Annotated in this window: 42 protein-coding genes (1 of these 42 cut by a window edge); 12 read left to right on the top strand and 30 right to left on the bottom strand. The window is 37.7% G+C overall.

Annotated elements, in window-relative coordinates:
• From DSM106972_RS52455 to DSM106972_RS04540, 11 genes are all read right to left on the bottom strand, one after another.
• Positions 1-443 (bottom strand): calcium-binding protein (locus DSM106972_RS52455; protein ID WP_325052146.1); only part of this gene is annotated, 443 nt, incomplete at its 3' end.
• 1,038 nt (positions 444-1,481) lie between these two features.
• Positions 1,482-2,576, bottom strand: coding sequence for a pyrroloquinoline quinone biosynthesis protein PqqE (gene pqqE, locus DSM106972_RS04585; RefSeq protein ID WP_127079305.1), 1,095 nt, complete (start codon positions 2,574-2,576; stop codon positions 1,482-1,484).
• Positions 2,557-2,835 carry a pyrroloquinoline quinone biosynthesis peptide chaperone PqqD gene (pqqD, locus tag DSM106972_RS04580; RefSeq protein ID WP_158632766.1) on the bottom strand — a complete coding sequence of 93 codons (279 nt, stop codon included), beginning with the start codon at positions 2,833-2,835 and terminating at the stop codon, positions 2,557-2,559. Before pqqD ends, pqqE begins: the two co-directional genes overlap by 20 nt.
• A 4-nt stretch (positions 2,836-2,839) precedes the next feature.
• Positions 2,840-3,556, bottom strand: coding sequence for a pyrroloquinoline-quinone synthase PqqC (gene pqqC, locus DSM106972_RS04575; RefSeq protein ID WP_127079301.1), 717 nt, complete (start codon positions 3,554-3,556; stop codon positions 2,840-2,842).
• Between the two features lie 73 nt (positions 3,557-3,629).
• Positions 3,630-4,544 carry a pyrroloquinoline quinone biosynthesis protein PqqB gene (gene pqqB / locus DSM106972_RS04570; protein ID WP_127079299.1) on the bottom strand — a complete coding sequence of 305 codons (915 nt, stop codon included), beginning with the start codon at positions 4,542-4,544 and terminating at the stop codon, positions 3,630-3,632.
• A 7-nt stretch (positions 4,545-4,551) separates the two neighbouring features.
• Positions 4,552-5,739, bottom strand: coding sequence for a PQQ-dependent sugar dehydrogenase (locus DSM106972_RS04565; RefSeq protein WP_127079297.1), 1,188 nt, complete (start codon positions 5,737-5,739; stop codon positions 4,552-4,554).
• Positions 5,740-5,804: 65 nt separating this feature from the next.
• Entirely contained in the window at positions 5,805-5,990 is a 186-nt protein-coding gene (gene pqqA, locus DSM106972_RS04560) for a pyrroloquinoline quinone precursor peptide PqqA (protein ID WP_127079295.1), read from the bottom strand.
• A 145-nt stretch (positions 5,991-6,135) separates the two neighbouring features.
• Positions 6,136-7,017, bottom strand: a complete 882-nt coding sequence (locus DSM106972_RS04555) for a GNAT family N-acetyltransferase (protein WP_127079293.1) — start codon at positions 7,015-7,017, stop codon at positions 6,136-6,138.
• Between the two features lie 134 nt (positions 7,018-7,151).
• On the bottom strand, positions 7,152-8,072 hold the full coding sequence (locus DSM106972_RS04550) for a hypothetical protein (RefSeq protein ID WP_127079291.1): 921 nt from the start codon (positions 8,070-8,072) through the stop codon (positions 7,152-7,154).
• A gap of 506 nt (positions 8,073-8,578) precedes the next feature.
• A complete protein-coding gene (locus DSM106972_RS04545) occupies positions 8,579-8,731 on the bottom strand; it encodes a DUF4351 domain-containing protein (RefSeq protein WP_233787585.1) in 153 nt (50 codons plus the stop codon).
• Positions 8,732-8,970: 239 nt separating this feature from the next.
• A complete protein-coding gene (locus DSM106972_RS04540; protein WP_127079287.1) occupies positions 8,971-9,795 on the bottom strand; it encodes a DUF4351 domain-containing protein in 825 nt (274 codons plus the stop codon).
• Between the two features lie 225 nt (positions 9,796-10,020).
• Between DSM106972_RS04540 and DSM106972_RS54760 the strand changes: the two genes are divergently transcribed.
• The 3 genes from DSM106972_RS54760 to DSM106972_RS04530 all read left to right on the top strand — a co-directional run bounded on the left by DSM106972_RS54760 (position 10,021) and on the right by DSM106972_RS04530 (position 13,155).
• On the top strand, positions 10,021-10,143 hold the full coding sequence (locus tag DSM106972_RS54760) for a hypothetical protein (protein ID WP_267901057.1): 123 nt from the start codon (positions 10,021-10,023) through the stop codon (positions 10,141-10,143).
• A 301-nt stretch (positions 10,144-10,444) separates the two neighbouring features.
• Positions 10,445-12,496 carry a WYL domain-containing protein gene (locus tag DSM106972_RS04535; RefSeq protein ID WP_127079285.1) on the top strand — a complete coding sequence of 684 codons (2,052 nt, stop codon included), beginning with the start codon at positions 10,445-10,447 and terminating at the stop codon, positions 12,494-12,496.
• Positions 12,497-12,570: 74 nt separating this feature from the next.
• The gene (locus DSM106972_RS04530) at positions 12,571-13,155 is read left to right on the top strand and encodes a hypothetical protein (protein WP_127079283.1); all 585 of its coding nucleotides are present in this window, start codon (positions 12,571-12,573) and stop codon (positions 13,153-13,155) included.
• Between the two features lie 3 nt (positions 13,156-13,158).
• Here DSM106972_RS04530 and DSM106972_RS04525 read toward each other — a convergent pair whose 3' ends face one another.
• The 4 genes from DSM106972_RS04525 to DSM106972_RS04510 form a co-directional block, all read right to left on the bottom strand.
• A complete protein-coding gene (locus tag DSM106972_RS04525; RefSeq protein ID WP_127079955.1) occupies positions 13,159-13,659 on the bottom strand; it encodes a hypothetical protein in 501 nt (166 codons plus the stop codon).
• A gap of 349 nt (positions 13,660-14,008) precedes the next feature.
• A complete protein-coding gene (locus tag DSM106972_RS04520) occupies positions 14,009-14,491 on the bottom strand; it encodes a hypothetical protein (RefSeq protein ID WP_127079281.1) in 483 nt (160 codons plus the stop codon).
• A 276-nt stretch (positions 14,492-14,767) separates the two neighbouring features.
• The gene (locus DSM106972_RS04515; RefSeq protein WP_127079279.1) at positions 14,768-15,973 is read right to left on the bottom strand and encodes a hypothetical protein; all 1,206 of its coding nucleotides are present in this window, start codon (positions 15,971-15,973) and stop codon (positions 14,768-14,770) included.
• Between the two features lie 117 nt (positions 15,974-16,090).
• Complete coding sequence (locus tag DSM106972_RS04510) at positions 16,091-16,729, bottom strand: Uma2 family endonuclease (protein WP_127079277.1); 639 nt, start codon at positions 16,727-16,729, stop codon at positions 16,091-16,093.
• Positions 16,730-16,805: 76 nt separating this feature from the next.
• On the opposite strand from DSM106972_RS04510, the gene DSM106972_RS04505 reads away from it, so the two are divergent.
• Together DSM106972_RS04505 and DSM106972_RS04500 are read left to right on the top strand one after the other, a co-directional pair.
• Entirely contained in the window at positions 16,806-18,314 is a 1,509-nt protein-coding gene (locus DSM106972_RS04505; protein ID WP_127079275.1) for a cryptochrome/photolyase family protein, read from the top strand.
• 219 nt (positions 18,315-18,533) lie between these two features.
• Positions 18,534-18,767 carry a hypothetical protein gene (locus tag DSM106972_RS04500; RefSeq protein ID WP_127079273.1) on the top strand — a complete coding sequence of 78 codons (234 nt, stop codon included), beginning with the start codon at positions 18,534-18,536 and terminating at the stop codon, positions 18,765-18,767.
• Between the two features lie 103 nt (positions 18,768-18,870).
• On the opposite strand, the gene DSM106972_RS04495 is transcribed toward DSM106972_RS04500, so the two are convergent.
• The 3 genes from DSM106972_RS04495 to DSM106972_RS04485 all read right to left on the bottom strand — a co-directional run bounded on the left by DSM106972_RS04495 (position 18,871) and on the right by DSM106972_RS04485 (position 23,780).
• The gene (locus tag DSM106972_RS04495) at positions 18,871-20,280 is read right to left on the bottom strand and encodes a glycoside hydrolase 100 family protein (protein WP_127079271.1); all 1,410 of its coding nucleotides are present in this window, start codon (positions 20,278-20,280) and stop codon (positions 18,871-18,873) included.
• A gap of 241 nt (positions 20,281-20,521) precedes the next feature.
• Complete coding sequence (locus tag DSM106972_RS04490) at positions 20,522-22,465, bottom strand: serine hydrolase domain-containing protein (protein ID WP_233787865.1); 1,944 nt, start codon at positions 22,463-22,465, stop codon at positions 20,522-20,524.
• Between the two features lie 124 nt (positions 22,466-22,589).
• Complete coding sequence (locus tag DSM106972_RS04485) at positions 22,590-23,780, bottom strand: serine hydrolase (RefSeq protein WP_127079267.1); 1,191 nt, start codon at positions 23,778-23,780, stop codon at positions 22,590-22,592.
• A 424-nt stretch (positions 23,781-24,204) separates the two neighbouring features.
• Here DSM106972_RS04485 and DSM106972_RS04480 point away from each other — a divergent pair, with 424 nt between their 5' ends.
• From DSM106972_RS04480 to DSM106972_RS04465, 5 genes are all read left to right on the top strand, one after another.
• Positions 24,205-25,377 (top strand): transposase, encoded by a 1,173-nt coding sequence (locus tag DSM106972_RS04480; protein ID WP_201800678.1) that lies wholly within the window; start codon positions 24,205-24,207, stop codon positions 25,375-25,377.
• Positions 25,378-25,506: 129 nt separating this feature from the next.
• Positions 25,507-25,926 (top strand): hypothetical protein, encoded by a 420-nt coding sequence (locus tag DSM106972_RS52450; protein WP_222596615.1) that lies wholly within the window; start codon positions 25,507-25,509, stop codon positions 25,924-25,926.
• 140 nt (positions 25,927-26,066) lie between these two features.
• Complete coding sequence (locus tag DSM106972_RS04475; protein ID WP_127079265.1) at positions 26,067-31,613, top strand: translocation/assembly module TamB domain-containing protein; 5,547 nt, start codon at positions 26,067-26,069, stop codon at positions 31,611-31,613.
• A 503-nt stretch (positions 31,614-32,116) separates the two neighbouring features.
• Positions 32,117-32,443, top strand: a complete 327-nt coding sequence (locus DSM106972_RS04470) for a DUF433 domain-containing protein (protein WP_127079263.1) — start codon at positions 32,117-32,119, stop codon at positions 32,441-32,443.
• A gap of 3 nt (positions 32,444-32,446) precedes the next feature.
• Complete coding sequence (locus DSM106972_RS04465; protein WP_127079261.1) at positions 32,447-32,641, top strand: hypothetical protein; 195 nt, start codon at positions 32,447-32,449, stop codon at positions 32,639-32,641.
• Positions 32,642-32,863: 222 nt separating this feature from the next.
• On the opposite strand, the gene DSM106972_RS04460 is transcribed toward DSM106972_RS04465, so the two are convergent.
• From DSM106972_RS04460 to DSM106972_RS54755, 11 genes are all read right to left on the bottom strand, one after another.
• A complete protein-coding gene (locus DSM106972_RS04460; protein ID WP_127079259.1) occupies positions 32,864-33,436 on the bottom strand; it encodes a hypothetical protein in 573 nt (190 codons plus the stop codon).
• Between the two features lie 203 nt (positions 33,437-33,639).
• Complete coding sequence (locus tag DSM106972_RS04455) at positions 33,640-33,996, bottom strand: hypothetical protein (protein WP_127079257.1); 357 nt, start codon at positions 33,994-33,996, stop codon at positions 33,640-33,642.
• Between the two features lie 108 nt (positions 33,997-34,104).
• Entirely contained in the window at positions 34,105-34,431 is a 327-nt protein-coding gene (locus tag DSM106972_RS04450; RefSeq protein ID WP_073624040.1) for a hypothetical protein, read from the bottom strand.
• Between the two features lie 33 nt (positions 34,432-34,464).
• Positions 34,465-34,803, bottom strand: coding sequence for a hypothetical protein (locus DSM106972_RS04445; RefSeq protein WP_127079255.1), 339 nt, complete (start codon positions 34,801-34,803; stop codon positions 34,465-34,467).
• Positions 34,804-34,836: 33 nt separating this feature from the next.
• Entirely contained in the window at positions 34,837-35,187 is a 351-nt protein-coding gene (locus tag DSM106972_RS04440) for a hypothetical protein (RefSeq protein WP_127079253.1), read from the bottom strand.
• 82 nt (positions 35,188-35,269) lie between these two features.
• Complete coding sequence (locus DSM106972_RS04435) at positions 35,270-35,617, bottom strand: hypothetical protein (protein WP_127079249.1); 348 nt, start codon at positions 35,615-35,617, stop codon at positions 35,270-35,272.
• Positions 35,618-35,712: 95 nt separating this feature from the next.
• Complete coding sequence (locus DSM106972_RS04430) at positions 35,713-36,060, bottom strand: hypothetical protein (RefSeq protein ID WP_127079251.1); 348 nt, start codon at positions 36,058-36,060, stop codon at positions 35,713-35,715.
• Positions 36,061-36,176: 116 nt separating this feature from the next.
• Positions 36,177-36,524 (bottom strand): hypothetical protein, encoded by a 348-nt coding sequence (locus DSM106972_RS04425; protein ID WP_127079249.1) that lies wholly within the window; start codon positions 36,522-36,524, stop codon positions 36,177-36,179.
• A gap of 84 nt (positions 36,525-36,608) precedes the next feature.
• A complete protein-coding gene (locus DSM106972_RS04420) occupies positions 36,609-36,965 on the bottom strand; it encodes a hypothetical protein (RefSeq protein WP_127079247.1) in 357 nt (118 codons plus the stop codon).
• A gap of 508 nt (positions 36,966-37,473) precedes the next feature.
• Positions 37,474-39,438, bottom strand: coding sequence for a tetratricopeptide repeat protein (locus DSM106972_RS04415; protein ID WP_127079245.1), 1,965 nt, complete (start codon positions 39,436-39,438; stop codon positions 37,474-37,476).
• 67 nt (positions 39,439-39,505) lie between these two features.
• Positions 39,506-39,631: a hypothetical protein gene (locus DSM106972_RS54755; RefSeq protein ID WP_267901056.1), complete on the bottom strand. Its 126-nt coding sequence runs from the start codon at positions 39,629-39,631 to the stop codon at positions 39,506-39,508.
• A gap of 151 nt (positions 39,632-39,782) precedes the next feature.
• Here DSM106972_RS54755 and DSM106972_RS54750 point away from each other — a divergent pair, with 151 nt between their 5' ends.
• Complete coding sequence (locus tag DSM106972_RS54750; protein WP_267901055.1) at positions 39,783-39,914, top strand: hypothetical protein; 132 nt, start codon at positions 39,783-39,785, stop codon at positions 39,912-39,914.
• A gap of 147 nt (positions 39,915-40,061) precedes the next feature.
• Here DSM106972_RS54750 and DSM106972_RS04410 read toward each other — a convergent pair whose 3' ends face one another.
• Positions 40,062-41,078, bottom strand: coding sequence for an NF038130 family PEP-CTERM protein (locus DSM106972_RS04410; protein WP_127079243.1), 1,017 nt, complete (start codon positions 41,076-41,078; stop codon positions 40,062-40,064).
• A gap of 385 nt (positions 41,079-41,463) precedes the next feature.
• On the opposite strand from DSM106972_RS04410, the gene DSM106972_RS04405 reads away from it, so the two are divergent.
• Positions 41,464-44,531, top strand: the 5' portion of a protein-coding gene (locus DSM106972_RS04405) for a WD40 repeat domain-containing protein (protein WP_127079241.1). 445 nt of this gene lie beyond the right edge of the window; 3,068 of the gene's 3,513 nt are visible here — the first part of the coding sequence; the start codon lies at positions 41,464-41,466; its stop codon lies off the right edge, out of view.

Raw genomic sequence — 44,531 nt, 5'->3', positions numbered from 1 at the left:
AGATTTGTGCCTTCTAAGGTGTCATTAGAAGCGGCACCCTGTGTTAAATAAGCATTCCAAAGTTGGTCTTCATTCCAAGTAACCCCATCACTAAATGTGATGCTTTCAACTCCTAAGTTTGGTCTAAGGGTATCAACTTGATTTTTGAGAATAACAGAGTCAGAGATACCACTACCAAAAGAAATCCTTAAATCATCACTTGTACCTAGGCGAGTAACAATAACATTAGTTGATGTTAAACCTGTACCTGAAAAGATAGCTTGGTCTACGCTAATGTCGTTACTGCTGTCATAGAGCGTGTCTTGTCCACTTGAACGGAAAAACAAATAAGTATCGGCGCCTCCTCGACCATCAAGAAAATCGTTACCCCCAAGACCTGACAATGTATCAATTGCAGCAGTACCAATCAAAGAATCGTTACCATTTGTACCATTTATAATCATGTTGATTGTTCCTTAATGACTACTTCTTTTCGCTGATTTGCCTTACAATCGCAACAAAATAACTGTGTAAACATTTATTTCACAGTAATTCCGCCTATGATTTTTAACAATGATGTTTGGGTTTTACACACAACTCCTGTAAGTTGTAAGTAAATTTTGCATATAGCACCCATATAAAAAATATTATACCAATCTTTTTACGTATAACTACCCTTCACAGAAAATTTATATACAATTATTCAGTATAAAAAAGATTTGAGAGGCGCCAATACGAATTTAATTCTAATCACCTTTTAAAGTAAAAAGAACACATTAATATGATTATGCCAATATAAAATTTAGCATAATTAGAAGTAAGCTTATTACAAAGCTTCTGTATAATATTTTGAATTAAAACACTTTAAAAAAGAACAGCATTAATAATATGATGTCTCAGTATAACTTAAGTTGCTGTAAGGATACCAACGCGATTTTTAAACCTATATCATTAGCCCTTATGAACTTTTCACCTTTAACATCTTTACCTAGAAAAGTATGGCATGTTCATAAATTACATGTCAACTTATGTCATCCATCTATAAATGACCTTTAACTGGTTTAGCTTATTTATCCAACAGTAAAGAGTAGAATTCCGGATAATTCCAAATCATGAATAGTGCAAATAAAGATTGTCTAAATTACTGACTATTTAAACTTAAACATTTTAGAGTAAGTAATCTTCCTTTTCGAGGATACAGGTGTTTTCTATACACCATTCTCCTTTAAACTCTACCTCAAGAGAGTGCGTTAGTTTCATTCCTAGTCGTGTTATAGCATTTCTCATTCTAATAAAGTATACAAGAGCGGGGCAAGAGAAAGCCCACTCCACAAAAGATAAACTAATTGAATGTGTACCTCACTATTCAATATCTGCATCGATAAATTTTCGCAAAATCAACCTTTTAGTTGAGTGGGGAAGGAAGCTATGTGTAAAGACCATATCTTTACTGGTTTATTTATAGGTGAATATAAGTATTTTATAATAATAAATACAAAATTTTATTTTGCGTCACGCTCCATACCACGATAAACAAAGTCTGATTGTTGATTAGATGAGACTTGTTCACGTATTGCTAGTATTTGTGAGTGTTGGGGTGATAAATGACAAACTGGGTCGGTGGCAGTAGAATCTTGAGTCAGTAGATATGCTTGACAACGACATCCACCCCAGTCAATTTCTTTACGGTCACAATTTTGACATAATTCTGGCATCCATGCGGCGCCACGATAGGCATTCATTGCAGGAGAGTCATACCAAATATATTCTAAAGAGTGTTCGCGTGCGTTTGCAAATGTTAAATGTGGTATTGACATTGCTGCTTGGCAAGGTAAACCATCTCCGTTGGGAGCAATAATTAAAGTACGTTGTCCCCAACCTCCCATGCATGGTTTTGGATATTTATCATAGTAATCTGGTATGACGTAAAGTATTCCCATTGGAATTTTACGCCGTTGTTGAGCCGCTTTTACTACTTGCTCTGCATGTTCTAATTGTTCGCGTGTTGGTAATAAGGCAGCACGATTTTTTAGTGCCCAACCGTAATATTGAGTGTTAGCTAGTTCTATACGGTCAGCTTGTAGTGTTTCTGCTAATTCAATAATTTCTTCGATTCTATCTAAATTTTGGCGATGCAGTACTACATTTAATGTTAAAGGAAAACCAAGCTCTTTCACTAAACGTGCTGCTGCTATTTTTTGATGAAAAGAAGGTGTACCAGCAATATAATCTGATTCAGGCGGCCGACTATCTTGTAAACTAATTTGAATATGGTCGAGTCCTAAAGAATGTAAAGTACTAGCACGTTCTTTAGTTAATAAAGTACCTGCGGTCACGAGGGTAGTATAAAGACGTAAGTTTGCTGCTGCTTCTACTAATATTTCTAAATCTTTTCGCAGTAATGGTTCTCCTCCTGTAAAACCAAGCTGTAATACACCTAGTTGTCGTGCTTGTTGAATTATGCGTAACCAATCTTCTGTTGCTAGTTCGGTACGATAGTTATCACTACTCCAGTTTAACGGATTGGAACAGTAAGGACATTGTAAGGGGCAACGATAAGTTAGTTCAGCGACCAAGCTAAATGGACGAGGGGTCATAATATAAAAATCCTCGTTCTGTAATTTTGTTTAATAATTTTAATACATCGGGTTCAATATTGGGATGAGAGTATTCAGCGCTTAATATACCAACAATATCAGTAACAGTATGGCGCCCATCACACAATTGTAATATATCCCATGAAGTGTTATTTAATACTAAAGCTCCTTCGGGAAATAATAGGAACTTTTGCTGTCTTACATCATCCCAAAATAAACGGGCGCCTTTTACTAAACGTGGGCAATTATGATTAATCATTGAATTAAACATTTATGGGGCGTGTTTCACCTCTTTCTATAGCTTCTAATTGACTCCACAACAAGTCACATTTAAATATTAATGCTTGTACTGCACGTTCTTGCATGTCACGAGTACGACAGTTAGATATTACCAAGTTTAGAGCATAGCGTGCATCTTGAGGCGCCTGATGTAACCGTGTGCGAAAATAGTCAAAGCCTTTTGGGTCAATCCATAAATAGTGTTTTTCTAATGCTGCCAAACGTGTACGAATCGCATCGGGGCCAAATAATTCGGTTAGCGATGAAGCTACAGACTCTATCCAAGGTTTAGTTTTACAAAAGTTTACATACGCATCGACGGCATAGCGAACACCTGGTAGAGTATTTTGGTCGTTTAAAAGGTGTTCCTTGCATAAACCAACCGCTTCACCTAATTTTAGCCAAGCTTCGATACCTCCTGTAGCTTCTGTTGTTCCATCATGGTCAATAATACGACTAATCCAGTGGCGCCGGACTTCATGGTCAGGACAGTTTGATAAAATAGCAGCGTCTTTAAGTGGGATATTACGTTGATAGTAAAAGCGGTTTATTACCCAGCGTTGTACTTCTTCTTTTGTAAGTTCTCCTGCATTCATTCGCTGATGGAAAGGATGTAAATGGTGGTAACGGTGGTGTTGTTTACGCAGTTCAGCTTCAAATTCTGCGGCAGTCCAAGGTATTTGGTTTGTAATAGTAAGCATGGTAGTTTTAGAGGATAGTTGGTTTGATTCCCCCTAACCCCCGAATTTCGGGGGGCTAGGGAGATTTTATAAATTATAATTTAATAGTTAAGCCGTCATAACCTATTTCGATACCTGTATTCTCTACAGTTTTGCGTTCGGGTGAATTAGGTATCAGAATTGGGTTAGTATTATTAATATGAACAAAAATTTTGCGTGTAGTAATATTAGCTAGTTGAGATAAACTACCATCATCACCTGATAAAGGTAAGTGTCCCATTTGCTGTGCTGTACGGGCGCCAATACCTAAACTAGGCAATTCATCGTTAGTCCAAAAAGTACCATCAATTAATATACAATCACTGTTTTCAAATCTTTTCCGTAAATCATTATTAATACTTCCCATACCAGGAGCATAAGTCAAAGTTGAATTTGTAATTGTATCACGAATTGTTAAGCCTATTCCCCATACTTCTATTTCTGTTGATTGTATAGTTGATTGTATATATTTCGGCGCCTTAGTAGATAAAGGAAAAGCTTCAACTTCTAATTCGTCAGTAAGTTGTATTATTTCTCCAGGAGTTATAGGCGCCCACTTAACACCGCAATAATTTTGTAAAGTGGATAATATTGCATATCCACTGGTTAATGCTTGTTTGACTGTAGCGGTAGAATAAATGTTGAGTGGCGCCGTTGACTCGCGTAATAAAATTAAACCTGTAGTATGGTCAATTTCTGCATCAGTCAGCAAAATACCAGCAAAAGGTAGTGAACGATTTCCAGAATGTGAGTTAAAACATCCTTCTGCTCGCATTGCCTCTATCTGTTGGCGTACATCAGGAGAAGCATTAATCAAAAACCAAGAACCATCTTCTTTAGATTGTACTGCAATAGAAGACTGAGTTAATGGTATGGCGCCACCATCTCGAACAGTCTCACATCCATTACAGTGACAGTTCCACTGTGGATAACCACCCCCTGCTGCTGCACCCAAGATTCTAATTAGCATATATTACTTAACTCGCTGGTTCCAAACGGATTAATTGCCCATTTTGCTCATCGGTCAAAACATATAATAATCCATCGGGACCTTGACGTACATCTCGAACTCGCTGACCAATATCAATTAAATTTTGGCTTGTTACATTTCCTTTTGCATCTAAATTAATATGACGAACACCTTGTCCTATTAATTCTCCCGAAAATAAATCACCTTGCCAATCTGGTACGCGCTTATTATCATAAAATGCTAATCCAGAAGGCGCCGCAGCAGGTGTCCAATAAGTTTTAGGGTCAACCATACCTGGACGAGAACGCTCTTTCGTTATTTCTCCTCCTGAATATTCACGACTGAAAGTAACAATAGGCCAACCATAGTTTTTACCAGCTTCAACCAAGTTAAGCTCATCTCCTCCCCTAGCACCATGTTCGGTTGACCATACACGCTTCGACGCTGCATCAAATGTGAGTCCTTGGATATTACGGTGTCCATAGCTCCATACAGCTGGGTTAGCGTTGGCAGTATTTACAAAAGGATTATCTTTAGGAATTGAGCCATCGTCATTAAGTCGTAATATCTTACCCAAATGGCTACTGCGGTTTTGCGCTTGTTTGCGTATCAATTCACCTTCAAGTTGTACAGGTGGATTACCTCCATCGCCTATAGCTAATAACATGGTATTATCAGGCAACCAAGTAATACGCGAGCCGAAATGTTGTCCTCCAGACTTTGCCTTATTAACTTCAAAAATAACTTTTACATCTTTTAATGATTTCCCATCAAAGACCGCGCGTGCCATACGAGTTCGGTTAGCGTCGTTAGTACCGTGGGAGTAAGTAAGATAGATGAAACGGTTTTCGGCAAAGCGGGGATGAACGGAAACATCCATTAATCCCCCTTGGTTAACTGCAAATACTTCGGGTACTCCAGTAATAGGGGTTGGGTCAAGTACACCATTACGCACAACTCTTAGGCGCCCTGGACGTTCTGTAATTAGCTGAGAACCATCTGGCAACCAAGCTATACTCCAAGGACGCTCTAACCCTTCAAGTACAACTGACTGTTTTATTGATGTGGTAGAGGTGCCTGTATTTTGGGCAACTTGTGTTGTACTGGAGGAAGCTTGTGTAAATGAACACCCGGATGTCATTATCATTGCCGCTCCCAAAGCAATAGACAAAGACACTTTAAAATATTGTTTCATATTATTCCGTAGGGTGGCTTAAGCCACCAAAACTCTAACTTACAATTAAAAACCGTTCAAAAATATTACTGCCAATGGTTAATATAAGCAGTTACTTCCATACATAAATCAAACTCATCAAAATCAGGTTCTTCCCAGTTTTTAGTAGGTTTAACTGGTTGACCAACTGAACGACTCTCCTTTTTCAGAACAGGTGCAGCATAATTATTGCCTTGAGTATTTATACCCTGTTTTTTTGTATCGAAACTCATATTAACCCCCAGATAAAATGAATTAAAACAATCACTTCAACTATTGTGATATGTAAATATAAAAATTTTATTAACATTAGATGAATATTTTTTCATCGAAAGCCAAAACCTCTCCCCCGACCCGACCCTACGAGGAGAGGGGAGGTTAATTAACTAGGATTGACTTTTTATAGACTACAAATCGATACGTATTTTTTAGGTCAGCCTTGGACATGGAGTCTTCCAAAAGTCCATAGTCTTGCAGCCCAAGTTTTTGCATCATCCGCCGAGAAGCGTAGTTGTTAACCTCTACAAATCCTACCAGTTCGCGCACATTCTGACCTTTAACAAACCAGGGAACACAAACAGCAAGTGCTTCAGACATAATACCTTGCCCCCAATACGTTTTTGACAGAGCATAGCTTAATTTTACTGACTCATAAGGCGCCTGACTAATAACAGGGGTAATTAAGTCAGGTCGTTCAAGTTGGTAAAAGCCGATAAAACCGATTGGTTCACTACTTTTGCGTATTCGCACAACAAAATAATACTTATCCCAATAAACTGAATCGTGATGGTTTTGGTAAATAGAGTGAATATTTTCAATTGGCGAATAGCCCATACCCCTCATTTTTAAAACGTCCGGGTCGCGTAGAAATTCAATGATTTTTGGCTCCGAACCAGGCAATAAAAGGCTAATTTCTAATCGTTCAGTGGTCAAAAGTGTTTGACTAGTTATAGGGAAGTCTAATATATCTTTTACGGTCAGCGTATACGAAGTAGAAATTAGACCATCTGAACCTTTAACTACAATGTTTATAAAAAAGGAATCAGGGGCATTATTGTATACCTCTAGGTTTTCAAGAGTTGACCTTGCTCCACCAATTTTACAGACATGATATCGAAGCGTTCCTATAAATTTATCAGTAAACAATGGGAATTTGAATGGTTCAAGGAATTGCTGAAATTTAGAAATCAGCAAACAATGTGAATTGAGATGCCGTTGCGAATCTGACCTATCAATATATAATGAGAATGAGTTTATCATATAGTAACTTAATAATATCTATTTAAGCAAGTCTTGAAAGTGGCGCCTTCAAATTGGTTAACAAATGTATTACCAAAGTAAAAAAGCCAGCTATTAGTTCTTTCGCTGGCTCTTTACAATAAATTAAAGAATTATTAATTTCCTGAATTAAACCTAGCTAATAACTCCTCGCGCGATAGATTAGCTAATTGCAGCAAAAGGTTTGAGTACTCACTAGCTGGTAAATCAACAATAGGCTGAACAATAGCCATTAACTCTGGGTCTAAACTTCCAAACCTAGCCGTCAACAAGTTTTCAACAACAATGCATTGTCCTTGTTGTACTCCTTGTTGTAACCCTCGCTCAGTAGCTTCTGCTAAATCTCGTTCGTAAATAGGTGATAACTGCATAAGATATTTTTCATCCTCCTTATTTCTATCTTGTTTGACTTTGAGTGTCGCCTTTAAATTACCTAATAAATTCATTGCGACGCTACGCAAAGGGTTATCGGCGCCAAGTGCTTGAACTTCCGCAACTGCCTGTTCCCAAACCTTTCCTCTGCCTAGCACTCTTAGCCATAGCGTTTCTGGTGTGCGTGGGAGTTTGTGTATGACGACAATCACCGTTTTCCAGTTTTCTCCACAAAAATACACACCTTGCATCCACCCTTCATCTAGTGTAGCCGAAAACCCTTTGAGCAGAGCTTTAGAAGCTGTAGGTGATAAAACCCACAAGCGCGGTAGTTCGGTTTGGATAACTTTTCTTTTTTCGTTTTTCGCCTTTCTGTTAATGTCGGCAAAGATGTCGAATAACTTATTGGCATAACTACGAATTTCGTCTGGTGTGGCAGCATTGCGGAATGGTTCAAAAATTCCTGAAGAAGTCGCAAACCTTCCTAATAATCCAAGAACTTCTTTTCTTTGCTCATCAACAACCCCTTGAGAGTTAAGAGTATAATATATATCTATCTCTTTTATCTCAGTCGCAAGTTTACGACTTGAGTCTATATTACCGATTGATGATAGTAGTTCTGTGAGATAACCCTTGGCAAACTCATCATATGGAAATCTAGCCATTATATTCCCACCTCATCAATCGTAAAGAAAGATATATAGTTGGAGTTTTGAAACTCTTGAAAGTAGAAGCACATAACATAGCTCATTATTAATACGCTGTGCTAACTGGTGTTTTAAACATATATTAAAAAACTAACTGTATAAATATGTATTGTATAAAATATTACTGTTTTATTGTAAAGTTTTTATATGGTTATATTGATAGTATTTAATCACTGATATTTACAATTTGTAATATGTCGAGCGCAATTGTAGAGACGCTTGGGTATCGCGTCTCCACAATGATGGTACTATAGCAAAATGTAAACGGCGCCTATTTGAAGCATAATAAAATTAGACATTTTTTTGTTTATCTGTAGTAAGTTGAGATATTACCCATTCACGAATATCTGAGTAAATTTGGGCAGTTGCACATTAGGTCAAAATCGGATTCCTATACAAGCATAAAAAAAGTCAAAGCTATTATCTTTGACCTGAGAATCTACAATTTAAAGTTAGACTCTTGATTATCTATTGAAGCAAGCCTCTAAATCCGAAATATCCGAGAAATCTAGAAAATCTTCTCCTAATGCTTCAAGTTGCGCTTTTGTTAAGCCTTGGAGACGTTCGAGAATTGATGGGTCTATGGCGCCAAATTTTCGATTTAATTGGCGGCTCAAAAACTCAAGTGGATATTTTTCAGCTAGGATTTTACAAACTCAATAAATCGTGAGCCACCACTATTTTGATGCGAATGACGATTAGATATCTCCGATGCAGGATGTAGAGACGCGATTAAATCGCGTCTCTACAAGGGTTTCAGGTAACGCATTATTAATTTTTGGAGATGTCTATTATACAAAAGGTCAAAGTTCTTATCTCTGACCTAATTATGTAAACATTGAAATTTAACCCTTGATTATCTATTCAACCAAGCTTCTAAATCAGAAATATTTGAGAAATTTAATAAATCTACTCCTAATGTTTCGAGTTGCTCAGTCGTTAACAGTTGAATGCGTTCGAGTGTTGATGAATCGATGGCGCCAAATTTTTGGTTTAATAGGCGGCTCAAAAAGCGAAAAGCCTCATTTTTTTCGCCTTTCATTTCTCCTTTTTGGAGTATATCCTGATAAATTACTGATTCTTTCATGATGTCCTCACTTAATAAATTGCGAATCACGGTTTTGTCAAACTTTAAACCAGCTAATACTTGTGTGTACCCAGCAATGTCTTGCCTATCATCTCTATTTGGAATTGTAGCAATCTTCTCGGCAACTTGCGACAGTAACACTTCAGGTGAACTTGTTGCTGCTAAAGGCGCCAGTGGTAATAATGCTTGACTGTTTAGAAATAGCTCCGGGTCTTGCTCCCACATCCGAATAACTTGATATTTATGGACTGTAGTTTCGTCCCTGTACTCGTCTGTGTAAGCGATGGGGTCGTCTGTTGGTTGTAAGAAAATTACCACTTGTGTGACAGGAAAATCGTACTGTCGTTTGAGTCTAACGGAATAGTCCAACTGTCGGAAAGGTATCGGAGGCTTAGATTGAGGTAGGGTCTGGAATTCTATATGAAGAATACGTTCTGCGGTTTGCAAGAACGATACAGAGTCCGCGCGCACTGGCTCAATACTCAATTCCGTTTTTAGCACTTCAACTTTCCGCACCTTGCTTGATATTAGCCACTTCGCAAAGTCGAGTGGATATTTTTCAGCAAGTATTTTACAAACATTGTCGTAACTCACTTTTTTTAACCCTGTATTGCTGGTGTTTTAAACATATATTAAAAAACACGCTGTACAAAGGCGTATTGTATAAATTAGTACTGGTTTATTGTAAAGTTTTAATATATTTGTATTGCTAGTATGTAATCACATTATGTTTACAATTTTTAAGATATATTTGCGGTTTAGTTGTATAGCTATTCTATATGAGTTGTAAAAATAATATCCGCGTAGAGATGTTACATATTGGTTTGGTTCGCAGTTGGGAGAAAGGCGCCTCATTTAGAACCTAGCTTCCACGAACCACTATGGCGCCTGCTTTCTTGCGGGTTTCAACAAAGAGTCACAATTAATATCATGTCCGGTTGATTACCCATAATTACCGCATTACATAGAGACGCGAGGAACATCGCGTCTCTACAACGATTTTATTATGGTTACGCTCTCGGACATGATATAAAAGCTGGTGCGTGACGCTACAAGTCTTATAATTATGTTAAAGTTTATTCATGGCGTCACGCACCCTACATTTTTATGTTGAGGTTTATTTGTAGCGTTACGCAGCATACCCCAATTTTATAGGCGCCTCAAAATTTCTCATTCGCACGATAATGTAGAAAATAGGCTCGATAGGGTTTATATTGAAGACAGAAGATTTAATGATATAAAAATGTCTACCATAGCCCATTTTCTTATTGGTGTACCTGGTAGCGGTAAGTCTACTTTGTCACAATTAATATCCCAAACTGGAAGTTATGATATTGTCTCTACTGATGCTATTCGCGAGGAATTGTACGGTGGCGCCGATATTCAAGGTGATTGGCAAACCGTTGAAACAACTGCTCTTAACCGTATTTGTACGGCATTTGCAGCAGGAAAAAGTGTGATTTATGATGCTACTAACTTTAAGCGCGCGTTTCGTATTGATTTTTTGCAGAAGGTTAAGAAGAGTTCTGCAAACTTAACTTGGATAGCATGGCATTTGAATACACCTCTGCACACTTGCTTGACTTGGAATAAGCAGCGTACTCGACATGTTCCTGAAGCTATTATTGATAGTATGTACAAGGTACTGCAAGCTTTTCCTCCTGTCACCGCAGAAGGGTTTGCAATGGTCAATACTATAGATGTGACTTCACCCAAGTTTTCTGTTACGGAAATTGAGAGGTTAATTCAAAAGCTTCCCCGCAGTATCATCAATAGTACTAACCGCACGCAGCATAAAAAGATTACTTTTCATCGATATAGTAATCTTTTAGATTTTGAGCGCTTGCTGCATTTAATTGGTTTAATTATTAAATATTCTGGTTTGGGTAATTTACAAGCTACAAATCCAAGTTTGTTAGAGAAAATTCTAGGTTATGCACCGCAGTTTAGCAATGATATTCAAGAAATTACTGCTGTTATGGCAAAGCTGCGTGGTGGAGTTTATACAGATGGTCAAAAAATAGGCGCCGATTTGAATTGGTTAGCGAGTATTGGTATCATCAGTAATAAGTCAGAACCAATCAACGATGTGGAAGATAGCTGTACAGCAACACATGCATATTCAGACAAACAACCATTCGACCGTTTAATTGGAATTATTCGTTTAATAGTTCAACAACCCTTTTTAATCAATACAGAACAAGGACAACTCAAAACCCTCGCGAAAGCACTTGTACAAGCTGGAGTTATTTATGATGCTGACAACGAACTTGATAGTATCCGTAAAGATATTGAAAAAATTTTAAAACCATATAAAATACTACCCGAATATCCTATGCGTCAAGGCTACTTTATCGGTACAGCAATTCTCTCACAATCAGAACTAATCAGGGTTTTTGATATTATCCAATCTCATGCAAACAGCCTTGATGACCCGTTAGCATTAGAAGTATATGATACATTCAAACAGCGATTACTTAATTCTAAACTAATCGAAACAATAGATAATATCTACCCTGTACGCGCGATTGCAAATAGTTCTAAAATTGACTCCGAATACTTACCCAAAGATGCACTTCTCAATAGTATCAGCGAACTAGAACTGGCTATTGTGCAGGGTAAACTACTCGAACTTGGTACTTTACCAGGCGCCGCTAAATACAAAGAAGATGAAAAAAGCTTTTTCTTAGCTTACCCGTTACAAATCACCTTCTCTAATTTAGCATGGTACTTAGGATACGAATGCATACAAGGAGATAAACCTGGTTTATTCAAATTTGAACGTCTTGATAGATTATTTCTAGGAAGACCACAAACACTCTCGAGAAGTCTTCGTGAACAAGAAAAAGCATTATCCAAACTGCAAACTTTACTCAAACACAGTGCTGGAATATACTTAGGCTATAATCCCAGCGACCAACAAAAATTTCTCAGTCCCAGAAAAGAAATACGCGCACAAGTTACCGTTAAAGTCGAACTATGGTTTAGTGATAAAATTTACCCATTCATCACCGAAGCAACCAAAAGATTTTTGCAAATCAAAATGTCTCCCCCCATCAAACCTATACTATCCTCACCCAACTCCAAAAAATCAATCTTCACCCTACGTCCAACAGATGACAAAAAACTCCCCCACCGCTTTGAAGTAATTTTACCAAAATGGTCACTAGACGAATTTGACTTTTTACGCTGGATAATTGGTTTTGGAGGTGAAGTAAAAGTAATCGAACCTATCGAACTAGTACAAAAAGTTCAAAATATAGGCGCCAGTATCACCGAAATATATACTCAGTAAATTACAGAAACCTGGAATATACGTTGATATCATGTAATAAAAACACAGATATTGCATAGAAACCAGGTTTATTTATGGAAAACATAGAATTTACATTTGACCCAATGATGACAGTTTGGGAGTTTGGTTATTGGACTAAGGGTTGGAATGAACCAGATATCTCTAATCATCAGCATTGGGAGGGAGCTAGCAATTTTGAGCCTTGGAGTATCGAAAAAGCTTTAGACCGTGCGATGGAACTTGGTTATTTAGATGCATCCGACCGAGAACATGTTCGTACTACTTGTTTAACCGAAGGGGAATATATTTTTGGTTCTGAAGAAACAGAGGGATGGATGATTGGGCAAAATGAGGACTTTACGTGTATATCTCCTTTTCCGAATGAAAAGGTATGGATGTTAGTAAAAAGTCCAGCAATTTGTCCAACTATTGATGAGTTTGATTTTGAAGAACTATCGGAGGCTAATAGGATTCTTTATCCTAATTCAACTTTAGCTGAAATCTTAAATATTGTTTTTGAAGAAGGAGAAAAGCATCCGAAGTATCAAGAAGTTTGGTTGCAATCTTTATATGCTGCTACTCCTGATGAATCTTATGTTTTCTCCTCTAAATCGGATGGGTTGTTACAAATTTGTGTATTACATGCTGAGGAGGAGTAAAGGTTAATTTTTGCTAGTTGGTTCAGCTTTTTCAACCGAATTATCCGCTACTCCCAAAGTTAATTGTAAAGGTGTACGTGATGGATATGCTTTGACTACTTCTCTGTATACATCGTAATTTGTGGGTAATGTTCTTTGTTGGGCGCCATCATTATACTTAAATTCATACTTCACAGATTTTAATAATTCGGGCTGACTAGCTTGTTTCCCGTCTTTACGTCGTTCTATGTCATCAACTGTCGGTCGTGGTGGCAGTGCGGCCCACCATAAACCTTTATCGTCAGGACCTGTAACTGCTCCAGGTGGTTTTAACCCATTGCGGTTTAGTAGCGAAGTTGTGGCAAACTCTTCTAAACGTGGTGATGGTTCTGTAGTTAAATTGTTCGCATATTTTACTTGCCAAGTATAAGTTGTCAGCGCTGTGGCTTCATATTCGTTGGTTGTTACATTACTACAACCAGTAATCACTGTTGAAAAAAGAAGCGAAAACAATAATAAACGCATACTCTCTAATATATTAAGCTTAATTTTTATTATCGCAAAACAAACGGCGCCTAAACCGCCTAATGATAGTCTTGTATAAAAATTACAACTACTATACATATTCATCCTGTAAAAAAGCGCTTTTTTTGCGAATATTACTGACTTTAAATTATTTAAGGTAATTATATTTACTAGGGATTTACTTAACGTATTAATGGTGCGTGAAAACACTGAAATTTTGCGTTACATTGATTGCTTGTAATAGCTTTCATGCACCCTACCCAATGCGCGTTGGCACCTCTGAGCAAGATAGGATTCATATCTTCTTAAATTTCCAACCTCTCAAAGAAGTTGGAAATATACTTATATTCTATGAGTTGCTGATTACAGGCTTAGAATAATACTGCCTAGATAGTGGACATAAATTGTCACCGAGTTCAAACACCCCCTCATCGAGCAAGATATACTCTCCTTGGTGCAAGCGTATATCTGATTTTTCTATGAGTGATTGAAACTCATGCCGTGTAGCAATACGTGCAGGCGCCACTAATTTCTGTTCAGATTCGGTTTTAACCAAAACACCACGTTCATACCAAATAACAGATGGCGCCGAAATTATTTGTGGATACTTCTCTTGCTGTTTAGCAACATACTTCTCCAACTCAGACCATTGTTTCGAGTAGCGGTACTCAGAAAGCGCTTGTGCCAACCAGTGAGGACGGTTGATATCATGCAAAAAATCAGCTATTACATGAATCGTATCACGCACGTTTTCATACGTGGCGCCTTGGTTTACATATTGGTTAAGTTCTTTTGTGGTAGGGAGAGTTGTTTTAATTTCGCGGGTTATCATTTTGATATGTATCTAATTGGTAGATGCCTATAAAGGCGTATATTTATCTTTCCCATATCTGAATAATAATTCACCATAAATATAGTCAATTTGTAAAATTATTTCTAAGTAGGGTGCGTGCTAGCTATAAACAAGTTAGAACATGAACGAAAAATCTAAAGCTGTCACACACCATATTAAATATATAATTCACGTCTTTGCGTGCTAGTGAGAAACCGGGTTTCTTTTGTAATGTTGAAGATTGTAATGTTTAGTGTAGAGAAACCCGGTTTCTGGTTATTTTTTAACTAAAATGTACGCATTCGCAAATTCAGGGAGTGTACGAATATAGTCTTGAAAATCTGCTTTGGTTTTAAAAATGCCGGAAAGATAATCAAGTTGATATAAACTTGGTAAAAAAGCACCACCAGTATCAGCAATGACAGCCATTCGCAGGCGCCGATTATTGCCTCTTCCTGAATCTAGCACAATCATACGACCTAAGCCAATGTTTAAAACATCACCAGCAAAGGTTACACCAGGTTTGATTGAGATTTTTGCGTCAATTTTGTATCCATAACCTTTGATAGCGTCAACCTTTCTAAAATACCAGTAACGCTTTTGTTTACGTGGATTTACTCCTTTAACAAAAGGAATTTCGTTACTTCTGTCTACGTTAAAGTACCCACTAGTACCATCGGGAAAATTAATTAATATAGTACCTTCCATCAATGCTTCTTCTAAACCTTGCCGAGTTAAATAAGCAAGGGGTTCAACTTTACCGTGTTCTTTGCCACCAGGTTCGTATATACCACCTAATACATCTTGTTTTGTGTATTTGGTATAAAACTTATTAGAAGCAAATTCATCTTTAAGACTGTAGATAGGAATACTGAAAGCAGAAGTTTTTGTACGTGAACCTGGATGTGTGAAGACAGCGTACTTAGTTAAGCGTACTTGTTTTTGGGCAGGTTTTTTGGGATTATGTGCCGTCCATTTTATAACTCGGAAATTTTGATTGATAAAATCTGGGTTTTGTAAGCGAGTTGGGCGCCCGTTTGAGATATCTTCTCGTAAAACCGTTATCATAAAGTCAAGGGTTTTGAGTGTATCATCGACAGTTACACCTTGTGTAGCAAGTAAACCAGGACGTAAAACGTCAGGGTCTGCGCTTGAATGCTCTTGATAGTACTTACGAGTATTAACTAAAGTAGTTAATAAATCAGCTTGGTTAAAGTTAACTCTTGCTTTTGGTAGATTTGCCGCATCAAGAATTTCGTTACCTTGAACGGTGTATCTATATTGTCTTGCTTCATCAATTACCTTGTAGGCATCAGAAGCTTGTGCAATTTTCGGACTTGGAGCTATAATTGATACTTGTGACTGCGTAGAATCTGCTTTGACTAAATTCTGTGAACAGCTATTCAGAGCAACTGTTGAAAGCACTGACAGTAAACACAAGCCGAGAGATAGGTAAAATTTGCGACTAAATTTAAAACGCATAAAACGTAGAAACGACTTCTACAGGTAAATGATAGGTTGAATTGACGAAAATAAACAGCAACTAAGATGTTTGACGACAAGACGGGATGTATGTATATTTGGTTTCCTGAATTGGTATCATAGTGAAGTGTTGACAAATTGTTCAAATTCATTAAGTGCTTGACTGACACCGACAATTAAAGCACGTTGAATATATTGTGGGATAATTTGTACAATATTGATATCTGGGAAAATTTGAGAGGAGCTTGAATCAATATATTTACCATTAACCAGAATTTTAACTTTTAATTGAGGCGCCTCATAAATCCATAATTCTGGTACACCTAAAGCTTTATACGCATCGGTTGCAGTTTTAGAGGTAACATCCGTTTCAAGTGCAAGGTCAGGTGGTGGGTCAATAGACAAGTCTATTCGTTCTTTACCAATTACTGCTTTATAATTTTGGATGTAAAAACAATCATCTGGTTCTATACCAGCAGTCATATTTTGACGTTTAAAGGTAGTTGACCCCAAAGGTTCCCATGCCAGCTTTTTGAATTTGAGTAAAATTTTGACCAAATCTGCTAATATTACTTTGGTGCGTTCGTGTTCAGGTAGCGGCGCCATAATTTCTAAAATACCATTTGCATAAGCTATTCGTGAAGAACGCTTTTCTCCAAGTTCATCTAAAATAGCTTCAAACCTTTGCCACGAAACAGGTTGAAGCGTTACTTTCTGACCAGGTTCTAAAAGTAAGTTAATTGTAGCAGTTGACATTGCTTACCTACTTGGATGGAGGATTTGATAGCCAAACTTATTTTATCATTATTAAATATTATAACTTTAAGTAAAAATGACTATAGGTGTTTGGATATTAGGGAACCAACTTAATCACGGACAAGCAGCACTTGCTTCTGTTGGTAGTCAAAAGGCGCCTATAATTTTTATTGAATCACTACAACACGTCAAAGTGCGCGAGTACCATAAACAAAAGCTTGTACTGGTTTGGTCAGCAATGCGACACTTTGCTCTTGAACTACGTCAACAAGGGTATGATGTCACCTATAAAATAGCGGATGATTTTGCTGAACCCCTTACTGAATGGGTACTAGAAAATAAAATTAGCGAAGTGTGGGTAATGGCGCCTGCCGATAAACCCTTTCTTGATATCATCAAAAATATCCAATGTCATATTACGTTAATACCCAATAATCATTATTTGTGGACACATGAACAGTTCGCACAATGGGCTTCATGTAGAAAAAACTTATTAATGGAGTATTTCTATAGGGAAGGGCGCCAGCGTTTTGATATATTAATGAATGGTGACAAACCTGCTGGAGGAACTTGGAACTACGATAAAGATAACCGTCAACCTCCAAAAGGTAAATTAAACACTCCACCAGCTTTATGGTTTGAACCTGATGAAATAACCCAGGAAGTGATTAATTTTGTTAATTCTCTAACTATTCCTACATATGGAAAATTAAAAGAATTTCATTGGGGAGTTACACGCACGCAAGCATTAGAGGTATTGGACTGGTTTGTAAATGTCCGTCTAGCTAACTTTGGCCCCTATCAAGATGCAATGGTGGTAGGGGAAGAAACGATGTGGCACGCGATGATATCTCCCTATATTAATATAGGGTTGTTGCATCCATTAGAAGTAGTGCAAGCTGCTGAAAAAGCTTATATCGAAAATAAACTGCCATTGAACAGTGTAGAAGGATTTATTCGTCAAGTTATGGGATGGCGCGAATATATGTATGGACTGTATCATTATGTAGGCGCCGATTATCCAGAAAAGAATTATTTTAACCATACAGAAGCATTACCCGAATTTTTCTGGACGGGTGATACTAAAATGAATTGCTTACATCAGGTTATATCTCAATTGCTACGTATTGGATATGTGCATCACATCCAGCGTTTGATGATATTGAGTAATTTTTCGCTAATAGCAGGGTTTTCACCGCAACAGGTAGAAAGTTGGTTTCATACAGCATTTATTGATGCGTATGATTGGGTAATGCAAACTAATGTTATTGGTATGGGACTGTTTGCCGATGGTGGAATTGTTGGTTCAAAGCCATATGCATCATCAGCTAATTATGTCAATAAAATGAGCAATTATTGTAAAGGGTGTGAATATGACCCAAAAGCACGTACAGGAGAAAAAGCTTGTCCGTTTAACTATTTTTACTGGGACTTTCTCGACCGTAACCGCGATAAACTTACTAACCAGGGACGAATGAGTTTTATAATGAAAAATTTAGATGGAATGTCTGAAGAAGAATTAAAAGCTATTCGTAAATTAGCGCGCGATTGGCACAAGGATACTAAAAAGTATATTTTAAATTAGGATGGGACGGGCAGGATGCCCATTCCACAAGATTTAATTCCACAAGATATGTAATTAAGTTTTTGTTTAATTCTTACTTTGTGTTCTTTGTGGTTAATTATTTTTACCACAGAGTAGGAGAGGACACAGAGTTAGATTTATGTGTGCTTTGTGAAAGAGGGAATTAGAGAAATTATAATTGGCGCCAACTCAATATAATTAATCACATACACCACTTAGTTGTTTATTTTATACTCATCATCTGAAGCATTTAATTTAACTTTAGCAACTTTAGAAACACCATCTAACGTCTCGAATAATTCTCCTTCCTTGGCGCCAGTGAAGACTCCTGATACAATTATCGAAGCACAAGGATGGGTAAAAGACGCTGACGGTAGTATAACTCTTGTTACACAGGTGCCTAATTTTACTTCTAAGTCACGTTTACTTGCATCCGCTTGTCCTACATTATAATATCTGTTTTTTCTGTGAACTCAACATATAGATGGTGCGTGACAGCAGTTGATTTATAGGTGAATTTGATAAATTGTTTTGGCTGTCACGCACCCTAATTAATCTAATGAATTGAAAGACCTACGGGGTTTTCTATTCCTTCCTCAAAACTAATTAGCTTTACATATTCAGGATTTGCTAGTAATTCTTTTGCTGCTAATAATCCTGCTATTGTCCAAGTTTGATAACTTCTCGCTTCTTTACCAATTAAACGACCGTTTTTTCCATCATAATACTCTGGAAATTTATCATTCATCAAACGCTTTTCAGCTATATCTATTGCCCGTTGCGCTAATTCCACTCTACCTGTTTTCTGTCCAACAGCAGCAAATAACCATAATAATACAGGCCAATTACCTCCATTATGGTAAGACCAAGGAGAATTCTTAGGGTCACATCCTGTTATTAGGCGCCATTCTGAACCTGATAAAGCTGGAAAGCAAATTTTTACTGGCATGTAACCAATTAAATCATACCAGCGTTGTTCAAATAAATCCATAATACGGTGCGATTCTTTCTTACTGGCTAAAGATACTAAAATTGACATTAAGTTTCCTAAAGCAAAGAATCGAAAATCCATCATCCCTGGTCCCAAATTCCCAACTAAATATCCCCCTGACTCTGGCAACCACTCAGTCAACCAATTAGGTATGGACTCAGCAAAAATATTAAACTTGTTTGCAACCTCTTTCCCAAACTCGTTACTTTGATAACGGTAAATTTCATTTATTCGCTGAAGGTCTATCCAATAATATTGACGCACATGGTAGTTTAAAGCACTAAGTCTTTGTTTAATACGGAAAATATAACGTTTACTTTCTTCATCTGATGGTAAAATTAATTCGTTTGCCGCACGCAAAGCAGCGTAAAATAATACTTGAATTTCCAATGGATGTCCTGATACTCCCATCCGACGGTCAATCATAAAGGCGCCATCAGGAACTAGTAAAGTTGGAAACATATCAAAACGATGTGCTAAACATAAATCGAGAATGAGTTTTATTCCGTCTTGGTACTCTTGCTGATGAGCAAAAGAAACATCGTTTGTAACCTTACAATATGCTCGTAACAACAAAACCCACCATAAACAAGAATCTACTGGTGGTACACGTGCTATCGCATGTTCTCCAAAATCAGCATCTAAAAACTCTTCATTATCCTTAAATACTACTTTAAAACTAGCTGGCATCAAACCTGGCCCAGGTTGAAAAAAATCCATCTCTTTATGATTACTTTGTAACTTCAATGTAGTATTTAAGAAGTTACGTACAATTGTTGTTTTACCATGCATTAAGAATAATAATGCAGAAGGCACGAAATCACGAATAAAGCATTGGTCATAGTTAAGTGCATTTAATTTCGGGTCTTGAGCAACTACACTTCCTATCGCTTCCCCTTGATAATATATAATAGATTTTTCTAAAATTTCCCAGCATTTATCTGTCCAGTCTTGAGAAGTGGTAAATAAAGTCATAGTTTTTACAAAATAAACTATAAATTAATCAGCTTTTAATCGATTACCTTTTTTTGACATTTTCCCTCTTCCTTAAGATAGCGCTTACATTCTTAATCTAATTCATTCTTTCGGTAGAATTAAATAAGTCACATTCTATTACTTTTTAAATAAAAATATAAATAATTGTCCTAATTATCTAACCTTTGCAGTATTGACGCACCGTATTTGTTTATCATTAATACTGAGTATCTAATAATTTTTAAAATCTAAATCCTAATAAGTTCCAATAATTTAGAAAAGTTAAAAACATCAACGCGGCGCCTGTAATGACTGTATAATATATTCGTTGAATGCATGTCCCTTTTTTATTCTTCCAAATCAAACAAATATAGTAGGTTAATATAACAGTCATTCCACCTGATATAATCGGCATAGATAACAAAATTTTATACGCTGGATTCACTCCGTAAATTATTCTGAAAAACTCCGATTGCTTGTAAGGTATTATCAATCTACCAATCACTATAAACAGTAAGTTGACATAAGCAATCAGAACTATAAGTAATTTAGTTCGGCTGATTATATATGATGATTGATTTTCTGTTATAATAAAGCTGAGGCGCCTGGGTAAATGTATAAAATTAAAAAGTTTGAATTTTCGATTGAAGTAAATTAAAGCTAATTTGACAGGTTGACATAAACACGCAAATATAAATATTGAAAAAAAGATTTTGTACAAGAGTATTTGAAAAGAAAGATTTTCATACCAGTTTTTTTGACGAAGCGTAAAAATACCATCGAATAAATAAATAGCATTTTTACGTTGTTTGAAACTAATGTACTTATCGCCTTCTAAAGATAGAAATAGCATAGGTGCGACTTGAACGTATTGCCGAGAATCATAAACAAGTGTATTATCTGGTTTAATTTCCACAGTAAAATAATACGGTTCAAAAAACTTTTTTATCGTTGTCTGAGAAGTAATAGTATCTAAATAATTCCCGTTTAACCGACGCAATGCTTTTAAAGATTTAGCAGCAGCAAGATTTGGTTTATTTTCAATTGGATAATAACGATTGAGAAATTCTCTGATAAACTGGGAATCAAGTGTGGATGTGGAGTTACAAACAACGAACACTCCTATATTATCTTGGGGTATCAAAATTAATTGACTTACAAACCCTTCTATTAAACCACCGTGTCGAATTATTCTGACATCGTTACGAAACTGTTCTTGAAATGCATACGCTATACCCGGAATGCGTGTGTCTGATGTAAAATGTTGACGCTGCATTTCTTTGACGGTATCTGGTTGTAATATTTCATTGTCATACAGGCGCCCTTGGTTTAAGTGGGCTATCATAAAATTGGCAATGTCAGTTGCTGTGGTACTCAAAGCTATTGCCGGAACTTGATGTTCGTATGTGTAAGGTTGCGGTTGATAAAAGTTATCCTTATATTCGTACCCTATTGCTAAGTCTGATTTTAATGAAGGTGGTGGTGGCTGTAAAAAAGTAGTATGCTGCATCCCCAAGGGTTGTAAAATCTTTTTATCTATATATTCAGCAAACGGTATCCTTGAAACTCGCTCGACAATATAACCTACTAATGCGATTCCATAATTAGAATACGTTGATATTATACCTGGAGGTTGTATTTGTAAGGGTTTACGTTTTGCTAAATGCTCGGACAGTGGTTGTAGTAAGTTCTGAGTTCGGGCTGACATGCCAATATCATTGACATCTAAACCTGATGTGTGAGTTAATAAATTGGCTATTGTTATGGGTTGTAAAAAATTATTATCAAGCTGAAAGTCTTTAATATACTCGTTTACAGGATTTTTCAAGTCGATTTTACCCTGCTCCACAAGCTGCATTATCGCAGTGGCAGTAAATAATTTAGATATTGATGCGACTCTAAATAAAGTTTTATCTGGAACAACAGGTTTTTTCTCGTCCACATTTGCATAACCATATCCCTGTTGGAAATATATCTTTCCATCTTTAACCACCACAACTGCTACACCCGGAACTTTCTCCTCATCCATTTTTTCGGCAAAGTACTCGTCAACAAATTTCTTCAAACCTTGTAAATGATTTAAAGATTGTTTTTCGACGTGGACTGTTAAAGGTGTTTGCTGCGGTTGCAAGTGTATTATCCGTGCAGGAGTTGCAATTGCAGTCTGAAACAATACTGCTATCATTACAATACATACACATACAAATGGTAGACGTTTCATTTACTGGCTATGTAGGATGAGTGAAAATCCCGACTTTTGAATCGAGATTACACATTCTACTCGATTTTGTATCATTCCTCGCTTTTTACTATCTCATCCCTTCAAATACCAATCGTGATATATCTGGAAAAATACTGTTACTCTCACTATATTTACGCGAGCATCCAAAAACTGCCACTATATACTGCATTCTACCATCTTTGCTTCCTATATAAGCCACTTCTTGGCGCCCAGTTGATGTTTGACCCGCTTTGGAAGCAAATATAATTTCTTTATCTGACAAAGACTCACCCAAAAAATTTTCTATCGCATTAAATCCCTCTGTGGGAGGAGGATTATTTTTCCATGTCGATACGTGTAAATCTCGTTTCAACAATGTCAGCATTTTCTGACTTGATGGCGCCGAAACAGCACGATTTGTTACAATTTCATACATCAGTCGTGCCGCATGATACGTTGATATGCGATTACCAGTATTTTGACTATTCTGTAATTGTAGTTCTGTACCTTGAGGTTCGCTCATTATTGGTTCAGCTACTGGAAACGTTTTTTGACTAATGTTGATACCTTTATATCCAGCTTTTTCAAAAAAACGGTTTACCTGGTATCTTTTATTTAGCCAGGTTGCTAATTTAGACTCACTCAATTCATTCAAAGAAGTTTTTGTGTCGGTAATTGTGTTTATTATTCGACTTGCTGCGTCATTATCTGATTTGAGTATCATATTTTTTAAATCACGATGAGAATCATTATTTTGTTCAATAACATACAAGTTGTGATATTGCTCTAATATGACCATCCAGAATAATTTGACAACACTGGCAGGATATTTAGGAACGTGTTGATGGTATCCTGAGATTGTTTTAGTTTTAATGTCGATTAACGTAACTGATAAAGGTTCTAATGGTAATTCTTGCTGTTTGGTTAAGTTAACGACAGCATTGACTATTTTATCTAATTTTTGACTTTTATTAAAATTTGGACTCTGTAAAACATTATAGGTAACTTCAAAATTCTTTGTTTTGATTAAGGGGTTACTTTTTATCGCTGAAACCTTTAATGTGTTGATGACTTCTACCGCAGAGGAATTGATAAATCTTGCATGGGGTAACTGATGATGATTTACTTTATACCGTTGACGAATAATTTGATTATATCCGAAGGCGCCTATTAAAACGGCGCTGAATATTATAAAAATTTGTTTGATAAATAACCATGAGTACCAGTTGGGAGCTTTTTTCTCTTGGTTGTCTAATTTGTTTGTCCTGATTTGTTTCATTTAGAATAAAGTCAGAATTTTAACCGATAGTATACCATCCCAAACGTGAAAGGCAGATAGCCCCGAAGTCAAAGTATTAATTCCAAGAATAATTAATACTTTGACGGTATTTATATCGGGGTGGAATGCCCAACGGCAAGGTCAGTTTGTCTTTCCTGCAGAACACTGCGTGAACGACAATGAAAGGCGTCCCGTGTGCCTCCACCGCCAACTGATTTACCGCGAACCCGGTTTTAACCGGATTCGCTACTTGAACTTTCATTAATTTGAATGGTGCGGGTCATTTATATAGTTCATTGTGATTATTATGCCTATAGTTTATGTCCATATATTTTTACAAATTTGTTGACATACAGATTTTATATAATATACTATAATATGGTTGATAAATAGAAAAAGTCAACGTTTTAGGAGGTGATTATGTATGGCGAAGAAAGAAAAAACGCCATCGTTTGTGACCGAGTTTGAGTTAATAGTTAATAGTCAGGCAGAAAAAGAGTTAGATGCAAGATTTCAAGCTGGCAGACAATTATATAACGCAGTACTTGGAGAAGCTGTGGTGCGAGTACAAAATGTACGCAATTCTGAGCCATATCAAGAAGCTAAAAAAATTAAAGTCAAAACCGAGGATGATAAGAAGTTAAAGAATGAATTGTTTTCTCAAGCTAGAAAACAAGCTCGTTTTTCTGACTTTGAACTACAGGACTTTGCTACATTAACTGCTAAGGATTCTAAGTGGATGTGGGAAAAGCTAGATAGTCACACAATCCAAAAAATTGGAACACGTGCGTTCAAAGCTGTTGAGAAAGTATTGTACGGTAAGGCGAGAAAAGTTAGATTTAAATTGTTTAGCTCTTTTCATTCAATAGAAGGTAAAACTAATACCCAAAGCATTAGATTCTTTGGCGGTACTGATTGCTGCATCAAATGGGGGTCATATTTAATCCTCCCTATTCGCTTTCCTAATAAATGGAATGAAGTGCTTGAATATGGGTATCGTGTACCAGTTAAATATTGCCGCCTTTTGTGGCGAGAAATAAATGGTAAACGTCGTTGGTATGTACAGCTTATTAATGAAGGTGTACCCTACAAAGAAACTCCAGCATATAAACTGCACAACAAAGTTAATTCTAATACTGGATTAGTCGGTATTGATTTAAATGTTAGTAACGTAGCTGTAGTTGGTGACAACAAAGCTGGTTTATTCCCATTTGCAGAAAATGTACCTACGTTTGAGCAAGAAATTAAAACCTTGCAACGCAAGATGGAGCGGTCGCGCCGTGTGACCAATCCAGATAATTACGAACCGGACTTTGACAAAAAAGTTGGACGTAACAATAAGCGCAAAAAGGGTAAGGTCAAAAAAGGTTCTCGACGTTGGAAGCATTCGTTAGCTTATCGAAAATATGCACGTAAAAAACGTGAATTAGAAAGACGTAAAGCTGCTTACAGTAAATCTCAAAATCGAGGTTTGACGAATAAAATAGTTCGCGAATTTGGTAAAAATATTAAAGCTGAAAAAGTTTCCGTAAGGGGCTGGCAGAAAAGATATGGTAAAGCAATATCAGCCAAGTCTCCTGGTTTTTTTCAATCGTAATTAGCACGCAAGGCTGAAAGTGCTGGCGGGCAATTCACAACATTTTCTACTCGAAAAACCGCGTTATCTCAAACACATCTTGATGGGACTCGTATTAAGAAGTCGCTATCAGAAAGAGTACACAAAGATGTGAGCGGTTTTGAAATGCAGCGTAACTTATTTTCTGCGTATTTGAGTAGATATATCAATGACGACGATGAACTTCAAGTGTCTCAAGCTCGTAGAGATTGGGAGAGGACGGAGCCGTTCTTAACACAGGCTTGGGGTGAGTATAAAACTGCAAGTGCGAAGACTAGTTCTAAGTCCGGTGGTGTCATTTCCCCCGCAGAGCAGAACTGTGTAAAGACGAAACAACCTAACCAGATAGCTTCTCTGAAGGGCAAAAAGTTAGGAAGAAATGGGGTTAGTAATAGCTCTGTGGTTTCGCTCTTATTCTCCGTCACTTTAGTGCGGAGAGTCGGCTCAACAGATAACAGGCGCTTATATTGTTTTACAGCTATGGCGCCATTTAATACAAGCATTTTTAACCTTACGATAGATGTCAAGTAGCTGTATACCCTGTTTAGATTAATATTATTCGCACAGAGTCTAAAAGTCTGATAGGGTAAAACAATGTTTAGATGTATGGAAACTACTTGAAATAAATCATTAATTGGAATTAAAAGTGTAAATTATTACTTAAAATTATCATGAGACAGTTACCACCAGGGCGTAATTCTGAACCACTTAATCGTCGATTATGGCTTTTACTGTTGAGACGTGGTAGTATTGCTTTGATTGTGGTTTTACTCGCTTCCATTACTGGTGGCGCCTGGTGGTTAAGAAATTTTATCCTTCAAGATTTAGTACCCTTAGTTCAAACGAATCTAGCTCAGTTACTCGGACGACCAGTAGAAGTAGGTAAGGTAGATAGTGTAACTTTAAACAGTATCCGATTTAGTTCGCTCAATATACCCGCAACTGCACAAGACCCAGATAGAGTTACAGCAAAAGCTATCGATGTTCAATTTAATCCTTTACAAGTTCTTTTTACTAGGACTCTGAATTTAAATGTCGCTTTAGTCGAACCGAGTGTTTATTTAGAGCAAGATAAAAACGGTCAGTGGTTAAATACACAAATAAAGACAGGGAAAGAAGAGAAAGGTTTTATCACGACTAATTTAGAAAGTTTGATTATACGGAATGCCAGTTTGGCCTTAGTACCCACACCAAAACCTGGTATACCTAAAACTACTGTTGGTTTTAATCAAGCAAATGGTATTGTCAGAATTTTACCAGAGAAGCAAGGCGCCACTACCATAACAAACTTAACGTATGATATCGGCGCCTCTGCTCGCAATACTCAAGGTAAAGTAGATATCGATGGTAAAACTCAGTTAGTCTCAGGACAAATAAATTCGACGAACTTAAATGTCCAAGCGCGTGATTTACTCGTTGCTGATATAACTAAATTAGTGCAATCACCGATAAGTGCGACTTCGGGTAGCGTTAATGCTTCCCTTACTGTAGATATTACACCGAAGGCGCCTATAAGTGTAACCGGAACCGCCGATTTAAATAAAATAACCGCGAAAGTAGATAATATTCCCCAATTAATTACCAACACCCAAGGTAACTTACAGTTTCAAGGTCAGAACATCTCTACAAATAACCTGACTACGAACTTTGGCAAAATACCACTCCAGGTACAAGGCGCCGTCAATACTCAAACAGGTTACAATCTAAATGCGCTGATTCTACCCACAAATATTCAAACCATTCTTAGCACCCTCAACGCAAAGTCACCAGTTACAGCTATCGGACAAGTCCAAGCAAACGTCAAAATTCAAGGCAATATCAAACAACCCACCGCAACGGGAACCATTAGTACAGTCAAACTTGCGACTATCGACCGTTTACAACTAAACTCGGTCAGTAGTAACTTTCGTCTAGATATTTCAGGTACACCCGTTATTACCCTTTCCAACCTCCAAGTCACACCAACCCTAGGAGGACAAATTTTAGGAAGTGGAAAAATTCAACTTGCTCAAAATGGTAATGTCAACCTAAATATACAAGCATTGGGAATTCCTGGAAATTCTGTTGCGGGTATATATAATGTTGCACTCCCTCTCAATATTGGTAACGTTGCTGCAAACGCGAATATTTCTGGTCAACTCGGTCAACCACTACAACTCGCTTTACAAAACTTAAAAGTGGCGCCACAAATAGGAGGAACAGTCACCGCAAACGGTAATATACAGTTAGCGCAGCAAGGTAATGTCAACCTAAATATACAAGCTTCGGGAATTCCTGGAAATGCAGTTGCTCAAGTTTATAATATTGCACTTCCTATAAATATAGGTAATGTCGGCGCCAATGGAAATGTTTCTGGTCGTTTGGGTACTCCTTCATTACAACTTGCTTTACAAAACTTAAAAGTGGCACCAGAAATAGGAGGAGTAGTTACAGGTAAAGGTAATATACAGTTAGCGCAACAAGGTCGAGTCAACTTGAATTTAAACGCTTCGCAAATACCAGGGGATGCGATAGCGCGTGCATATAAAGTGAATGCTCCAATTACAATAGGTAATGTGAGTGCGAATGCGAATATTTCGGGAGTGCTGGGTAATTTAAGGACAATAGCACAATTTCAGGCGCCGAGTTCGACTTATCCGAGTTCGGGAGAAATTAGCATTGCCAGTAATAATAATATAGAGTTGCAAAATGCGAATATTCGCTTCGCTGGTGGAACGGTGACAGCACGGGGTAGGGTAGAAGATAAACGTTTTAATGTAGCTGTTCGTGCGGATGGTGTACAGTTGAACCGTTTTGATCAATTACAGTTACCGAAACAACTGTCATCGGGGAGTTTGAATACAGCGTTGAATTTAACGGGTACAACAGACTCGTTACAGTTAGAGAATATCCGAGCATTAGGACTTGCCACTATAAATAATGTAGCAGGAGGAAGAGTCAACTTAAACAACATCAGTTTGAATAACGGTCGTTGGCAAGTTAATGGTGGTGTTGAGCAAATTGCCTTAAATCAGTTTTCGTCGAATTTACGTGGTCGGTTGAATAGTAGCTTTAATATAGGGGGAACAACAAAATCGTTTGCTCTCTCAAATATTCGTGGAAGTGGAAATTTTAATTTAACTCAAGGGGTATCGGTACTTGAGCAACCCGTAGTGGGTAACTTACAGTGGGACGGTCAACAAGTCGGACTGAGTGCGAGAACTACAGGGTTAACTGCAAATGGTGTAATAGCAGTCAACACCGAAAGTCAAACACCACAAATTACAGATTTGAATTTGAATGTTGCTGCACGTAACTTTAACTTACTTAAGGCGCCAGTAACAATACCAAATTTAGCTTTGGCTGGTAGAGTAGATTTTACGGGGAATGTTACGGGTAATTTAAACACACCTGTTGCCAATGGAAATTTAGAGTTACGGAACTTTGCTGTAAATAACTTAGCGTTCGACCCAGTTTTGACAGGAAGTGTGAGTTATGCTGGTGGAACGGGCGCCGCTATTACCTTGATAGGCAACAAACAAGATAGAATAGCAGTGAACCTAGGCGCCGATAATTTTCCGACATCGTTTATAATTCAACGTGGAGAAAGTGTTGCAAAGGGTAGGACAGAGGGAGATAATTTAATTGCCAGTGCAGAAAACTTTCCTGTCAGTGTTTTAGGAAGTCTTGTTCCTGCGAATATCCCAAATATCCAACCGTTAGCAGGGAATATATCAGGTAACGTTGTTGCGAATATTAGAACGAGAAATGCAAGTGGTGCCGTTGCAGTGGTTCAACCCAGAATTGGTAGAATAGCAGGAGAAGCATTTACAGGAAACTTTGACTTTACGAATGGAACTGCCAGTTTAAATAATGGACAATTCCAAGTAGGCGATAGTTTAATTTCATTGAGTGGTAGTGTAGAAACACAAGGGAATCGTCAAGTTCAAGTTCAAGCTTCGGTAAATCAAGCCAGAATCGAAAAGCTTTTACAAGCATTGAGTATTTATGACTTTGAAGATTTATTTACGGGTGTAGAGTCTCCACAATTAGCTGATGCTTCGGTATTAAGACCAACAACTGAGTTATATATACCACAGGATGTGAGTTTGTTAACGCAGTTGGATATATTTAAGGAGATTACAGATGTTATAGCTAAACAGGAAACAGTTGAGCAACAACAAGAAGCAACGGGTATACCAGCACTTTCGGAATTACAAGGTTTAATCAGTGCGAAACTGGATGTAACAGGTTCGTTACAGTCGGGGTTAAATACAAACTTTAATGTAAATGGTTCAAATGTGGAATGGGGAAATTATAATATTGGGGAAGTGACAGCAAATGGTGGTTTTGCAGATGGTGTATTAACATTGCAACCTTTACGAGTAGGTTTTGAAGGTGGACTTTTAGCATTTACAGGACAGTTGGGACAAAAAGACTTATCAGGACAGTTCCGAGTATCAAGCTTACCAATTTCAGCATTACAACGATTTGGTAATTTACCAGTTAATGCGACAGGTGAAATAAATGCTTTAACAGCGCTAAGTGGTAGTTTAACAAATCCGAGTGCGAAAGGGGATGTTTCCCTGGAAAATGCGACGTTGAATTCTAAACCGATAAAAAGCGCACAGTTGAGTTTTAATTTAAATAATGCGCGTTTGAATTTTGGTAGTACAGTAGCGGCAACCGATGCACAACCACTTAATATTATAGGTAGTATACCTGCTGCAATACCATTCGGCGCCGAACCAGAAAGTAATCAAATAAATATAACAGCGAATGTAAGAGATGATGGTTTATCGTTATTGAACGTACTTACCGACCAAGTTAACTGGGTTTCGGGTACGGGAGAGGTCAATGTAGCGATAGGGGGAACATTGAGTCAACCGACGATAACCGGAATAGCAAACGTGAATAATGCGACTTTAACAACGGTAGCATTAACAGAGCCTTTAACTAATGTAACAGGCGCCGTGCAATTTGACCGTGATCTAATAAATGTGCAGAATTTAGAAGCTTTATATAATAGAGAACGAGTAACAGCAGCAGGAAATTTAGGAATATTTGAGCAGCAAACAGTAAATAATCCTTTGACAGTATCATTAAATGACCTGAATGTGAGATTACAAGGACTGTATGAAGGGGGAGTAAGTGGAGATGCGGTTGTTACAGGAAGTGTAGTCAAACCAGTACTGGGTGGAACAATAAGACTAGCTTCAGGAGAAGTATCAATAACTCAACGGTCAGGACAACAACGACAACAGCAACCACAACAAGAAGCATTAGAGACACAAGAGAATGAAACACCAACGAACGAAAATATTACAACAGAGCGTCCTCCCATTGGGTTTTCGGAACTAAGATTAATATTAGAGGATAACGTGCGGGTTACAAGTGACCTATTGCCAACAAATTTAACTAATCCACTTTTATCGAGTTTCACAAATCAAGATTTTTTGAGTTTCGATGCAGAAGGCGCCTTAACAATAAATGGTACATTAGAAAAACCACTTCCCGAAGGAGTAATCAACTTAACAGGGGGACAAATAAATTTATTTGCCACACAATTTGTATTAGAAAGAGGATACGAGCAAACAGCAACGTTTACACCAAGTCTAGGTTTAGACCCAATACTGAACGTAAGATTGTTAGCAATAGTACCAGAATCAAGTGCAACTCGACTACCCACATCATCAATATCGGGTGAAATAAATGAAGTTCCAGTAACAAGCTTAGGTACATTACGCAGTGTGCGTGTATTCGCACGTGTCAACGGTCCAGCAAGTAATATAAATGACAACTTAGAATTAACAAGTGACCCAAGACGTAATAGAGCCGAAATAGTATCTTTAATAGGGGGGACTATCGTTAATGCATTCAACCAACAAGACGGAGGACTAGGAATAATATCCGCAGCAGGAAATAGAATATTAACACCCCTACAAGGAATAATCAGTTCACTCGGTCAAACAATAGGGTTAAGCGAACTACGTTTATATCCCACAGTCATCAACAACCGTAGCACAAACAGAAGTTCATCAGTATTAGGATTAGCAGCAGAAGCAGGATTTAACGTAAATAGAAACTTCTCATTATCAGTATCACGAGTCTTCATAGTCGATGAACCATTTAGATACAATTTAATATATCGAATCAACGAAGAAATATTATTGAGAGGTTCAACAGATTTATCAGAAGACAGTAGAGCATTAATCGAATATGAAACCAGACTTCCATAACCATTGTAAAACCAAAGGCGCCATCTATTTACGCTCGTTTCAGGTAAATATTGCTACTAATTATCTTAGAAATTAAGTAATATTCTCCTCCGGAGACACTCCGTGAACGCAAAAAAACCGCTATATTACCAGTTTAAAAAATAAATACGTGTATTCTTTTTAACTACAGAGACACAGAGAAAACAACGCACGTATTTGTTAAGGGCGTTGGGTATTAATGCATCAGTATTATATAATTTAGTATTCCTCTAAATAATTATTGGCTATCTGTAGGTGTTGTTTCGTGGGTAACTGGTTTTGCTGGGATGTATTTCGGTAGTTTTTTCGCACCATTATTCATTCTTTACCCTATCGGAAGCATAATTAAATGCTGGTTTATTTATAAGTATTTGCAGTTGGATAAATTTAAATAATTTTTACTACTACCTGTTTTAATCGCCATAACATGAGAGATTGATGCAATAGTCGCTACAATCAAATCAAGCCCAATAAATCTTTTATATATGACTCTTAAAGAACTAGAAAGTCAAATTCTTGCCTTGCCATCAACCGAAAAAGCAGTTATTATCCAAAGCTTAACTCAAACCATTAACATCGGTGCCAAAGGGATTACAAAAACGCCAGGTGTATGTGGTGGAGAAGCATGTATTGCAGGAACCCGCATTGCTGTGTGGTTACTGGTAGAAGCACGTCGTATTGGCATTACTGAAGCTCAACTATTACAAGATTATCCTCATATTAGTGCTGCTGATTTAGTCAACGCTTGGGTATACGCAGAAGCGCATCCAGAAGAAATAGAAGCAGTAATCCACGCGAATGAGGTTGCTTAATCAATGGCTCGTTTGTACGCAGACGAACAGTTTCCGAGAATAGTTAGTGAACTCCACAGAGCTAATCCAAATCATGCAGGTATTATTGTGATTACAAACGATATGGATAGGTCTAGGATGGCGACTCGAATTAACGAAGCAATCACAGTATCAGAACCGTTGTCAGGTAAATTAATTCGCGTAGTGCGTCCAAGCTAATTAGAATTTTAATGGCACTAATTCGTTTTGGAACCAAAATGTGAACCACGGTTCACATTTTCTAAGTATCAAAGCTTCATCTGTAAAATTTGTATACAAGTACCTAAAATAGGTATAGTTTTTAGTCCTAGCAGGGTATTAAATCAGTCAAATTATATATTGGTGCGTGAAAGCTGTTTGATTTTGCGTTTTATTTGTGGTTTGTAATGGCTTTCACGCACCCTACTCTACGTTGAAATTTAAGGTGTAATTTATGTTTCCATCTCCGCTTGTTTGCTGGGTGATATTGTTGTCGGTACTGTTCATTTCTACTTTTACAGATGCTGTCGCTGGTGTGTAACTACCTGATATTTCTACTTTTTTCTGTCCTCTAGTTAAGTAAGGTGATAAATTAATTTGAGATTGTTTGCCATTTAGGCGCCGGACTATTTTTCCGTTAACTTTTATTACTCCTCGTATTTTGGCGCCACCAGAGTTGATTTTTAGTATATGAGGTTGTCTACGATTCGCTGCACTTATATTTATGCTATCACTCTGAATGTTTGTGTTATCTGATATTTGAGTACTGGAAGATGTAAAGTTGACATTATCATCATCAACATCTTCTGTGTCTTCATACGAGTCGTCGTCTATTTCTTGCGCGGAGCTTTTTAGTAGCTTAGGAGACGAAGTTTGTTTTGAGCTAATACTAGTTTTTACCGTTGAGGTTTGTTGGCTATAAGAATTATTGCTGAACAAGGTGAACAGACTGATAATTAAGCCAAGGGGAAGACCGTAAAGAAGTAGTTTTCGCATAAGTTTTAATTAGAGATAAAAAAGTAAATAATGTCTAAATGTATCTAAATCTAAATGTAGAGACCGAATATATCTGACCTCTACCACTAATTTATCCAACAATGCCGAAAGCCCCCAGGAGGGAGCAACAATTTGTTACAATTACTTAAATTAAAGAAACCCGGTTTCTAAGCAATATAAACAATAAACCGGGTTTCTGTAAATTAGCGCTTGCGACCAGGTACGTTTACTTGAGTGCCAACATTAATGTTAATATGTGGCATTCTTACACCTGTTGGGTTTTTACCACCAGATAGATGTTGGGTTCTATTAATGGTTTGATTGACTCTACCTCCTCCTGTGTAAACTTGAGTTCCAGTTGCAGTAGAGGTATTACCAAAACAATCTTTGCTAATGCTTTGACTGTTATTTCTTGTTTGGTTAGCTCGTTTGGCACCAACTGCAATTTGGTTATCAACAGCAACGTTAATACAGGTAGCGCTAGCTTTTGGTGTAAATGTGGGAACCAGTGTTGGCAGCGCGCTCATTACAGTAGCTAGAGCAATTAATTTTAGTTTCATGATTTTCTCCGTATATGTGATGATAAATTAAAGAAACATTGAAGAAACCGGGTTTCTTGTCAATATTTGTAATATAAATAAATATTTTGCGTAGAAACCCGGTTTCTATTAGCAACCTCTAGCTTGTTGTTGGGTTGTTTTCTGCGTTCCGTTAACGTTAACTGTGTTACGGCGCCCTACAATTCCAACGTTCTGATTCATAAGTTGGTCAGAATATTGACGTTGAGAACCAGAGCGATGGCTGCAATATCCTCTTTTACGTTGGTTTTGGGTGGTAATTTGGGTACCGTTAACATTGGCTGAGTTGCCAGAACCATTAACATATACAGATTGATTGAGTTCTTGATTTGCGTCTTGCTTGGAACCAGCGAATGCTGCATTAGGAATCATAAGTACAGCAGCGAGTAAACCAAGAGCGTAGATAGAATTTTTCATTTTTGTATACCTAATAAGTTTTGTTTTTGTGTACTATCTTTTAGAACAGATAGCAGATTGTTGACCTTGAACAACGTTAGTATTAATAATTTTGATACGGTTACGATTTCCGTTGTTTGCTGCTGAGATATTTGTGTCGTTGGTGCCTCCTTGAGTTTGATTGGTAGGGGTTTGACACAAAAGCTTTTTAGCTCTTCTTTGTGACCTAATAACGTAGGTTCTGTTGGTAATACGGATTCTGTTGTTTTTACCAACGTTACTAGCATTAATATTTGTGTTTCCGGTATCACCCTGGATTTGTTCACCCGCAAATGCGACAGGCGCCATTGCAAAAGCTGCAAGTATACCAAGAATTAAAGATTTTTTAAACATGACTGCTTTAACTATTCCTATATATTGATAAATTTAGTAGCAAGCAGCAGACTGAGCTTGGCTAACGTTGGTTACGTTATTAATACGGGTATTATTGCGATTTCCAACAACTCCTGCATTAATTGCAGTGTCAGTAACATTACCTTGAGTTTGGCTTCCACCAGGGCACTTACTTCTGTGGCGTCTAACACGACGAGCCTCATACTTGCTTTGAGATTGGTGTACATTAGTTCCGTTCTTGATGTTGGTTCTGTTGCCATTACCTACAACACCTGCTTCGATGGTGGTAACGGTGCTGTTACCTTGTACTTGATCACCTGCAAAAGCTGCTGGCGCCAATGTCATTGCTGCAAGTACGCCTAAAACCAAAGATTTCTTCAACATTGTTATATACCTAAAATTAGTTGTGTGTGTTTTGTTTCGATGTTTGTTGTAGAGACGTGATAAATCACGTCTCAATCTAAATTTAGTAGCAAGCAGCAGACTGAGCTTGGCTAACGTTGGTTACGTTATTAATACGGGTATTATTACGATTTCCAACAACTCCTGTATTAATTGCAGTGTCAGTAACATTACCTTGAGTTTGGCTTCCACCAGGGCACTTACTTCTGTGGCGTCTAACGCGACGAGTCTCATACTTGCTTTGAGATTGGTGTACATTAGTTCCGTTCTTGATGTTGGTTCTGTTGCCATTACCTACAACACCTGCTTCGATGGTGGTAACGGTGCTGTTACCTTGTGTTTGACCTGCGAAAGCTGCTGGCGCCAATGTCATTGCTGCAAGTACGCCTAAAACCAAAGATTTCTTCAACATTGTTATATACCTTAATAGTTGTGTGTGTTTTGTTTAGATGTTTGTTGTAGAGACGTGATTTATCACGTCTCAAATGTCACGTCTCACATGTCAATTTAGTAACAAGCAGCAGATTGAGCTTGGCTAACGTTGGTTACGTTATTAATACGGGTATTATTACGATTTCCAACCACTCCTGCATTAATTGCAGTATCAGTAACATTACCTTGAGTTTGGCTTCCACCAGGGCACTTACTTCTGTGGCGTCTAACGCGACGAGTCTCATACTTGCTTTGAGATTGGTGTACATTAGTTCCGTTCTTGATGTTGGTTCTGTTGCCATTACCTACAACACCTGCTTCGATGGTGGTAACGGTGCTGTTACCTTGTGTTTGACCTGCGAAAGCTGCTGGCGCCAATGTCATTGCTGCAAGTACGCCTAAAACCAAAGATTTCTTCAACATTGTTATATACCTTAATAGTTGTGTGTGTGTTGTTTCGATGTTTGTTGTAGAGACGTGATTTATTCCCTGCGGGACACTACGTGAACACGTCTCTAATGTCACGTCTCAATCTAAATTTAGTAGCAAGCAGCAGACTGAGCTTGGCTAACGTTGGTTACGTTATTAATACGGGTGTTGTTACGATTTCCAACAACTCCTGTATTAATTGCAGTGTCAGTAACATTACCTTGAGTTTGGCTTCCACCAGGGCACTTACTTCTGTGGCGTCTAACGCGACGAGTCTCATACTTGCTTTGAGATTGGTGTACATTAGTTCCGTTCTTGATGTTGGTTCTGTTGCCATTACCTACAACACCTGCTTCGATGGTGGTAACGGTGCTGTTACCTTGTGTTTGACCTGCGAAAGCTGCTGGCGCCAATGTCATTGCTGCGAGTACGCCTAAAACCAAAGATTTCTTCAACATTGTTATATACCTTAATAGTTGTGTGTGTATTGTTGTAAGCACAAAGCGTGCTTGATATAAAAAGTCATTAACAGGAATTATTTATTAATAGCAACCAGCAGACTGAACTTGGTTAACGTTAGTCACGTTCGATACACGGGTGCGGTTGTAATTTCCAACAACTCCTGTTGAAATTGCAGTATCGGTAACATTACCTTGAACTTGGTTGCCACTAGGACGACAGCTACGACGATTGTATCTGCTACCACGACGTGACTCATACTTGGTTTGGTATTGACCAACGTTTGTTGTATTGTCAACACTAGTTCTGTTACCATTACCCACGACACCTACATTAATGTCTGTAACAGTGGTGTTTCCTTGTACCTGGTCATTTGCAAATGCTGCTGGCGCCATTGTCATCGCTGCGAGTACACCTAGAACCAAAGATTTCTTCAACATTTTTATATACCTTGTTAGTTGTGTGTTGATTTTTAAGATTAAATTTACTTACCTAAACAACTTAAGTGTTAAAAACGACAAAAAGCCCTTTAAGTTTTAAGTAAATAGTCATTCCTTAGAGATTTAACATCATTGCCATTCCAGTAATATTACTGTTTTGCAATGTAGTTTTTATCGTTTGGAATAATTTGTTCTACAGAGTTAAATCGAGTCATTCCGGATGAGTAAGAAAGTTTTCTGAAAATATTATCCTTTCTCTACTCTTGCAGAAGCTTCTTTAAGAAGTAACTCCCACCCGCTTGCCTCTATAAATAGTTTTAACCAAAGTTCTTAAGTGTGTCAAGTGCTAATGGAAAAATTGTCCAATTTTTTTTTGGCGCCAAAAAAGGGGTGATATTGGTAACATGTCTATGCGATGGATGGCATTACCCATCAGGGTACTTTTATCGGCTTTACACACCATCTATATATGATGGTGCATGAAAGCAGTTTGTTTAATTTTGGTGCTTTACCATTCGCTGCTGCGTTCTAAGCGTTGGATTAACCCCCCTTCTAATTTATCTTTCCATAAACGTACATCTGTGCGTTCTGGGTCAATGCGTTCCCACATTTTCAGCCATGCACGGGCGCCGTCGCGTTGTTTTTTTGCTACTAATAGTTCTATGTAAGCGTTGCTAAATGCTGAAAATTCGTCGTAGTGGAAGCGTTTGCGCTGCATAATGGGCTTGAGTATTTCGAGCGCTGCGTCGAGTTCACCTTTGACTATATGTCCGCGTGCGACACCAACTTTGGATAATATATAGTCAGGAAATTGTTCTGTGACCTCACGTAACAGTCGTTGTGCTTCTTCTTTACGTCCTTGATGTTCGTAGCAAAGTGCAAGATTATTAAGTATGGTGGGAGATTGTGTAATTTCTAAAGCTTGTTTGAGGATTGTTTCAGCTTGTTCTAATGCTTCAGGTGTGGGTGTTTTCATTAACCAGTACGTTTGTGTTAGCATATCATGAACTTCTGGTGAATGCCGAAATATTGGTTCATTATGGAATTCGTAGCTAAGAAGACTGATGTGTTGCCACTTGCCTTGTAACCACATACGGATGGTTTCTGGTAATAAACCTACTGCTGATAAGTTGGTTGCAGCATGGTAACGCATTTCATCTGGTCCACGTTGACTGAGTGCAAAGTTACGCATTGCGTTTTGCATGTCGGGGGTTTTAGCTAAAAAAGCTAAACTATAAGCTAGTTCGCGTCCAGTAATGTCACCTCGGTCTAGAAGTGCGGGTATTAAAGAGGCAAAATTTAGATGTTCGGCTAAGAATTTTTGTATGGCTTTTGACTTTTGTGCATCATATGACGATTTAGCATTGGCGCCTATGACTAGTTTAAGTTGGTCAATGGTTTTTTGTGTCACCCATTGTTCTAAACTAAAAGCCCAAGGTGCATGATGCTGTGCAATTGGTTTTTTAAGGTCATCTAAATTTTGTTGTACTAAATGGGCGCCTGTCAAATAGCTTTGTGCTTTCTTCCACAACTCGCGTGCTTCATCAAGCCTAGAGAGCCTAGCCATAGTCACGGCAACCAAGTGGTAGAATAAACCACTACCGCTTTTCGTGTCATCGTGCGATTTAACTTCTTCGTAAATTTGTAAAATTCCTTCATCATCACCTAAGTAAGCGAGTGCCTCAACTTTTTTTGTCCAAGAGTCCCAAGCTTTAGCACTAGTACCTTTGAGACGTTGAGCAATAAGTTTAGCGTCTTCAAACTGACCATTAAGACAAAGAAAGCGTGTTAAATTTGCAAGCGTATGTATATTATCAGGTTGGATATCAAGAACTTTTTGACAAGTACTAATAGCCTCGTTCAAATTACCTTCAACAAAACTAATCAAACTAAGATTATTATAAGCCGAAACAAAATTAGGACGCGCTTGTAAAACAGCTTCTTCAGCTTGACGTGCTTTCACGTACTCACACTGTTCTAAATATAGCTGTCCACGTTCATGTAATATAGCTATTTCCAATCCACGTTCTTCTAGCAAACCAATATCAGCAACTAATTTTTCTGTTTTAGCTTCTAATTCTGCTACTTTAACAGCAGCATCAGCAGCGCGTTCATGGTTAGGAAATTTACTCAAAGCATTACGAAAAGCTTGTAATGCTAATAATAAATGCTGCGTTAAAAAATATCCACCAGCTAACCCATAAGCAATATCAGCATTATTAGGTTGTACAGCTAATAACATCTCACACGCGCGCGTATAACCAGGAATATCCTTAACTTCGTAGCAAGCATTTACGAGATTTAATAAAACATCAAGATTTTGGGGATAATCATGTGATAAAGCATTTAAAATATAACGTGCTTCCAACCATTGTCCCCGCACTATAAACGCTTCAGCTTTACGTAACTCAGGCGCCAAAGGCAAGGTGCCAAACCCAGTATGCTTATGTAAAGACTTATTCAAGCTTGCCATTTACAGATAACCCCTGCTTTTAACAACACAGTTTACCTCTTCAGACTTTATCCATCTTTAACAGGAGTTAATGCGCTTTTCTTAGTTTTTCTTTAAATAAGCTCTCAACACTACGTATTACAAGACCAACCAAAAACTTACCATTGGCGCCTGTAATTACTTTAAATTCATCGAGTGTTTTTACGTTATCCACGTATCAAAGTAAAAAATTATGACGGAAATATATCTTAACCTTAAAAACTTGATATAATCAATAACACTGCTAATGCAATGCATAATATTATACCTAATTATCAATGGAAACTGCTGTTAATAAAACATTCATCTAGGGACTGAGTTGGAAGATGCGCGAAAGTTTACTACCTGAGCAATTAAGTAGTGGTATTGAAGAAATTAAAACTTCGACGCTTGAGTTTATAAAGTCTAGACAGGTGCCAATATCAATAGCTTCTAGAAAAAAATGGATTCAGAAGTAAGCTTTGAGCGCTTAACATTATCGGCGTTTATAACAACATCGTAATTTTGAGAATAATCATACGATAAATATTGCAACAAAAATTCTCTCCCTGCATAATTACAGAGAGAGGGAAATTTATCTCAGAGAAACCCGGTTTCTAGAGTAACTAATTAGATACACTTTTAGTTATTTTACGTCGTGCAAACGCTATACCACCAACACTTAAAAGCGCAAGCAATGAAGAAGGTTCTGGCACAGATGCATAATTATTAGTCCAACGATAAACACCTGTGTGAGATGTTGTATCGGTTCTTGTATTCCGGTCACCTGCAATACCACCAGATTCTATAGCTCTGAAACTAAAAGCATAATCTACTTGGTCATTAAATGTAATTTTTGCAATTTCACTAATTTGAAAAGGAGTTTTATTTTTAGCCGACTGTGCTGATAAAGCCAACAGCATTTGATCAAAAATTGGATTTCCTGTACTGTTGCGAGCGTAGTTAGAAGGTTGATATCTTGTAACTACATCTAAGTGTCCAACTAAATCAACATTTAATTGATTAGTTTGAGTATTATAAGTGATATCACCAATATTTGCATCACCAGCAGAGTTAAAGCCGTTGGTACTGAGGTAGCCAGCAATAGCATCAAAGTTGGTTTGAAAATCTTTGAACAAATTTGAGCCAGGTTGTGTAGTAATACCTTGCATCAAAGAACCATAAGCACTACCAAACCCTGTTAACCAGGATTTTGCCAATTTGCCATCTTTCCAGTCAGCTTTGGTAACACTTTCAACTTTAATACGGTTTTTTCCTAAATTAGCGGTAAATCCAACATTGTCTGTTATCGTTTCTCCATTCGTGAATAATTCAACGTTGGTAGCACTATCATTATCACTAATAGCAGCAGCAGCTTTTTGCATATTGCCGTAGTTATTAAAGTCATTCAATACTCGACGCCGAACTCCGCCAATACCTGTAGAATCGTAAACAGGAGTACCTGAACTATATGTCCATGTGTTAATATTAGGTCTATTCGTTGTTGTATTGGCAACACCATTAGTTGTAAATTGAATATCGCTAGGTCGAACTAAACCAGTAGCAAAAGCTGGAACTGTAGCGATTAAACTAACACTGGTTGCAATTGAAGTGATTAATAAGTGTTTAATAGTGGCTTTCATGAGTGTTTGTATGATTTATTTAAAATTGTTTGGTTTCCATTTATTAATTTACTTTTTTAATTACAATACTTGGTAAACTTAATGTAAATTTATTCGCAGTTTTAGATAAATACAAAGGCTTAAAACTATTTACAATTACAGTAATTACACTTAACAGCAATATTTTTGATATGTAATAAAGCTTCGGTGCCTCTCTTAACTCTTGCCTCTACGTCTCTGTGATAAAGAGATATACCTCCAAAATGAATGGCACAATTTATAACTTTTTGTACGTCGATTTTAGCAACAAAGACTCTCAATGTAGAGTAAAATACTCAAAACTAGAAATTACGGCGCCCATTATTAATGTAAGCGACGCATAAACTTTATGTTAAGGATTGGTTGCATGAGTGATTACAACTATCAAGTTGGGGGTAGTCTTAACCCGGATGCGCCTACTTACGTATGTAGACAGGCAGATGAAACACTTTATAATGCTCTAGGCGCTGGAGAATTTTGCTATGTTCTCAACTCCCGGCAAATGGGCAAATCTTCTTTGTTGGTAAGTGCAATACACAGATTGCGACAAGAAGGATACATATCTATAGTAGTAGATATGACTAGTGTAGGTAGCCAAAATATTACTCCATCACAGTGGTATAAAGGCATTATTACTCAACTTTGGCGTGGAGTTAATAGTATAAGCAAATTGGATTTAAAAGCTTGGTGGAGTTCAGAAGAAGGTCTATCGCTTTTGCAACAGTTAACTTATTTTATTGAAGATATACTTTTAGTTAAATTACCTCAAGAAAAAATAATTATTTTTTTTGATGAAATAGATAGTATTCTAAGTTTAAATTTTTCTATAGATGATTTTTTTGCATTGATTCGCTACTGCTATAATAAAAGAGCTATAAATCCGGAATACAATCGTCTGAACTTTGCTATTTTTGGAGTTGCAACACCAAGCGATTTAATTGCTGATAAAAACCGCACTCCTTTTAATATTGGCACAGCGATAGAACTACATGGATTTAAATTAAACGAAGCACAACCGTTAATAAAAGGATTAAAAGGTAAAGTCAGTAATCCCCAAGCAGTTATGGCAGAAATATTAGCTTGGACTTCTGGACAGCCATTTCTAACTCAAAAACTATGTAATTTAGTGGCAAATTTGAATCTAACCCAACAAAGTTCTGAAATTCAAGAGTCACAATTAGCACTGTTAGTACAAACACACGTTATAGACAATTGGCAATCCCAAGACGAGCCAGAACACCTACGCACAATACAAAATCGGCTTCTTCGTAACGAGCATTTAAGCAGCAGACTACTGGGAATTTATCAACAAATTTTACAAACATTAGAACCCCCCTTATCAAAAGAGGCAAGGGGGGTAGAAACCGATAATAGCCAAGAGCAAACCGAATTAATCCTATCTGGACTAGTTGAAAAACACCAGGGATACCTAAGAGTAAAAAACCGGATTTATCAAGAAGTATTTAACATTGAGTGGGTAGAGAAACAATTAAGTTCCTTGCGTCCCTATTCCCAAACCTTTGATGCTTGGATTGCTTCCAAACAGACAGATGTATCCCGATTGCTGCGCGGACAAGCATTAATTGACGCTCAACAATGGGCACAAGGTAAGAGTTTGAGCAGTTTAGATTATCAATTTTTAGTTAAGAGCGAAGAACATGACCGTCAAGAAATGAAACTAGTACTAGAGGCAGAAAGAGCCAAAGCTGTTGAAGCACAATTGATTGCAGCACAAAAAGCAGCCAAGTTCCAAAAGTTTTTTCTTCGTGCAGTAACAACGGGATTGTTTGTGTCTCTAATTTTGGGAATAACCAATTTTTTCCAATACCGCAACGTAGTTAAAAGCGAACGCGAAGCCAGAATCAGCGAAATCAAGGCTTTAGAAAAATCATCACAGGGATTATTTGCTTCTAATCAGCAGTTAGATGCAATGGTCGCTGCCATTAAAGCCAAACGCAAACTGCAAAATCAACCTTTAGTTGATGCTAAAACAAGTGCTGATGTAGAAACCGCCTTGCGGCAAACTGTTTATGGAACCAACGAATTTAATAGCCTTATTGGGCATCAAGGTGGTGTTTTAAGTGTCAGTATTAGTACTGATGAAAACTTTTTTGCTACGAGCAGCAACGACAAAACCGTTATAATATGGAAACGAAACGGCGCGTTAGTGCAAACTTTGCAACAGAAGGCAACACAGTTTAGCGTTACTTTTAGTCCTGACAGGCGCCTGCTTATTACTGGCGGTTTGGATGGCTTTATGCATTTGTGGCGCCTAGATAACACAGGTCTAGCAACTCCCCTCTCAACAATTCAAGCGCATTATTCACCCATCTGGAAAGTTGCCATCAGCCCGGACGGCAAACTCATTGCTTCAGCTAGTGCAGATAGCACAGTAAAATTATGGCGCCTTGACGGCAAACTACAAACCACATTAACAGGACATAAAAAAGCGGTTTGGGGTGTTGCCTTTAGTCCAGATAGCCAGACAGTTGCTTCCTCTGGGGTCGATAATATGGTCAAGTTGTGGAATATTAATGGCAATTTGCTCAACACCCTTACAGGTCATCAAGCTCCCGTTTGGAATGTAGCATTTTGCCCAAAAACTAATTTATTAGTGTCTGGTAGTAGTGACCGCACAGCTAAATTGTGGCAACTAGACGGTGCCCTCAAAAGAACACTCCAGGGTTCCAATCCAATTATCGCAGTGAACTGTAGTGCTAATGGTAAATATATTGCCACTGCTGGTCAGGATAGATATGTCAAATTGTGGAAGCCGAATGGAACCTTGCACAAAACCTTAAAGCAGCATAATGCGGTGATTAGGGATTTAGTATTAAGTGCTGACGGTCTCATAATTGCCTCTGCGAGTGAGGATGGCACAGTTAAACTATGGAAACGTAATAAACTGCTCTTAAAAACGCTCTACGGTCATGAGGATACGGTTTGGGATGTAGCTACTAGCCGAGATGGTGAGTGGATTGCTTCCGTTGGTAGTGATATGCTCAAATTATGGCGCCGAGATGGAACGCTGTGGAAAACAATTCAAGACAAAGGATTAGCATTTCGCAGCGTCAGCTTCAGCCCAAAGAGTCGAATTATAGTAACTGGTGGTCAGAACTGGACATTACAGCTTTGGGAGTTGCGACCAGAAAAATCTGAGCTTAGGTTGTTGCGAACGTTGGTGGGACATCAGGCGGACATCTATGCGGTAGCAATTAGTCCAGATGGGAAAACTATCGCCTCTGCGGGAGATGACAGAACCATCAAACTGTGGACAATTGAGGGAAAACTCTTACACAACATTGTCGCCCATGAAGGAAGAATTTGGAAATTAGCCTTTAGTCCAAAAGGAGACACCCTTGCGAGTGCGAGTGTAGATGGCGCCGTGAAACTATGGAAAACTGATGGCAAAGCAATAGCAACACTTCCTGTACA

The organism is Dulcicalothrix desertica PCC 7102, from assembly GCF_003991905.1.
Classification (GTDB): domain Bacteria; phylum Cyanobacteriota; class Cyanobacteriia; order Cyanobacteriales; family Nostocaceae; genus Dulcicalothrix; species Dulcicalothrix desertica.
The sequence above is the reverse complement of the archived record's forward strand: the minus strand, read 5'-3'. Positions and strand labels throughout refer to the sequence as shown.

Excerpts from the sequence above, each read along its gene's own strand:
- DSM106972_RS04445 (WP_127079255.1), bottom strand. The coding sequence starts at position 34,803 with ATGTTTAAAAAATCTTTAATTCTTGGTATACTTGCAGCTTTTGCAATG.
- DSM106972_RS04555 (WP_127079293.1), bottom strand. The coding sequence starts at position 7,017 with ATGATAAACTCATTCTCATTATATATTGATAGGTCAGATTCGCAACGG.
- DSM106972_RS04415 (WP_127079245.1), bottom strand. The coding sequence starts at position 39,438 with ATGGCAAGCTTGAATAAGTCTTTACATAAGCATACTGGGTTTGGCACC.
- DSM106972_RS04490 (WP_233787865.1), bottom strand. The coding sequence starts at position 22,465 with ATGATAGCAGTATTGTTTCAGACTGCAATTGCAACTCCTGCACGGATA.
- DSM106972_RS04525 (WP_127079955.1), bottom strand. The coding sequence starts at position 13,659 with ATGCGTTTATTATTGTTTTCGCTTCTTTTTTCAACAGTGATTACTGGT.
- pqqD (WP_158632766.1), bottom strand. The coding sequence starts at position 2,835 with ATGATTAATCATAATTGCCCACGTTTAGTAAAAGGCGCCCGTTTATTT.
- DSM106972_RS04530 (WP_127079283.1), top strand. The coding sequence starts at position 12,571 with ATGGAAAACATAGAATTTACATTTGACCCAATGATGACAGTTTGGGAG.
- DSM106972_RS04425 (WP_127079249.1), bottom strand. The coding sequence starts at position 36,524 with ATGTTGAAGAAATCTTTGGTTTTAGGCGTACTCGCAGCAATGACATTG.
- DSM106972_RS04565 (WP_127079297.1), bottom strand. The coding sequence starts at position 5,739 with ATGAAACAATATTTTAAAGTGTCTTTGTCTATTGCTTTGGGAGCGGCA.
- DSM106972_RS04460 (WP_127079259.1), bottom strand. The coding sequence starts at position 33,436 with ATGCGAAAACTACTTCTTTACGGTCTTCCCCTTGGCTTAATTATCAGT.
- pqqC (WP_127079301.1), bottom strand. The coding sequence starts at position 3,556 with ATGCTTACTATTACAAACCAAATACCTTGGACTGCCGCAGAATTTGAA.
- DSM106972_RS04450 (WP_073624040.1), bottom strand. The coding sequence starts at position 34,431 with ATGAAAAATTCTATCTACGCTCTTGGTTTACTCGCTGCTGTACTTATG.
- DSM106972_RS04480 (WP_201800678.1), top strand. The coding sequence starts at position 24,205 with ATGGCGAAGAAAGAAAAAACGCCATCGTTTGTGACCGAGTTTGAGTTA.
- DSM106972_RS04410 (WP_127079243.1), bottom strand. The coding sequence starts at position 41,078 with ATGAAAGCCACTATTAAACACTTATTAATCACTTCAATTGCAACCAGT.
- DSM106972_RS04435 (WP_127079249.1), bottom strand. The coding sequence starts at position 35,617 with ATGTTGAAGAAATCTTTGGTTTTAGGCGTACTTGCAGCAATGACATTG.
- DSM106972_RS04520 (WP_127079281.1), bottom strand. The coding sequence starts at position 14,491 with ATGATAACCCGCGAAATTAAAACAACTCTCCCTACCACAAAAGAACTT.
- DSM106972_RS04455 (WP_127079257.1), bottom strand. The coding sequence starts at position 33,996 with ATGAAACTAAAATTAATTGCTCTAGCTACTGTAATGAGCGCGCTGCCA.
- DSM106972_RS04495 (WP_127079271.1), bottom strand. The coding sequence starts at position 20,280 with ATGACTTTATTTACCACTTCTCAAGACTGGACAGATAAATGCTGGGAA.
- DSM106972_RS04470 (WP_127079263.1), top strand. The coding sequence starts at position 32,117 with ATGACTCTTAAAGAACTAGAAAGTCAAATTCTTGCCTTGCCATCAACC.
- DSM106972_RS04510 (WP_127079277.1), bottom strand. The coding sequence starts at position 16,729 with ATGTCAACTGCTACAATTAACTTACTTTTAGAACCTGGTCAGAAAGTA.
- pqqE (WP_127079305.1), bottom strand. The coding sequence starts at position 2,576 with ATGACCCCTCGTCCATTTAGCTTGGTCGCTGAACTAACTTATCGTTGC.
- DSM106972_RS04420 (WP_127079247.1), bottom strand. The coding sequence starts at position 36,965 with ATGTTGAAGAAATCTTTGGTTCTAGGTGTACTCGCAGCGATGACAATG.
- DSM106972_RS04475 (WP_127079265.1), top strand. The coding sequence starts at position 26,067 with ATGAGACAGTTACCACCAGGGCGTAATTCTGAACCACTTAATCGTCGA.
- DSM106972_RS54750 (WP_267901055.1), top strand. The coding sequence starts at position 39,783 with ATGCGCGAAAGTTTACTACCTGAGCAATTAAGTAGTGGTATTGAAGAA.
- pqqA (WP_127079295.1), bottom strand. The coding sequence starts at position 5,990 with ATGAGTTTCGATACAAAAAAACAGGGTATAAATACTCAAGGCAATAAT.
- DSM106972_RS04505 (WP_127079275.1), top strand. The coding sequence starts at position 16,806 with ATGACTATAGGTGTTTGGATATTAGGGAACCAACTTAATCACGGACAA.
- DSM106972_RS04550 (WP_127079291.1), bottom strand. The coding sequence starts at position 8,072 with ATGGCTAGATTTCCATATGATGAGTTTGCCAAGGGTTATCTCACAGAA.
- DSM106972_RS04465 (WP_127079261.1), top strand. The coding sequence starts at position 32,447 with ATGGCTCGTTTGTACGCAGACGAACAGTTTCCGAGAATAGTTAGTGAA.
- DSM106972_RS04440 (WP_127079253.1), bottom strand. The coding sequence starts at position 35,187 with ATGTTGAAGAAATCTTTGGTTTTAGGCGTACTTGCAGCAATGACATTG.
- DSM106972_RS04430 (WP_127079251.1), bottom strand. The coding sequence starts at position 36,060 with ATGTTGAAGAAATCTTTGGTTTTAGGCGTACTTGCAGCAATGACATTG.
- DSM106972_RS04515 (WP_127079279.1), bottom strand. The coding sequence starts at position 15,973 with ATGCGTTTTAAATTTAGTCGCAAATTTTACCTATCTCTCGGCTTGTGT.
- pqqB (WP_127079299.1), bottom strand. The coding sequence starts at position 4,544 with ATGCTAATTAGAATCTTGGGTGCAGCAGCAGGGGGTGGTTATCCACAG.
- DSM106972_RS04485 (WP_127079267.1), bottom strand. The coding sequence starts at position 23,780 with ATGAAACAAATCAGGACAAACAAATTAGACAACCAAGAGAAAAAAGCT.
- DSM106972_RS04535 (WP_127079285.1), top strand. The coding sequence starts at position 10,445 with ATGTCTACCATAGCCCATTTTCTTATTGGTGTACCTGGTAGCGGTAAG.